The sequence below is a fragment of the Lysinibacillus sp. HST-98 genome (assembly GCF_016757845.1).
GTDB lineage: Bacteria > Bacillota > Bacilli > Bacillales_A > Planococcaceae > Lysinibacillus > Lysinibacillus capsici.
In genome coordinates, this window is record NZ_JAENHX010000004.1 from 57,672 (window position 1) to 115,342 (window position 57,671).

General features: G+C 36.6%; 49 protein-coding genes (2 of these 49 cut by a window edge). 12 read left to right on the top strand and 37 right to left on the bottom strand.

Translation table 11 applies throughout. The features are described 5' to 3' along the window. The 3 genes from uvrA to JIN86_RS11245 form a co-directional block, all read right to left on the bottom strand. Positions 1-19 carry the 5' end (the start) of an excinuclease ABC subunit UvrA gene (gene uvrA / locus JIN86_RS11235; protein WP_202341953.1) on the bottom strand. Its footprint begins 2,849 nt before the window's first position, so only the first 19 of its 2,868 coding nucleotides appear in the window; it begins with the start codon at positions 17-19; the stop codon falls past the left edge of the window. 7 nt (positions 20-26) lie between these two features. After that, positions 27-2,006: an excinuclease ABC subunit UvrB gene (gene uvrB, locus JIN86_RS11240; protein WP_004227522.1), complete on the bottom strand. Its 1,980-nt coding sequence runs from the start codon at positions 2,004-2,006 to the stop codon at positions 27-29. A 513-nt stretch (positions 2,007-2,519) separates the two neighbouring features. Next, a complete protein-coding gene (locus tag JIN86_RS11245) occupies positions 2,520-2,768 on the bottom strand; it encodes an IDEAL domain-containing protein (RefSeq protein WP_004227526.1) in 249 nt (82 codons plus the stop codon). A 227-nt stretch (positions 2,769-2,995) separates the two neighbouring features. On the opposite strand from JIN86_RS11245, the gene JIN86_RS11250 reads away from it, so the two are divergent. Further along, entirely contained in the window at positions 2,996-3,505 is a 510-nt protein-coding gene (locus tag JIN86_RS11250; RefSeq protein ID WP_004227527.1) for a competence protein ComK, read from the top strand. Positions 3,506-3,548: 43 nt separating this feature from the next. Here JIN86_RS11250 and prfB read toward each other — a convergent pair. The 26 genes from prfB to JIN86_RS11380 all read right to left on the bottom strand — a co-directional run bounded on the left by prfB (position 3,549) and on the right by JIN86_RS11380 (position 28,312). Beyond that, positions 3,549-4,653, bottom strand: a protein-coding gene (prfB, locus tag JIN86_RS11255; protein WP_237497242.1) for a peptide chain release factor 2 whose coding sequence is annotated in 2 segments (ribosomal slippage) — positions 3,549-4,577 and positions 4,579-4,653 — 1,104 coding nt in all. Because the reading frame shifts where the segments join, the coding sequence is not laid out codon by codon here. Positions 4,654-4,775: 122 nt separating this feature from the next. Then, positions 4,776-5,318 carry a competence protein ComK gene (locus JIN86_RS11260; RefSeq protein WP_004227533.1) on the bottom strand — a complete coding sequence of 181 codons (543 nt, stop codon included), beginning with the start codon at positions 5,316-5,318 and terminating at the stop codon, positions 4,776-4,778. A gap of 328 nt (positions 5,319-5,646) precedes the next feature. Next, positions 5,647-8,157 (bottom strand): preprotein translocase subunit SecA, encoded by a 2,511-nt coding sequence (gene secA, locus JIN86_RS11265; RefSeq protein WP_004227534.1) that lies wholly within the window; start codon positions 8,155-8,157, stop codon positions 5,647-5,649. A gap of 144 nt (positions 8,158-8,301) precedes the next feature. Further along, a complete protein-coding gene (hpf, locus tag JIN86_RS11270) occupies positions 8,302-8,853 on the bottom strand; it encodes a ribosome hibernation-promoting factor, HPF/YfiA family (RefSeq protein ID WP_004227537.1) in 552 nt (183 codons plus the stop codon). A gap of 90 nt (positions 8,854-8,943) precedes the next feature. Beyond that, entirely contained in the window at positions 8,944-9,327 is a 384-nt protein-coding gene (locus tag JIN86_RS11275; protein WP_004227539.1) for a PilZ domain-containing protein, read from the bottom strand. Positions 9,328-9,508: 181 nt separating this feature from the next. Beyond that, positions 9,509-9,919: a flagellar export chaperone FliS gene (gene fliS / locus JIN86_RS11280; RefSeq protein ID WP_004227541.1), complete on the bottom strand. Its 411-nt coding sequence runs from the start codon at positions 9,917-9,919 to the stop codon at positions 9,509-9,511. A 203-nt stretch (positions 9,920-10,122) separates the two neighbouring features. Continuing rightward, positions 10,123-10,482, bottom strand: a complete 360-nt coding sequence (locus JIN86_RS11285) for a flagellar protein FliT (protein WP_004227543.1) — start codon at positions 10,480-10,482, stop codon at positions 10,123-10,125. Between the two features lie 18 nt (positions 10,483-10,500). Continuing rightward, positions 10,501-13,041 (bottom strand): flagellar filament capping protein FliD, encoded by a 2,541-nt coding sequence (gene fliD / locus JIN86_RS11290; RefSeq protein WP_202341954.1) that lies wholly within the window; start codon positions 13,039-13,041, stop codon positions 10,501-10,503. Between the two features lie 26 nt (positions 13,042-13,067). Continuing rightward, positions 13,068-13,457, bottom strand: a complete 390-nt coding sequence (locus JIN86_RS11295; RefSeq protein ID WP_004227547.1) for a flagellar protein FlaG — start codon at positions 13,455-13,457, stop codon at positions 13,068-13,070. A 467-nt stretch (positions 13,458-13,924) separates the two neighbouring features. Further along, positions 13,925-14,278 carry a DUF8042 domain-containing protein gene (locus JIN86_RS11300; protein WP_202341955.1) on the bottom strand — a complete coding sequence of 118 codons (354 nt, stop codon included), beginning with the start codon at positions 14,276-14,278 and terminating at the stop codon, positions 13,925-13,927. A 64-nt stretch (positions 14,279-14,342) separates the two neighbouring features. Next, positions 14,343-15,563 carry a flagellin lysine-N-methylase gene (gene fliB / locus JIN86_RS11305; RefSeq protein WP_202341956.1) on the bottom strand — a complete coding sequence of 407 codons (1,221 nt, stop codon included), beginning with the start codon at positions 15,561-15,563 and terminating at the stop codon, positions 14,343-14,345. Positions 15,564-15,624: 61 nt separating this feature from the next. Continuing rightward, positions 15,625-16,872 carry a flagellin N-terminal helical domain-containing protein gene (locus tag JIN86_RS11310; protein WP_202341957.1) on the bottom strand — a complete coding sequence of 416 codons (1,248 nt, stop codon included), beginning with the start codon at positions 16,870-16,872 and terminating at the stop codon, positions 15,625-15,627. A 138-nt stretch (positions 16,873-17,010) separates the two neighbouring features. After that, entirely contained in the window at positions 17,011-17,232 is a 222-nt protein-coding gene (csrA, locus tag JIN86_RS11315) for a carbon storage regulator CsrA (protein WP_202341958.1), read from the bottom strand. Then, a complete protein-coding gene (gene fliW, locus JIN86_RS11320) occupies positions 17,232-17,675 on the bottom strand; it encodes a flagellar assembly protein FliW (protein ID WP_202341959.1) in 444 nt (147 codons plus the stop codon). Before fliW ends, csrA begins: the two co-directional genes overlap by 1 nt. Before the next feature lie 16 nt (positions 17,676-17,691). Next, positions 17,692-18,255, bottom strand: a complete 564-nt coding sequence (locus JIN86_RS11325) for a DUF6470 family protein (protein ID WP_202341960.1) — start codon at positions 18,253-18,255, stop codon at positions 17,692-17,694. A gap of 140 nt (positions 18,256-18,395) precedes the next feature. Then, the gene (gene flgL / locus JIN86_RS11330) at positions 18,396-19,391 is read right to left on the bottom strand and encodes a flagellar hook-associated protein FlgL (protein WP_202341961.1); all 996 of its coding nucleotides are present in this window, start codon (positions 19,389-19,391) and stop codon (positions 18,396-18,398) included. A 27-nt stretch (positions 19,392-19,418) separates the two neighbouring features. Further along, complete coding sequence (flgK, locus tag JIN86_RS11335; RefSeq protein WP_202341962.1) at positions 19,419-21,086, bottom strand: flagellar hook-associated protein FlgK; 1,668 nt, start codon at positions 21,084-21,086, stop codon at positions 19,419-19,421. 16 nt (positions 21,087-21,102) lie between these two features. After that, on the bottom strand, positions 21,103-21,603 hold the full coding sequence (locus tag JIN86_RS11340; RefSeq protein ID WP_004227576.1) for a flagellar protein FlgN: 501 nt from the start codon (positions 21,601-21,603) through the stop codon (positions 21,103-21,105). Between the two features lie 27 nt (positions 21,604-21,630). Continuing rightward, positions 21,631-21,891, bottom strand: coding sequence for a flagellar biosynthesis anti-sigma factor FlgM (flgM, locus tag JIN86_RS11345; RefSeq protein WP_004227578.1), 261 nt, complete (start codon positions 21,889-21,891; stop codon positions 21,631-21,633). 121 nt (positions 21,892-22,012) lie between these two features. After that, entirely contained in the window at positions 22,013-22,426 is a 414-nt protein-coding gene (locus tag JIN86_RS11350) for a TIGR03826 family flagellar region protein (protein ID WP_202341963.1), read from the bottom strand. A 78-nt stretch (positions 22,427-22,504) separates the two neighbouring features. Continuing rightward, complete coding sequence (locus tag JIN86_RS11355; protein WP_004227582.1) at positions 22,505-23,095, bottom strand: ComF family protein; 591 nt, start codon at positions 23,093-23,095, stop codon at positions 22,505-22,507. Beyond that, a complete protein-coding gene (locus JIN86_RS11360; protein WP_202341964.1) occupies positions 23,092-24,477 on the bottom strand; it encodes an ATP-dependent helicase ComFA in 1,386 nt (461 codons plus the stop codon). The genes JIN86_RS11355 and JIN86_RS11360 overlap by 4 nt, the downstream gene beginning before the upstream one ends. Before the next feature lie 44 nt (positions 24,478-24,521). Beyond that, the gene (locus JIN86_RS11365; RefSeq protein WP_004227586.1) at positions 24,522-25,364 is read right to left on the bottom strand and encodes a DegV family protein; all 843 of its coding nucleotides are present in this window, start codon (positions 25,362-25,364) and stop codon (positions 24,522-24,524) included. Between the two features lie 258 nt (positions 25,365-25,622). Further along, a complete protein-coding gene (locus JIN86_RS11370; RefSeq protein WP_004227588.1) occupies positions 25,623-26,168 on the bottom strand; it encodes a DUF3225 domain-containing protein in 546 nt (181 codons plus the stop codon). A 284-nt stretch (positions 26,169-26,452) separates the two neighbouring features. After that, positions 26,453-27,127 (bottom strand): response regulator transcription factor, encoded by a 675-nt coding sequence (locus JIN86_RS11375; protein WP_004227590.1) that lies wholly within the window; start codon positions 27,125-27,127, stop codon positions 26,453-26,455. Positions 27,128-27,163: 36 nt separating this feature from the next. Continuing rightward, on the bottom strand, positions 27,164-28,312 hold the full coding sequence (locus JIN86_RS11380; protein WP_004227593.1) for a sensor histidine kinase: 1,149 nt from the start codon (positions 28,310-28,312) through the stop codon (positions 27,164-27,166). 165 nt (positions 28,313-28,477) lie between these two features. Between JIN86_RS11380 and JIN86_RS11385 the strand changes: the two genes are divergently transcribed. Then, a complete protein-coding gene (locus JIN86_RS11385; protein ID WP_131520838.1) occupies positions 28,478-29,113 on the top strand; it encodes a YigZ family protein in 636 nt (211 codons plus the stop codon). A 147-nt stretch (positions 29,114-29,260) separates the two neighbouring features. Next, a complete protein-coding gene (locus tag JIN86_RS11390) occupies positions 29,261-30,316 on the top strand; it encodes an LCP family protein (protein WP_202341965.1) in 1,056 nt (351 codons plus the stop codon). A gap of 244 nt (positions 30,317-30,560) precedes the next feature. Here the strand turns inward: JIN86_RS11390 and JIN86_RS11395 are convergent, their stop codons facing one another. After that, on the bottom strand, positions 30,561-31,628 hold the full coding sequence (locus tag JIN86_RS11395) for a glycosyltransferase family 4 protein (protein WP_004230902.1): 1,068 nt from the start codon (positions 31,626-31,628) through the stop codon (positions 30,561-30,563). A 225-nt stretch (positions 31,629-31,853) separates the two neighbouring features. Between JIN86_RS11395 and secA2 the strand changes: the two genes are divergently transcribed. Both secA2 and JIN86_RS11405 read left to right on the top strand, forming a co-directional pair. After that, complete coding sequence (gene secA2, locus JIN86_RS11400) at positions 31,854-34,217, top strand: accessory Sec system translocase SecA2 (RefSeq protein ID WP_202341966.1); 2,364 nt, start codon at positions 31,854-31,856, stop codon at positions 34,215-34,217. Between the two features lie 3 nt (positions 34,218-34,220). Beyond that, complete coding sequence (locus tag JIN86_RS11405) at positions 34,221-35,117, top strand: accessory Sec system S-layer assembly protein (protein WP_202341967.1); 897 nt, start codon at positions 34,221-34,223, stop codon at positions 35,115-35,117. 78 nt (positions 35,118-35,195) lie between these two features. Here the strand turns inward: JIN86_RS11405 and JIN86_RS11410 are convergent, their stop codons facing one another. Continuing rightward, positions 35,196-36,089 carry a C40 family peptidase gene (locus tag JIN86_RS11410; protein ID WP_202341968.1) on the bottom strand — a complete coding sequence of 298 codons (894 nt, stop codon included), beginning with the start codon at positions 36,087-36,089 and terminating at the stop codon, positions 35,196-35,198. Between the two features lie 250 nt (positions 36,090-36,339). On the opposite strand from JIN86_RS11410, the gene brnQ reads away from it, so the two are divergent. Beyond that, a complete protein-coding gene (brnQ, locus tag JIN86_RS11415) occupies positions 36,340-37,659 on the top strand; it encodes a branched-chain amino acid transport system II carrier protein (RefSeq protein ID WP_202341969.1) in 1,320 nt (439 codons plus the stop codon). A 181-nt stretch (positions 37,660-37,840) separates the two neighbouring features. Next, complete coding sequence (locus JIN86_RS11420) at positions 37,841-39,208, top strand: S41 family peptidase (RefSeq protein WP_202341970.1); 1,368 nt, start codon at positions 37,841-37,843, stop codon at positions 39,206-39,208. Positions 39,209-39,246: 38 nt separating this feature from the next. Here the strand turns inward: JIN86_RS11420 and JIN86_RS11425 are convergent, their stop codons facing one another. Beyond that, the gene (locus JIN86_RS11425) at positions 39,247-39,846 is read right to left on the bottom strand and encodes a TetR/AcrR family transcriptional regulator (protein WP_202341971.1); all 600 of its coding nucleotides are present in this window, start codon (positions 39,844-39,846) and stop codon (positions 39,247-39,249) included. Between the two features lie 538 nt (positions 39,847-40,384). On the opposite strand from JIN86_RS11425, the gene JIN86_RS11430 reads away from it, so the two are divergent. Beyond that, on the top strand, positions 40,385-41,359 hold the full coding sequence (locus JIN86_RS11430) for a proline dehydrogenase family protein (protein WP_004230892.1): 975 nt from the start codon (positions 40,385-40,387) through the stop codon (positions 41,357-41,359). Between the two features lie 103 nt (positions 41,360-41,462). Here JIN86_RS11430 and JIN86_RS11435 read toward each other — a convergent pair whose 3' ends face one another. Next, entirely contained in the window at positions 41,463-42,800 is a 1,338-nt protein-coding gene (locus tag JIN86_RS11435) for an AAA-type ATPase lid domain-containing protein (RefSeq protein WP_202341972.1), read from the bottom strand. A 179-nt stretch (positions 42,801-42,979) separates the two neighbouring features. On the opposite strand from JIN86_RS11435, the gene pruA reads away from it, so the two are divergent. Both pruA and JIN86_RS11445 read left to right on the top strand, forming a co-directional pair. Then, entirely contained in the window at positions 42,980-44,524 is a 1,545-nt protein-coding gene (pruA, locus tag JIN86_RS11440) for an L-glutamate gamma-semialdehyde dehydrogenase (protein ID WP_066036915.1), read from the top strand. Between the two features lie 276 nt (positions 44,525-44,800). Continuing rightward, positions 44,801-46,771, top strand: a complete 1,971-nt coding sequence (locus tag JIN86_RS11445) for an S-layer homology domain-containing protein (protein ID WP_202341973.1) — start codon at positions 44,801-44,803, stop codon at positions 46,769-46,771. Positions 46,772-47,168: 397 nt separating this feature from the next. On the opposite strand, the gene JIN86_RS11450 is transcribed toward JIN86_RS11445, so the two are convergent. The 4 genes from JIN86_RS11450 to JIN86_RS11465 form a co-directional block, all read right to left on the bottom strand. Beyond that, positions 47,169-49,091 (bottom strand): N-acetylmuramoyl-L-alanine amidase, encoded by a 1,923-nt coding sequence (locus JIN86_RS11450; protein ID WP_202341974.1) that lies wholly within the window; start codon positions 49,089-49,091, stop codon positions 47,169-47,171. 233 nt (positions 49,092-49,324) lie between these two features. Beyond that, positions 49,325-50,236, bottom strand: coding sequence for a C40 family peptidase (locus JIN86_RS11455; RefSeq protein WP_009371892.1), 912 nt, complete (start codon positions 50,234-50,236; stop codon positions 49,325-49,327). A gap of 221 nt (positions 50,237-50,457) precedes the next feature. Next, complete coding sequence (locus tag JIN86_RS11460; RefSeq protein ID WP_202341975.1) at positions 50,458-51,525, bottom strand: CAP and S-layer homology domain-containing protein; 1,068 nt, start codon at positions 51,523-51,525, stop codon at positions 50,458-50,460. Positions 51,526-51,725: 200 nt separating this feature from the next. Beyond that, positions 51,726-55,715 (bottom strand): rhoptry family protein, encoded by a 3,990-nt coding sequence (locus JIN86_RS11465; protein WP_202341976.1) that lies wholly within the window; start codon positions 55,713-55,715, stop codon positions 51,726-51,728. Positions 55,716-56,071: 356 nt separating this feature from the next. Between JIN86_RS11465 and JIN86_RS11470 the strand changes: the two genes are divergently transcribed. Then, positions 56,072-56,749, top strand: a complete 678-nt coding sequence (locus JIN86_RS11470) for a hypothetical protein (protein ID WP_004269530.1) — start codon at positions 56,072-56,074, stop codon at positions 56,747-56,749. Then, positions 56,749-57,671: the 5' portion of an HlyD family secretion protein gene (locus JIN86_RS11475; protein ID WP_237497243.1), read on the top strand. The gene runs 334 nt beyond the window's last position; 923 of the gene's 1,257 nt are visible here — the first part of the coding sequence; it begins with the start codon at positions 56,749-56,751; its stop codon lies beyond the right edge, outside the window. The genes JIN86_RS11470 and JIN86_RS11475 overlap by 1 nt, the downstream gene beginning before the upstream one ends.

Genomic DNA, 57,671 nt, shown 5'->3' on the forward strand with positions numbered 1-57,671 from the left:
CGATTTCAGTATTTTTCACAAGTCATTCACCCTTCTACCTTCAATTCAAATATTGTATCTCGTAACTCAGCCGCACGTTCAAAATCAAGCGCTTTTGCTGCTTCCTTCATTTCGACTTCTAGAGAAGCCACAAGCTGTTCTCTTTCCGCCTTTGTCAGCTTTTTGCCTTTTGTTGCCTTTGTTACATAGGATTCCTCTTCTTCTGCTACTTGTGTTGCACGAATCACATCTGGGATTTTCTTAATGATCGTTTGAGGTGTTATACCATGCTCCTCGTTATAAGCCATTTGTAAAGCACGACGACGTTTCGTTTCATCAATCGCCTTTTTCATCGAGTCTGTTACATGGTCTGCATACATAATGACATGACCATTCGCATTACGAGCAGCACGACCAATAGTTTGAATCAAAGAACGCTCTGAACGTAAAAATCCTTCTTTATCAGCATCTAGAATCGCCACAAGGGACACCTCAGGAATATCAAGACCTTCACGCAATAAATTAATACCAATTAGCACATCATACGTTCCTTTGCGTAGCTCACGGATAATTTCAATACGCTCTAGTGTCTTAATTTCTGAATGTAGGTATTCTACTTTTAAGCCCATTTCCTTCAAGTAGGCCGATAAATCCTCGGACATTTTCTTCGTTAGCGTTGTCACTAAAACTCGCTCATCACGCGCAATTCGATCTTGTATTTCATCAATTAAATTATCGATTTGCCCTTCAATAGGACGTACGTCGATTAATGGATCTAATAATCCAGTTGGTCGGATAATTTGCTCTACCATTTCTGGTGTATGCTCCAGCTCATATGGACCAGGTGTGGCTGATACATAAATTGCTTGATGTACACGGTTTTCATACTCTTCAAAACGCAAAGGACGGTTATCAAGTGCTGATGGCAAGCGGAAGCCGTGTTCTACGAGCACACCTTTACGCGCTTGGTCACCATTGTACATTCCTCGAACCTGTGGAAGAGTTACGTGACTTTCATCAACCACAAGTAAAAAATCTTCTGGGAAGTAATCTAGCAACGTATATGGAGTAGCACCTGCTTCACGCAATGTTAAATGACGTGAATAGTTTTCAATCCCAGAGCAAAAGCCCATTTCACGCATCATCTCTAAGTCATAACGTGTACGTTGTTCTAAACGTTGTGCCTCTAGTAATTTATCTTCTGCACGTAATAATGCAAGTCGTTCCTCTAATTCTTTTTCTATATTTTCAATCGCTTTACGCATTTTCTCTTCTCGTGTAACGAAGTGGGATGCTGGGAAAATAGCAACATGCTCTCTATCCGATAAAATCTCTCCCGTTAGTGCATCTACCTCACGAATGCGATCGATTTCATCACCAAAAAATTCCACACGAATACAATGCTCATCACGAGAGGCTGGGAAGATTTCCACTACATCTCCACGTACCCGAAATGTTCCGCGAGTAAAACTAACATCATTTCGCTCATACTGAACGTCCACAAGCTTGCGTAAAAGCTGATTACGTTCAATTTCCATACCTGTACGAATGGAAACAACCATTTCTCGATATTCTTCGGGAGAACCTAAACCATAAATGCAGGACACAGATGCAATAATAATGACATCCTCACGCTCAAACAATGCAGAAGTAGCAGAGTGACGCAGCTTATCAATTTCATCGTTAATGCTAGAGTCTTTTTCTATATAGGTATCTGTCTGCGGTACATAAGCTTCTGGTTGGTAGTAATCATAGTAGCTGACAAAATATTCAACGGCGTTATTCGGGAAGAATTCTTTGAATTCACTATACAACTGGCCAGCTAGTGTTTTATTGTGTGCCATGATTAGTGTTGGTTTTTTGACTTGCTGGATGACATTCGAAATGGTAAACGTCTTACCTGTTCCAGTAGCACCAAGCAATGTTTGATGACGTTTGCCTGCTTTCACACCCTCCACTAATTCCGCAATGGCCTGTGGCTGATCCCCGTTAGGCTGATATGGCGCTTGTAAATCAAATGTTTGCACTCATGTCCCCGTCCTTTCCTTCCAATTTGTACATATATTTTAGCATAGCAATATTAAAATTTCGAACATTTAACGAACGAATGTTTGTAAAATTTTTTTTCATCTCTAAAATTTTTATTACATAACAATACGGTCAATTTAACTTATTACTCTTATAATAGCCGTTTTATTAGGTTTTCAAGCTTCATCGATGGATGAGATTTCCTGTTTTGCTTTATGTGCAGCTCACACTCTCTCACGAGCCGGGCTCTGTACTTTTGGAGCGGCTCTCCTTCTTTTATGAGCAGGGTCACTTCCCTTTGGAGCGGCTCTCTTCTTTTTATGAGCGGACTCTACTTTATCGGAGCGGCACTCACTTTTTTATAAACAGCGTCTCAAACTTTTTAAATGACTTTCCCCATTCTATAAGCAAAACCACTTTTTCTAACCAAAACATACACTCCTCACATCCAATGCAACTATTTTCAAAATCAAAAAAATCCCACTCTCCAATAGATATGGAGAGCGGGTTGGTCAATATGATTCATCTTCTGTTTGCTGTAAGGAAGTTAGTTCGGATGCGTATTGATAAAATGCGTTTTCATCTTTTTCATCAAGTGCTCTATCAATCAGAACCATGAGCTGCTCTTGCCGATGCATACGCTGGATACGATTTAAAAATAAATCTAAATAAATCTCGTTTAATAATTTCTCTGCCTCATCAACTTTTTTCGACTGACCAACGGCTTTCAGAAAATCTGTATACGAATAATATTTATCCAACGATCTCACCTCGATCCTTTTCTAAATTATATGAAAATTGAAATTAAAAAGCAATGCTTACGATTCGAAAATATCTTGGATTAGCTATTAATCAATTGATATTTAGAGCAAATTCTCTAAGCATTTCGTTCTTTTCTGAACGATTTTCAACTATTTCATCGAATTTAAGAAAGTCATATTCTGTTTTACACTACCGTTATCACTAGAAAAAAGGAGGCACTCCCTATATGACAACAAACTTTGTAAACGGCTACTTAATGTCATTCAATACTTATTTGCTGCAACCCATTCAGCATGACTCCAAAGTCTTCACGCATGTGATTGATAAGCATAATGAGCTGATTGTTACACGCAAACCGATGCATGTCCTTCGAAAATCCTGTCTCTCATTAGGATCAACTTATGAAGCCGCAAAACAATCGGCTAAACGTTTTTTCGGCAATCAACACAAGCTACCAATCGTCGTGGCCTTTGATTATGGTTATCCCTGTATTTTTCTTCCAACTTATTCACCCAGCTCCATTCACAATATATGGATAGGGCTTCATGCAATTATTAATATTACACCTAGTGAAATGGGGTGTATTGTAACATTAAAAAATAATAAACAAATCGAACTACCTATCCGATATGCATCCATTAGTAAACAATTTCTTAACGCTTCTATGCTGTATAAATACTACATGAGTGAACGTAAACAGCTTAGTCAAGATGCACCCTATCATCCACCCTTTTAACAAAAATTCCCCAAGAGCATCTCACTCTTGGGGAATCTGGGTATTAATTTATTTTTGAACGTAAATAGGCATTAATAAATGGATCTAAATCGCCATCCATTACTGCACCCACATTACCTGTTTCTTCATTTGTACGATGATCCTTCACCATCGAGTATGGGTGGAAGACATACGAACGAATTTGGGAGCCCCAGCCTATTTCTTTTTGCTCACCGCGTATTTCATCTAATTGCGCCTGCTGTTTATCAAGTTCTAATTGATATAGTTTCCCTTTTAACATCGTCATCGCTTTTTCACGGTTTTTAATCTGTGAACGCTCAGCTTGACATTGTACGATCGTACCAGTAGGAATATGCGTAATACGAACGGCAGAATCTGTCGTATTAATATGCTGACCACCTGCACCTGTTGCACGATACGTATCAATTTTTAAATCCTCTGTACGAATATCGATTTCAATATTGTCGTCAAACTCTGGCATAACATCACAGGAAACGAAAGACGTATGACGGCGGCCAGACGAATCGAATGGAGAAATGCGTACTAGACGATGCACTCCTTTTTCCGCTTGTAAATAACCGAAAGCATTGTGACCTTTAATTGACAATGTTACAGATTTAATTCCAGCTTCATCTCCTGGTAGATAGTCCACTGTTTCCACTTTAAATCCACGCTTCTCAGCCCACCGTGTATACATACGTAATAGCATTGAACCCCAGTCCTGTGACTCCGTACCACCAGCACCAGGATGCAGCTCTAAAATGGCATTGTTTTGATCGTATGGGCCACTTAGCAGTAATTGAAGTTCAAAATCAGCCATCTTTTGTTGGAATTCTGCTAGTTCTTTGCCTAGTTCTTCTTGTAATTCTTCGTCTGGTTCTTCACGCAAAAGTTCCAGTGTCATATCTAAATTTTCATGTGTTTCCACTAAATCTTTATATTCATTGACTATAGCTTTTAAGCCATTTCCTTCATTGATAATCACCTGAGCACCCTGTTGATCATCCCAAAAGCCTGGCTCAAGCATCATTTCATCAAGCTCTTGAATACGTGCCTCTTTGTTCTCTAAGTCAAAGAGACCCCCTAAAGTCCGCCAATTTTTTGGCTGTAGTGTCTAATACATTGCGTACATCTGCTAATTCAATCATCGTTAAATCCTCCGAACGTTAGTCATGGAGCTAACACTTTATTCATAAAGCTCCGTATCTTTTTATTATAACGTTTTTAGAAACGAAAACATACTATTCAGCAGATGTTTTATGGAATTAAGTCAACTATCCTGCGTCTCGTCCTCAAACATATTCTTGGCAAGACGTTGAAATACTTTCACACGGTCATACTGAACAAGTAAATATTTTGTTCGTTTCTCTAGTCTATATTTTAATAAAAAAGCTTTTTGAATCCGTGACTCTAACGCATTCACACTGACATCCACAATAAATTCCTTGCCATTCATAAAAGTAACCTTTGTCTTCTTTTTATCCACAGCTACATAGTCATCTATATGATGGACAGCGAACCAAATACAGTCAGGATGTAGAGGAGACCTACTAGGGAACCATAAAATATTACAACGTTCGTGCACGACAATAGGATTTTTATTAAGCTTACCTAGGATCATTTTCGAACCATCGAACGCTCCTCTTAAACTAGAACCAAAATAACGCAGATTAAAGTCCAATAATTTCGTTGGTGGTAGCGTAGATATATACTCATTATTTTTCTCATACACCTGCGTACATAAATTTCCAAAGGAATCGTACACAGGCATATACATCATTGTTTCACTATTCATAACATCTTTTTTATGCATCTATAGTCCCCCTTTATACATTTTATGTTGCTTCCAGTCAAAATAAAAAGGAATATACTAATATGCGTACATTCCCGCTATTTTCAATGAGTAAGATTGCTTGAAAATCCCGATCCTCCTTAAGACTTAGTATCACAATCAAAAATTCAGGATAATAATAGGATCAATAATTTGCACTATATACCTATTATTACAGCTATTGTATACCCACATTTTTCAATTGTCTATAAATTCTGACTTTTAATACTAAAATTTCTTCATTTTTGAGTTATTTTACAAAGAAAAAATCATTTCAACACGTAGTTAAAATGATTTTTTCACCTAGATATTATTGAGCTGTGCCATGACAGTTTTTAAATTTCTTGCCGCTACCACATGGACATAAATCATTACGACCAATGTTTTCAGCTTTACGTACTGGTTGCTTTTTCGGCGCAGAGCCACCTTCTTCTTTTGGATTAACAGCCTGCCCCTTTGCCACCTCTTCACGCTCCAGATTATTGCGGATTTCTGCTTTCATCGCATATTTCGCAACATCCTCGCGAATAGAGGCTACCATATCCTCAAACATCGCAAAGCCTTCTTGTTGATATTCACGAAGAGGATCGTTTTGACCATAAGCACGCAGATGGATACCTTGACGTAGTTGATCCATTGCATCAATATGATCAATCCATTTTGTATCGATTGATCGTAATAAAATAACCTTTTCAAACTCACGCATACGCTCTGGTGTCAGTTCTGCCTCTTTTTCATCATAACGAACATGAACAGCATCAGAGATTAGCTGATTAATATCTTCAGCAGACTGGCCTTGGAAATCAGATACTTTAAGTTGACCTTCCTCTAAAAGATTAGCCGCTACAAAGTCTTCAATAGCCTTTAGGTTCCAATCCTTCTGTTCACCTTGAGTATACAGGCTAACAACATTATCGATTGTTTCTTGAATCATAGACTCAACAAGCACACGCATATTATCTGTTTCTAGCACATCATAACGCTCTTTATAAATAATCTCACGTTGCTGACGTAGTACATCGTCATATTGTAATAATCGTTTACGCGCATCAAAGTTATTACCTTCGACACGTTTCTGCGCTGATTCTACAGCTCTCGACACAACTTTAGATTGCAATGGCTGGGAATCATCCATACCTAAGCGCATCATCATCGACTTCATATTATCAGAGCCAAAACGACGCATTAAATCATCCTCTAGGGATAGGTAGAATTGTGTAACCCCAGGATTCCCTTGACGACCAGAACGTCCACGAAGCTGATTATCAATACGACGTGATTCATGTCGCTCTGTACCGATTACCGCTAAACCGCCAATTTCGAGTACCCCTTCGCCAGGTTTAATATCTGTACCACGTCCAGCCATGTTTGTTGCAATTGTCACTGCACCCTTTGTACCAGCGTTTGCAATGATTTCAGCTTCACGTTCATGGTTTTTCGCATTTAATACATTATGAGGAATTTTATGTTTATCCAATAGTTTAGAAATAATCTCAGACGTTTCAATAGCAACTGTACCAACAAGTACAGGTTGACCAGCTCTATGACGCTCTGCGATATCAGCAGCAACTGCTTTATATTTTCCTTCCATCGTTGCAAAAATCAAGTCAGCACGATCATCACGAGCAATCGGTTTATTCGTCGGAATAGCGACAACATTCATATTGTAAATATTACGGAATTCCTCTTCCTCTGTTTTCGCTGTACCTGTCATCCCTGCAAGCTTTTGATACATACGGAAGTAGTTTTGGAATGTAATTGTCGCCATAGTCATCGATTCATTTTGAATCTCAACGCCTTCTTTAGCTTCAATTGCTTGGTGTAAGCCATCAGAATAACGACGACCCTTCATCAAACGACCAGTAAAGCCATCAACGATCACAATTTCGCCATCCTGCACAACATAATCGACATCGTTATGCATACTTACATGCGCCTTTAATGATTGATTGATCGCATGATTTAATCGAACATGTGTCAAATCAAATAGATTATCGATGCCAAATGCTTTTTCTGCCTTTTCCACACCTGCATCTGTTAACGTAACACCTTTTGTGGATTCTTCATACGTATAATCCGTTTCTGCATTTAACATACGCACAAACGCATTTGATTGTTTATAAAGCTGTGCTGATTTCCCAGCTTGACCCGAAATAATTAATGGCGTACGCGCTTCATCAATTAAGATCGAGTCCACCTCATCAATGACAGCATAATGCAATGGACGTTGTACACGTTCCTCTTTGTAAAGCACCATGTTATCACGTAAGTAGTCAAATCCTAGCTCATTGTTTGTACTATACGTAATATCTGCCTCATAAGCAGTACGTTTTTCATCTTTTGAAAGGCTATTCAGATTAAGCCCAACAGATAAGCCTAAGAAATTATAAAGTTGTCCCATTTCAGCAGCATCACGACTCGCTAGGTATTCGTTGACTGTTACAACATGTACACCTTTACCAGTGATGGCATTTAAATAAACAGCCATTGTCGCTGTTAAAGTTTTACCTTCCCCGGTTTTCATCTCCGCGATATTCCCCTCATCAAGAGCAGCTGCCCCCATGATTTGAACGCGGAATGGGTACATCTCTAATACACGTTTCGCCGCTTCTCGACAAACAGCAAACGCTTCGGCACGAATCGACTCTAAATGCTCACCCTCAGCATAGCGCTTTTTAAATTCATCTGTTTTCGCTTGTAGTTGATCATCTGAAAGCTGTTCCATTTGAGAAGCGAATCTCTCAACTTGGTCAGCAATTTTTTCTAATTTTTTTAGCTCACGTTTATTGAAATCAAATAATTTATTTAATAGGTTTGCCATGAATGTTTTTCACTTCCTATATAGATTCAACTTTCATTTTACCATTGTGTAACAGTTTCATGCAAACTGTCACCTCGACTACATATGATTGTCATACCAAAAAAAGACCCTCGCCATCGCGAGAGCCTTCGTCATCATGAAGTTTTAAGTTGTTTCAATTAAGCCATATTTTCCATCTTTACGTTTATATACAATATTTGTGCCGTTCGATTCAGCATCTGTAAAGACATAGAAATCATGTCCAAGCATATTCATTTGTAGAACTGCCTCTTCTTGATCCATAGGCTTTAAATCAAATTGCTTTGTACGAACAATTGAATATTCTTCTTCCTCTGACACAGCATCTGCGGCTGCTTGAGTAGTAGCAAAATAAAGGCCTGCACCTTCACGCTCGCGGAATTTACGGTTTACTTTTGTTTTATGCTTGCGGATCTGACGCTCTAATTTATCAACAATTAGATCAACAGCAGCATACATATCATTATGACGCTCTTCAGCACGAAGAGTTAGATTCTTCATTGGAATAGTGACTTCCACTTTCGTTTGTTTGTCATTGTAAACCTTTAAATTGACATTAGCGTTGGCATTAACATCTTCGTTAAAATAGCGTTCAACTTTATCGATTTTGTTCTCAACATACTCTCGAATAGCTGGAGTTACCTCAATATTTTCACCACGAATGTTAAAGTTTAACATGTAAACTCCTCCTTTATAACTGCTATACTATCTATTTCTACACAAGTGTGTGAAATTCCTCTAAAATCATTCTTTTTTTTACAAAAATTTTTATGAATTATTATTTTGTTTTTTCGCTTCCGCTGCTTCCTTTTTTCGCCGAAGCTTTAGTTCTCCAACAATCAAATCTTCCACTGGTCCTTGATTATTAAAATAAATGCCGTATTGCTTGCCGCTCCCAAATGGACGACTCCAAATTACTTCTCCATACGCTCGAACTTCTTGTGTATCAAGCACAAAATGGATATCTAATGGAGGAGGGTTTATACCTAAATCCACTTCCGTAAACATCTTCAATCCACGTGGACTAATATCCAACAATTCAGCCATAGCCGTTTGTCCATGATTGACCTTTCCATTCTCATAAATAGCAAAAGTTATTTGAATCGGCTCCTTAAATTTAAATCGGAAACCTTCTTGACGCTTAAAGATCATATTCCCACCCCAGTACTCTTTTAAACATGTTTATTGCTTTGATTATGCCATGATGCCCAACTAACAGCCACAGGGAATAAGTAACATATTTTACCTTTGAATGGCCTAATTTATGACTATTTCATGATCATAACGATTTAACAAGAAAGAGACCATCACTTTCGATGGTCTCTAATTGTGTCTAAATTTGTCCGCTGTTTCCCTGACCAAATTGCTGTTGTCGATTAATGCGAATAACTTCCTTCCACGTATCGCGAAATTCCGTCACCAATCCTTCCACTTCTTCAATAATGGCTACATCATTTTGAATGTTGGCTTCTACTAAACGATGATTCATATATTCATAAAGAGGTAGCATTTGTTTCGAAATCTCAATATCCATATTGAGTGTAGACATCAGTTCACTAATAATCGCCTGAGCTTTTTGAATGTTTGTATTTTTCTCTTGAATATTCTTATCTTGGATAGCTTGTTTCGCCTTATGCAAGAATTTCAAGCATCCATTATAAAGCATTAATGTCAGTTCGCCAGGTGAAGCTGTAGTCACACTATTTTGTTTATACGCGTTTTGTGCTGTTAAATTTGCTGCCAATAAAGGACAACTCCTTTGAAAGGTTACTTATTTACTAGTTTAAACCATTTTCCGAAGAAAAGCTATTTACGTCTCAGCGTAAATTTGTCTGGATTTTGAATTGTATGCTCACAATTCACTCCTTTTAAAAAGTCTATGACATCTGCCAAAGCTTTATCTTCATTCAGCTAGCAACTTCCACCACGATGAATGAAGATAAACGATTAATTTTTTTTGTCATAATACATGCCATCCATTACGCGAACATTCGAGTAAGGATTATAATATTGCTGTTCACTTTTCTTCGTTTTTTGTAGGTTTGCCATGTCTTGTTTAACTGCATCCATTACATCTGCTAAACGCTTTTTAATACCATTATCTAAATCTAGCAATGTACGATGAATGCGATTTTGTTCATCGAAACGAAATCCATCATTCATCAATTCTTCAATAATGGCACCACGCTTGTCTAACATGTTGTTAATAGTGTCGATATATTCATCTCGGTCTTCACCTTTTGGAGTTTCACCCAAATGCTTAAATAAATTTGCTGAAGCTTGCAATAGTTGATCTATTTGCTGCATATGTTTCCCCTACCTTATTTAGAAGCCTCCACCTTGTTGCATGAACATTCCAGATTGCTGATTTGCCTTATTCATGGCCTGCTCCATTGCTGAGAATTGTTTCCAGTAACGTGCCTCAATATTTTTGAGCTTATCTTGCCATGTCGAAATACGCTTATCTGTATCAATTAAGTTTTTACCAATCGTATATTGTTGATCTGTCATTGTAGCACGGCCAGCTCTTTGTTCAATTGAAATTTTAAACTCATCCATTGATCCACGTAATCTTGCAAGAAAGCCACGTGTATCAACAACTTTACCATCTACTACATCTTTGTCTTTACCAGCATCATTTTTAAATAGACGTGCCACTGCATCTGGGTCTGCCTCTAATGCTTCACGTAATTTCTTTTCATCAATCTCTAGTGTGCCACCATCATTATAATTTTTCGTAGTCGTGATACCAACACTAAATAATGTATTGAATTTTGAGTCTTCAAGCCCAGGCACAGCTTCATAAACAAGTGAGCGCATTTTAGATAGCCCGTCACGAAGAAGTGAATCACTGCGAAGTAAGCCACTTTTCGCTTTTTCTTCCCATAGCTTAATTTCACTTTCCTTCATATCTTTTTTCTGCTCTTCTGTTAGAGGGGCATAATCACGATATTTTTTTTGTGTTGTTTGCTCTTTTAAATCCTTAATTAAAGCATTGTACGTATTCACAAAGTCTTTAATTTTATTCATCATGTCATCTACATTTGTTGTAGATGATAGGGTAACTGCTGGATCAGTTGGATTCGTAGGTAGTCCAGCTTTAATGTCCTCGGTTCCACTTTCTAGTATACCTGCAGCATCTGCTTCTGCCTTAGCTGTAGAAAACGCTGATTCAGCATTACTCTTCCTTGCTTCAGCAGCTATTTTTTCACTGTTTGCTTTAATATAATCTGCTCTTTGAATATTTTGCTCAGCATAATTGTTAAATGCAGTATGGTATGCGGATAAATCATTCCATAAAAGCTTTTGTTCTTCTGATAATCCATCGACTTTTGTTGGATCATTAACCAAATCCGTAATTAGTTTATCACCAAACTTATTATATTTTGCGAGTAAATCATCTGCTTCCGCTTCCTCTTGGGCAAGCCCTTTATAACGATTTAATGCATCGACTGTATCTGTATCTGGTGATTGCGCCATTGCTACTAAATTAGTTAACTGATCTTTCGTGAAAGACTTCAATGCAGTTTTCATTTCATCAGAAAACCCAGCGGCATCTATATTTGCATGAATTGTCTCTAAGTCATCGTTACTGTCATAGCTAAAGCCTTTCAGAGAATCAATATCTATATCTTTCAGTTTCTTACCATAGACGGAGTAGTTCGCATAATCATTAAATTTATTTAAATCTGTTGTATTTAAAGATGCTACTTTCTCTAATTTATCACCTAGACCACTTAGCTTTGCTTTACTAGCGTCATCTAGACTACTACTCTGAATATCATTTTTAATTTGATCAATGCTTTTACCTGTAGCATCATAGTTACCTAGGAAGTTAATTTCATCAGTTGTTAAGTCTTTAAAGACTGAGGAACCAATTGAGTTATATGTTTGTTGCTCTGCCATTTTTAGAGGCTTTCCAAATAGGGCATCATAAGCAGCTTGGTGTGTATTTGTATAAGATGGGAAATCAGTTGCTCCTGCACCGTAATATACATCACGTGCTGTTTCATAGGCTGCGTTTTTGGTATTATAAGCAGCCACCGCATTATCACGTTCTGTTCTTGCAGCAAGGTATTTATTAACATTTGTTGTTGTACCATTAAACGTCTTATTTAATGTAATGTTATAGCCATTGAGTGTAAATGAATTTGTATTACGTTCTGTTGCAATACCATTTACTTGGAAAACGGCATTTTTACCTTCAGTTACTGTTGCTCCTTCTCCTTCTTGTAACTTTAATTTGCTTATATTCGTATTTGCACCATTTTCATCAATCCCTTTAACAGCAATATCGCCCTTACCAGTATTTTTAGCTGTGAAGGAGAACCGACCATTTTCAAAAATTGCTGAAACACCCATATTACTTTCATTTACTTTTTCTACAAAGCTATCGACTGTCATATTGGATGTAATGGCAACTTTTACACTTGTTGGAGTCGAACCATCAGCCGAGGGTGCAGTGAATTCAATATATTTCGTATCACTTCCAACTAAATCACTCATTTTTGTCGTACCAGTACCATCAATTTGACCACTCGTTGTACGTGCAGCTTCGGCTAACTGTGAAACACCTTCAATAGAAAGTGTTCCCGTAGCCTTACTAGTAGCAATGGCTGAAACTAAATTTGAGTTCGAGCTACTCGCCGTTTTTGAACTTAGGTTTTTAATAACAAAGTTATCTGAAATAAAGTTATCAAATGTTTTTAATTTTGTATTGACATCCCGATAAGCATCACGTTGCCATTCATATCTTTGTTTATTTTGTAAAAGCTTATTTAATGGCGCTCTTTCTGCAGTCATTAATTTTTCTACTAAAGCATCTATGTCCATCCCTGATGCTAATCCACCTATTCGCATTACCATAAATAGTCCTCCATTTTAAAATATAATTATATTTTTTCGTCTACAATCATCCCAAATAGCTTTTGCATTTCATAAAAAGCGTCTAGTAACTTTTTCGGTGGGATTTCTTTTAATACCTCATCAGTAGCACTATCTACTACAGTTACATAATAACGTTCTAAACCCTCATGATACTTAAACTTTGCAGCACTCTGATTTACTTCCAGCATTTTATTCATTTTATCGACAACTTCTTGTACTTTTGCTTTTGTTTCATCATCATTACTAAGTTGTTGTATTTGTTCAACAATCGGTGTAGCACTTTTCATTGTAGTGTCGCTTCCTTGCGTTACTACTTTCTCCACTGCTGGTGCATTAGAGGAGACTTGCTGTTGAATAGTTGCTGCACCAGTATCTGCATTGCCTGAAATGCGCATAATTTCATCCTCCTTGAATCTAATACAGATATGATTGTTACTAATATCGGATAAAAATCAGAGAATTTCAGTTTTTTTTGAAACTATGTGGATAATTATAGGAGGAATAGAATCGTATCTATTTTATTAATTAACTTTCAAATGCCAGTCATAGGTTTTAAGTCTATAACAAAATAAGAAGACTGTTCAAACCTTTAATAGATTTGCACAGCCTTGTTTCATTTAAGTTTATTGATATACAAGTTAAAATGAATATATTTATAAAAACCTGATAACAATTTTTTCTTAACAGATGAAAATATGTTATCTACATGTACTTCTGTTGCAAACCCTTCAAAAGTGTTTCGTAACATTAAAACCATTTATATGTATTTTGACAATTCACTCTTTTACATTTATATTCTATTTTGTCAATTCTAAAAATGTAGAATACTAGGTTAAATAAGCAGCTAGTACCATCTAGCCACTTACATTTGAACTTTTTTAAACGTCCATTCAGAGGCACTAGCGAAAAATGGTGCAATCTCATTCTCAAATAAATATGCTAAAGCTTCTATCTCTTTTTTCTCCAATAGTTCGTTTATGATTGTTAGTTGTTCAATAACTTCCTGTATACGGCTATTGATAAAGTAATGATTAGCTTTCATATGTTGCTCTACTGTTACTAACCATTCAAGCCCCTCACTAAAATCTGCAATCAGTTGAAAGGCCTGCTCTAAATTATTTGATTGAAAAGAGCTAGCAATTATATGGCAACCTTGCTGTACTTTTCCGACGTATTCATAGTAAGATTGTTGTGTATCTAGTAATAATTCATTCATTACTCTATCTCTCCCTACACAATATGATAATGTTTTTTATACAACCAAGTTCCTAGATATAGTACTATTTTTTCTCATTCGTTTTAATATAAGCAAATAAAAATGCTATTGTTTCCATATTAGATTCTTTAATCTTCTGACGTAATATGCCATAACTCTTATTATTATGAGCTACAGCCTTTGTATAGCTTTGAATCGCGAGCACTGCATCATTGACCGTCAATTTTCCATCATATGAGGCAATACCAATTAATACAGCTTTGATCAACTGATAATTAATGACAATATCTTCATATGCCTCAAATATTGTTTTCCCATTGTACGGAAATACATTTGTAAAAATATAATGTACTACATAATTTTCTAAAATATAATGATGCTCTTTTATAAATTGCTGGTAAACAGCTTGTGCAGCTATATATTTTTGCAAAGTTTCTTCTGTAATTTCCTTGTTCTCTAATGGACCTGTCTGTAAGCCTCGGATAAATTGATTTACGACTTCGATATATCGTACGTTAAACGAAAGTTCCTCTACCGTTGTACGCAGGAGTTCTTTATGCATTTGGAGTTGAACCAGTTCATTTCCTTTAATTTGCATAACTACTTCAATATATTGTGGTGTTAAAAAGCGTTGTTGCATCATTTGGATAACTTGTTCTGTATGCTCTAATGTTTTTGGTCGCTCGTTTAACTTTTCAGCAAGTAAACCAAGTAACATCATACGCAAGTCCAATGAAATACTCCGTTCTTGCAATAAATTAATCACAAATGATCGAATAGCCCATAAAATATCTACATGTTCCCCATCTAAAAAAGCTTTACTTTGAATACGTTCCGATGGCTGTGCAAATACTTCTTCAAATTCTATCCCATCTAATTGCAATAGCAACGTGCGAACCGCCTCAGGGCATGATAATGTTAACGACTTTTCAATATAAGGGCCAACTTCTCGATGTTCTCGCGGGTAAATAGCACAAGTATTACATAAAGCACTTTCCCCTAACTCCTTATGTATTAAGCAATATTTATTTTCATCCAAAAAATAACATTCCCTTTGTTCATTCATTTTCATGTGTCCATAGTTAGCATCACTCGTTGCTTTTAAATTTTTTTGATATACTTTTTTAGCTATTGGTTTAATAACAGGGTTACTAGATGTTGTTACTTTCATAAAGCCTACACGGTCAATATTAACATTCCACATTTTACAGCAATGATCCTCACAGGCTGCTCCTATACATTGAAAATTCTCTACACCTTTAGGAACTAGTATCATTTTATCCATTTTTTACCTCCATTAATGAAAAAAGCTTGAAGGTAAATACCTTCAAGCTCCTTGTTAGGAATTAACCTAATAATTGTAATACACCTTGTGGCTGTTGGTTTGCTTGCGCTAACATTGATTGAGCTGCTTGCATTAAGATATTGTTCTTAGTGAACTCCATCATTTCTTTTGCCATATCTGTATCACGGATACGAGACTCAGCAGCTGTTAAGTTTTCAGAAGCAGCACCTAAGTTATTGATTGTGTGCTCTAAACGGTTTTGAACAGCACCTAGTGCAGAACGTTGCTCTGATACTTTTTTAATTGCATCATCAACTGATGTAATAGTAGCTGTTGCTTGTTCACGAGTAGAAACATCTACCCCACCAACAGTGAATTCTTGACCGTCAGCTAAAGCTGTCTCTAAACCTAATTTAGTATTAGTAATAGCTACATCTGCACCATTAACTTTAATTGTTGCAGTACCAGTGGCAAATTCACCGACTTTAACGCCATCTTTTAACACGTTGCTACCACTAATTTCATATTTACCTGCTGCAAGCTTTTGTACATCTGCATCTGCTGGTGTACGTAATTCAGCTTTGCCATCTTTAATATTAATAATTGAACCAGGAGTTAAAGCTGCGCCATTAGTAGCCTTTGTAAATTCAGCTGCATCTGAACCATCAGCTAATTGAATTTTATTATTAGCTACTTTACCTACTTCTTGTCCTTTAGCATCTAAAACTTTAGTTCCTTCAATTTTGTAAGAACCATCTTTTAGTCCAGTAACAGCAACTCCTGAGTCTGCTACTACTGTTTTAGTTAGACCTAAAGTTGCAGCATCCATATTACCAATATCAAGACTCATATCTTGGTTTTCGTTTGCACCAATTTGGAATTTACCACTGAATGAACCGTCAAGTAATTTTTGAGTGTTGAACTCTGTAGTACCCGCGATACGATCGATTTCTTTTGTTAATTGCTCAATTTCTTGTTGGATTGCGTCACGGTCAAGGTTAACGTTTGTATCGTTCCCTGATTGAACTGATAATTCACGCATACGTTGTAGAATTGAGTGAGTTTCGTTTAATGCACCCTCAGCAGTTTGGATTAAAGAAATTGCATCTTGAGAGTTTTTCGTAGCCATGTCAAGACCACGGATTTGTCCGCGCATTTTTTCAGAGATTGCTAAACCAGCAGCATCGTCACCAGCACGGTTGATCTTGAAACCTGAAGATAATTTCTCAAGGTTTTTTGAAGCTTGAGTGTTGTTGAAACCTAAGTTACGGTGTGCGTTTAATGCAGAAATGTTGTGTTGAATTCTCATTTGGAATTCCTCCTTGAATTGTTTTTTTGTAACCCACATCCTTGTGGGAGAGCTTGGTTTCTGTAGTATGTACTACTTCTGCCTTACAATCTATATATCGTACGATAGATTGAATGTTTAATAGTTTTCAAAAAAATTTTATTTGTTTTTTTGCAATTTACTTAAAAAGTCTGCAGAAGTTGCTAGTGCCTCTCTATTTTGTTCTTGAATGGCTTCAAAAATTTCTGAGCGATGAACCTTCACTGATTTTGGTGCCACGATGCCGAGCTTTATTTGATCACCCTCGACCGCAAGTATCTTGACTTCAATTTGGTCGCCAATCATGATGGATTCGCCTTTTTTTCTAGATAATACAAGCATTACTTGGCACTTCCTTCCGCAGCACCGATTGGATAGCGTAATGGATAGCTTGCACTATCTTGTAACACAATTTGTTTTCCAAGTTTTTTTACTGTATTTATGACAACTGGAGCTAGTAAATTCATTGTAGATTCTTGGAACGTTTCTTTTAATGTCAAAATTGCGTATGGTACAATATCATCTACTTTTTCGATTTGCAAATCCTCTTTAACTTCCTCATCAATTTCGAATTCATAGTCCTTTTTAAAGGCAAATGGATAAGCGAGCACAAAGCCAAGTTCTTGTTGTTCAACAGATTGCAAGACTACTAACGGTAAATCTGCATCGAGAGGTAACAAGACGAATTTACGAGCATTTGGGAAGCCTGGCAGTCCTGTTTCAAATGTTAAGATGTCTTGTTCATTAATTTCAACTGTTCCTAAAAATTTTGTTTCAATATCCATTAGATTACTCTCTCCTTTAACCAATTACATCAATGTCAACATTTGGTCTTTGTACCATTGTACCAGTTACTTTCCCTGGTGTGTATTCGTAGATTGGTTTGTTCACCTTTGCGTCAATTATTGGCTCTCTCCGCTCAATATTGACATCTGTTGTGCCAGGAGTATAGTCGATTTTTACAGAGCCTATGGATGGTACGAATTTGATATTGAACGGTACACGATGGGGCCCATAATTTTGTTTAGCAATATTTTGCATAATAGCTCGTCCTTGTCCTTTACCAGCTGACATCATTATTTGTCGCCCTTCATTTACTCGTCTCTCAATACCACTTAGAGCAGTCTGTTGACCTTCTTTCGCAGCATTTTTAGTCGCTTCAATTGGTCCAATTAACCCTAAATCTCTCCTCGCTTGTGAGGAATCTATTTTTAAAACACCTCTTGTTGTATGAATCTCCAAGATAGCGGCTGGTTGTTCAATATGCAGAGTAGCCTCTGGTTGTTCAATGTGTTGTTGTGGTTTTCCTATATGAAGGTCTAATTTGGCATCTGTTGTACGAATTTGAATTTGAGGGAGTCTCATTTTACCTCTCCTTTCAATAAAAGCGTCTGAACGAATTGTCCAAACGCTTTCCTTTTTCATTTATAAAATTTGTTCGCTATACCTATATCACTTTGCTTTCCCCTATAATCTCTTGATTTTCAGATTATAACTAGTGCGTATTATCTAATAAAATCTACTAGAGTTTGCTGAATAATTCTTGCGCCTACAGATAATGCGGCCTGGTGAATAGACTCTGAAGTGACCATTTCCGTTATCGCTTTTGAATAATCAACATCTTCATTGTTTGATAATTGTTTAGTTACGCTTATTTCCCGAAGCGACAAGCGATTTTCCATTAATTCGACACGATTTTGGCGTGCCCCCATATCGGCCTGTGTCTCAAGGATTTTATTGTGTATATTTGTTATATCATCCGATTTACTATTGGAAGTAAAACCACCTAATGCTTTACTAATTTCTTCGCTGGTCGCTGGCCCAGGAACTCTTTCAGGATCCAATAAGTTTGATATTTTCCCCATTAATGAATCGATATTCCCAAATAAATCAGCACCAGGTGCATTCACCTGCAATTGAATCCCATCATAGACCTCAATTTGAACATCAGCATTCGGTGCTGTTAATTTATCAGCTGCTGTAGAAATAATATTTGTTCCATCGTAAAGTTGATAATCCGCATTAATTATTTTTGAACCATCAGCATTTGGGGGAGTCGCATCTACAAATAAAGGTTTATCCGTATTCGTACCACTGAAAATATAACGGTCACCAATTTTTGTATTCGACACATCCTGAATCTGTTGGCGAATTTGATCAATTTCTGTCTTAATTTTTGCACGCTCATCAGGTGTATTTGTATCATTGGCTGCTTGAATCACAAGTTCACGAACACGCTTCATTTGTTCACCTACTTGGTTCAGTGACTCATCGGTTGTATCTATCCAGTTATTGACCTCATTCATATTTCGTGTATATTGTTCAACTCGTCCCAAATCCCGACGATAGCCCATTCCCTTTACAGCAATAACAGGATCATCAGAGGGTCTAGTAATTTTTTTACCAGAATTAATTTGGTCTTGTAGTTTAGACATTCTGCCATAGCTTCTGTTTAGGTTAAGCAGCATGTTATTTGATAGCATCGTTTGTGTCACACGCATGTTAAGAAAAACCCCTTTCTAGTAATTTTATAGTCCTACACGGCCCATACCATTGATAATTTTATCTAAAGTTTCATCGACAACTGTAATCATACGTGCATTAGCATTGTATGCCTGTTGGAACGTAATCATATTCGTCATTTCTTCATCTAAGGACACCGAGCTGACAGATGCGCGGTTATAAGTTATTGATAATAACAGGTTTTCAGAGGTTTTATTTAATTGATAGGCTTCTTCACCGTCTGTACCCAATTTTCCAATCATTCCTTGATAGAAAGAGTTGAAAGTTGCGCTATCAAGATGCTCTGTTGAAGGTGGAATTACAACAGTATTTGCACCAACTGTAATTGTAAATCCTCCAGCACCAATTGCTTTGGATTGTAAATTGGCTAGCTCAATTGCCCATTTACCATTACCTACTTCATTAGGAGCAGAAGAAGCAGCTAGTTTCGAAGAATCTTTGGAAAATACTTCATTTATTTTAATATTGCTAGCATTAATTGTTGTAGAACCATCCATCGTTTCAAAGAAGTTTAATCCATTTTGTACACCTGTCAAATCATAGCCTGCCTTATGTACAGCATTAAATGTATTAGCAAAGGTAGAAGCTAGTTTATCCAAATTTGCTAATGCTTCTGGATAGTAACCTTTTATACCTGAAAAAGCACCTCCAGCGTCATATTCAGCATATCCGTACGAATTAATAAGTGATAGTAGTTTACCTTTTCCAGGCTCAAGTTCGTTATATTTAATTGATTCCAATCCTACAGCATCAGCAGCTGGCTTTGTTGGTGGTTCACCTAACTTGGAAATTTTTATTTCCTGAAAAACCTTTGTTAAATCATTACCATCAATACTTGCTACTGTGCCTGTTGCATCTGTTCCCGTAGTAGTGAATGCCGCATATTCTCTGCCATTAACTAATTCAATTGGCGCACCTGATGGATACGGCTTAAACTTTATTGTTAGACTTCCCTCAGCCACCTCACTAGCAACCCCACCTGAAGGAACACGTTCAATCGATACTGGTATATAGCTATTTAGTTCATCAATTAACACATCACGTGCATCATACAAATCATTAGGAACATGCCCATTAGGTTCAACCTCTTGTATTTGCTTATTAATGGATGCAATTCTCTTTAATATAGAGTTAATACGATCTGTAGATACATTAATTTCGTTTCCTAAATTACCTTGTATTGTTTTTATCTGTGTGTCCATATAATTGAATGATTGTGCAAGATGTTTTGCTCGTTCAATCGCTACTGTTCGGGACGATGCATTTTCTGGATTCGTACTGACATCCTCTAGCCCCTTCCAAAATTGTTCTAATGCTGCATTTAAGCCAAATTGGGATGGCTCATCCATAATATCTTCCATTTGTGAAATCGCATTAGAACGGGATTCCCAATAACCAAACTTATTCGTTTCTTGACGATATTGACGATCAATAAATTCATCGCGAATACGTTGAATTGAGCCTGCTTCTACTCCTGTACCTAGGTGTCCAGGATAAATGGGCTGATTTAACCCAGCCGTTGGAAATCCAGGTGTTGCCTGCATGTTCACTCGTTGACGAGAGTAGCCTAGTGTGTTGGCGTTGGAAATATTGTGACCTGTTGTATATAAAGCAGTTTGCTGTGTGAAGAGGCCACGTTTACTAGCTTCTAAGCCCATAAATGTTGAGCGCATGTTTCTTCCTCCCTTGTTATGCTTGTGAATCGAAATATGATTTTTTAGCTATATTGTTTGTGCCACGGACCTCATTGCTGGAATAGTTCATTTGCTCTGTACGAGGTCTTACTGCATCTAATGTTAGATTGACGACTTGTAAGGATTGGAAAACAAGTTTTTGATTTAGATCATTTTGTTTTCGTAGGTCATTGATAATTTGCATTAAACGTTCGCGAACTGCTGATAGTGTTGCTTTGTCAGCTTGTTGTTCAGCAGCCTCGATGACATCCGCGACAGTTGTTTTGTCAGCTGAAGCAAGTCCCTTTGCCTCAAGATAGTCCGTTACCTGTTTCTGACGCTGTTGCTCGAGCTTATCGATGGCTGCTATGTGTGCCTGCTCATCCTTGAGCAATTGGTCTAGCGCTTCGATATCGCCAGCTTTGATAATTTCTGTTTTTTTAAAGGCTAGTTCGAGTAAGCTTTTATGCATTCTCTCTAGCATTGTTAGTGTAGAACTAATTGCTTCTACAGACATATCGTTATACACCCTTTCTGCTATTCCCTAGAAACGATAATATTTCAGCATATCCTCTGCCACTTTACGAGCGTCTACTTTGTATTCACCAGAAGCGATATCCTTTTTCAACTGTTGAACATGGTTTGCTCGCTCGGAACTGTATGTTGAAACACCTCGCATTTCTTGTGCAGCCTTTGAAATTTCAATTTTATCGGCGAAAGATGCCTTGTTTGTATTTGATTTTGCATTGCGTACTTGGTTTTTATAGGCGTTTACTGCATTAACTCCATAAGATGTAATTTTCATTTCAATACCCCCCATCTCTAAATCCTATCTTACTATTATTTCGGATTGTCTCACATAATGTTAAGTTTTCACATAGAAAAAAGTGTGCTAATTTTGTTTAAAATTAACACACTTGGAGTAATTAACGTTTACGCTCTGAGTGATAGGTTACTCTCTCACGTTCCTCAACACATTGGCGAAACTCTTTGGCAGCTTCAAATGTCCGTAAGTCTGCTTTTAATTCATCCTGACATTTCGAGCAGAGCTTTCCTGTCGTTGTGAGATGACCACAGTTATCACATGGGTAGCCAAGGTTAGGGAACATTGCTGGCTGTAAACGGCCTTTACGGACCCATTTAAATAGTAAGTCTTTATCTGCTCCCGTTGCTTCTACAATACGTTCTACAGTTGCCGCACGGTTTTCACGTTTACGTAAGAAACGATAAACGATTTGATAAAGCTCCTCCTCTGATTGTGCACATTTATGACACACTTCTCGGACTCCTGTATAATTAAAAAATTCATTACATTTCGGACAATTACGAACCTCTGCCATTGGCCTTTCCTCCTCTTTCTAGCAAATTTATCTACGAATGCTGTCTCATTAACTATTATACATAATGTATTGGTATTTTCATCCTTCAATTAATGTGAAGTATTGGACATTTTTAGCACCTGCCTGCTTTAAAACAGTTGTAGCATGCTCTAGAGTCGTCCCTGTGGTTTTTATATCGTCAAAAAGAAGATAATTTTTATGTTCGACTTGTGCAGCCTCCTTTAAGCGAAAAAGTGGAGCTGCCTGTATACGCTGCTCTCTATTTTTGGAGCTTTGTGTTTCTGTCGTTGTCTTTTCTAATAATTGCATAAAAGGAATATGCGCTGCCTTTAATAGTTCATCAGTATGCGAGAAAGTACGCTCCTGCTGCTTAAAAGGGTGCATCGGAATGGGTAGTATAATCGCTTTTTCTTTATTGAGACGATCATAGAGCTCTTGTCGAAATACCTTGGCAAGAGCCACATCTTGAAGAAACTTTAACTGGTGTAAGTAATCCTTCATCGCCTCATTATATTGATAAAGGGATGTAGCAGATTGAGAAGGTTCAAAACGAGCGGCACATTTTTCACATATAGTCGGCGAGAATTGCTTGGTTACAATCATTTTCCAGGAAATAGTTATTTTTAATGGCTGTGTGCATATTAAACAACGATGTTCTATTTTATTCATTCAGAAAATCCCTTCTTATTATAAAATTGAATTTTTGCGCATGCCTCATCCATCTCTGCCGTAATACCGTGATGAAAGAATAGGACGTCCCCATCAGGAAATTGAACATTTCGTCCAACTCGACCTGCGATCTGAATGAGAGCATTTGCAGTAAAAATCAATGACTCTGCCCCTATAACAGCCACCTGTACATTGCTGATTGTAATGCCCCTTTCTAATATCGTAGTGGTTAATAAGCCCGGAACTTCTTTATTTCGTAGCTTTAACACCTTCACCTTCCGCTCTGGGTCAGCTGCATGTACAGCTAATATGTCTTCATTTAACCCTTGAAGAAGAGGCGTTGCACGTTTCATTAAGTCAATTGTCGGGAAAAATAGTAAAAAGGGTTCCTTTTGGCGTAAGCGCTCCTCCACCCACTTTTTTAACCTTTTAGGGACTTTACCTCGCTTAAAGCATTGATTATAGCTCCATAAAGAACGAACTTGTGGGACTGGTAATGGATGATTATGATAGCGTTTTGGAATAAAAGAGTAGCTTTCTTGCTGGAAAGTATGGAGTAATGATGCTGATGGGGTTGCTGTCACAAATACCAGAGGAGTATTTTCCTTTTTAGCCTTTTCTACTGCTCTTTGTAAAGTTTCATCAAATGTATAAGGAAAAGCATCTGCCTCATCTACAATAATGACATCAAATGCCTTGTCAAATCGGTAGAGCTGATGGGTCGTTGCTATAATAAGCTGGGCATAGCCCTTTTGATGAGGAGCTCCACCGTATAAAGCATGAATAACTGTATCAGGAAAAGCCTCTTGGAAGCGTGGATACAGTTCTAACACTACATCTGTCCGTGGTGTCGCAATACAAACACGTAGCCCTCGCTTTAATGCATCATACACAGATGGGAAAAGTAGCTCTGTTTTGCCTGCACCACAAACTGCATGAATTAAATGGGAGCGTTTTGCTTTCACACTTGCCAAGGTTTCATTAGCAGCCTGTTGCTGGAGTTCAGTGTATTGCCCTACCCATTTTAATGAATGCTTGTTAATTTTTATCGCCCTGGGGCCTGTCCAAATTATCAATTGTGTACAGCTACTGACTCTCCCCATCTTAATACAGTGTCGGCAGTACACACATTGTTGCTGACATTTTGAGCAATCGAATTTTGTGAATAATTGAGGGTCTGTATTGTGGCAACGATTGCATTTCATAGCTGGCTTCATTTGAATTCCTTCTATTATACTGACGAATTTTCGCTGTATTGCTTTCTCAATATCTTCAGATGAAAATGGCGAATGTTCTTTTAACCAAATGCGACCTTCATGAAAATCACGTAATGCTGGGGGAAATAACCAACCCCTATATCTCATTAAAACTTCCCCTTTCATAGAAAAAAGCCTCTACTTTTGCTGTAGAGACTTCTCACAATTCATTATTTTTTTGTCCATCCTAATCCCATCGACCCTTCACCTAAATGAGTACCAATAACAGGACCAAAATAGCTCAATTTAAAGTTTACGTTTGGGTACGTTGCGGCTAATTGCTCTAGCCATTCTTGGGCTTCAGCAGGACAATTTCCGTGAATGACAACAGCGTCCATCGCTGCATACTTTTTGGCATCTTCTGCTAACAATTCTTCTGCACGCTTTAATGCCTTTTTACGTGTTCGGATTTTTTCGAAAGGTACAATTACCTTGTCCACGAAATGTAAAACAGGCTTTACTTGTAATAAGCCACCGATTAATGCAGCTGCAGAAGATAAACGCCCACCACGCTGTAAATGTGCTAAGTCGTCTACAATGAAGTAAGCACGAATAGACTGCTGCATGTCCGCTAATGCTGCAAGTATGTCTTTTGCTGAATGGCCCTCTTTCGCCATTTCCGCTGCCCTTAATACGTAAAAGCCTTGAACAGCACAGGATATTTCACTGTCAAAGGTATAAACATCAATGCCTTCCACCATTTCACCGGCCTGTACTGCACCTTGGTATGTTCCACTAATACCACTCGATAAATGGATGGAAATAATCTCATCGTAATCTCTTGCTAGCTCATCAAAAAGAGCGACAAATTCTCCGATTGGAGGCTGTGTTGTTTTGGGAAATTCTTTAGCTCCACGCACCTTATCATAAAATTCAGATGCTGTGATATCTACTTCTTCTGCAAATAATTGACCTGAGATATTAACACTTAAAGGTATCATGTGAATGTTTAAGCTTGCACGTTCCTCAGCTGTAATATATGCAGTACTATCTGTTACGATTGCCGTCCTCATCCATGTCCACTCTCCTATAATTCTTAGTTTACAATCTATTTCTACTTGGTGCAATTGTTGTTCGTTGTTGTTACTGTCGCTTTTGCATATATTACGAAAAACAAAAAGAAATGAATGTGAAATGAATGACGAACGTCGGATTCCCGTTCTCGCCCTTCTAGAGTTATGCTAGTAAGCTAGCTTCCATTTCACATTCATTGTCTATGTATAATAGGCATATCTTCACTCAATTGTTATGTTGAATGAAGATAGCTTCTGTTAATTTCCTGTACTTGACTGTGAGTCATCACCAATATAAAAGACACTCGTCACTTTCCAATCATTGTCCTCTTTCACAAAGACTGTTACCTGACGTCCTGCACTTTCATGTTCGACATTTGTCTCAAGCTGAAGTGAGTGCATTTTCATGTTGGCAAATACTTGCGCCTCTTCTGATTCATACTTTGCAATTGTTACATTTTCTACTTCACGCTTAATATCAAATTGATCAAATACTTCTGATGCATATGTTTTTTCTTCATCGTATTTAAAACCCTTTGGATTTTTCGAGATTGTATTCATATAACGATCAATTTCTTCAGCATTTAATGCAGCAATATACTCATCAAAAGATGCTAAAATCGCCTTTTCATCTTCCGCTGGTACATTATCAGCCTTTTCTACGTTTCCACCCATCATTTCAAAGCCAACTGTACCATCCTCTATTACTTTATCTCGTTCTTCATCACTCATCTTTTCATCTTTATTACCACAGGCAGTTAACACTAATAAGATTAGAACTGCTAGAAAACTTTTCTTTAACATCAAAAAACCTCCCGCGCATATTGTAGCATATAAATGCTTTCGTAGGAATTTTGTTGTGCATTTTCAACATTTAAGTGCTACATCTTCCTTATGACGCCTTAGGCTGTAAAATGTTGCATGAATTGCTAGTTATCATATTCATACTCATGAATTGTAATGTTACAAAATTGTGAATGACCTGTTCTTCCTCAAGTAAGTTCAATACAAATTATTACCAAAAAACAATAAAAAACTGTTTTAAAAACTACTTCAAAAAAAGTAGCTTTTAAAAACAGTTTTAGCAATTAGCGTACTTCAACCCAACCATTTTTAATGGCTGTTACAACTGCTTGTGTACGGTCATTCACATTCATTTTTTGTAGAATACTTGATACGTGGTTTTTAACTGTTTTTTCAGAGATAAACAGTGTCTCACCGATTGTACGGTTTGATTGACCATCTGTTAATAATTGTAATACTTCACATTCACGCTTAGTTAGCAAATGGAATGGACGACGAATTTCAGTTTGATGGAAGTTTCCTTTATTTTCATGTTCTGAAAGTCGTTTAAATTCTGCTACTAGGTTTTTCGTTACTTTTGGATGTAAATAAGAACCGCCGTTGGCAACAACTTTAATCGCCTCAACGATTTCATCTGCATCCATTTCTTTTAACATATAGCCAAGAGCACCTGATTTTAATGCATGCGTAACATATGTTTCATCATCATGTATAGACAGCATAATCACTTTTGCATCTGGAAATTCAGTAATTAACTCTGCCGTTGCTTCTACTCCGTTTTTGCCTGGCATGTTAATATCCATAAGCACTACGTCTGGTTCGTTTTCAGCGTATAACGTAACCACATCTGTACCATCGTCACCTTCTGCTACTACATCAAACGTATCTTCAAAATCTAAAATGCGTTTTACTCCTTCGCGGAATAGCTGGTGATCGTCTACAATAATAATCTTTGTCATTTGTCCTTTACCCCCTAAATTTCTGCAACCATTACATCATTCAGCTTTTAACGGTATTTTAAATAACACCGTCGTACCTCGATTGATTTCACTACTAATGGTGATAGTACCATTTAATATTTCAATCCGTTCTTTCATTCCTAATATTCCAAAGGAATGATCTTTCACTACTTGTGGGTCAAAGCCTATGCCATCATCTTTTACAACAATGTTGACGGCATCTTTTAACCATTCAAGCTTTACCCAAATGTCTTTACACTTACCATGCTTCATGGCATTTGTTACACATTCTTGTACTAATCGGAAAATGGATACTTCATAATTTGAAGGTATACGTTTTTCTGTACTTCTCGATTGGAAATGAATTTCAACACCTGGATTATATTCAGTCACTGTCGATAAATACTTCTTTAATGTCGGAATAATTCCCAAGTCATCAAGTGCCATTGGTCGTAGATCATAAATAATACGTCGCACCTCAGATAAAGCATTACGTACCGTTTTCTTTAAATCGGCAATTTCAGCCAAAGCCTTTTCAATACCTTTTTCACGATACGTTCTATCGATTAAATCAGTGCGCATAAGGACATTTGCAAGCATTTGAGCAGGTCCATCGTGAATCTCTCTTGATAAACGCTTACGCTCTTCCTCTTGAGCTGCAATAATACGTATCCCAAAATCCTGTTTCATTTTTGCTTGTTCAAGGGCTAAACCAACATTTCTTAAATCTGAAGTTAAGTAATTCAAAACGACATTTACCTGATTAACAATATGATCAGCACGTTCAATCGTATCGAGTAATCCTCTTAATCTTCTCTCTAGATCATCTCTTTTATCCCGTAGCTGTTTTTCTTGTGTTCTAATAACGGAGAGCTTTACTTGAAAATCATGTGCAGTTTCATATGCTTCTCTAACTTGTTCTTCGGTATAATTATCAAAAGCTTTACTCACTAGCACAAGTCGTTGCTTAGCAAGCTGCGTACTTTTTTCCAATGCATCGCCATCATCAATTACGATTGATATTTGTTTTCGAACAATTTCCAGCTCTTTTTGCATATCTTCAAAGCTTCTGCGGCTTTGTTCACTTATAATAAAGATATCATCCTTTGAGCTCATGATTGTATCTAACATCCGATTAAAAATGTCATCAAGCGACTTTAAATCGAAGGTATCATTTGAAAACATAGTATACTCCCCAGTCTAATGTCTTATGATTACTTACTAATTTAATAGACTAAAATCACATATTCCATAGTCTACACCTATTATAGCATTACCATGCTAAAATTTAATGCTTTTTCTTCATGAAAATTATAGAATAGAACTCTAGTTAAAAGGAGATTGATACGAATGAGAGAAAACTATTTAACAGTAAAAGGATATGGTGAAAGCGAAATTGTCATTTCCAAATCTCGCTTTCTCACTTATATAGAACGTGCAGAAACGGAAGAGGATGCAATTTCTTTTATAGATGGTATAAAAAAATTGCATCATAATGCAACACATAACTGCTCCGCATATATTATTGGAGAGCATGATCATATTCAAAAGGCAAATGATGATGGGGAACCTAGTGGTACTGCAGGCGTCCCTATGTTAGAGGTCTTAAAAAAACAAGGATTAAAAGATACGGTCGTTGTTGTGACCCGCTATTTTGGAGGCATTAAGCTCGGTGGTGGTGGTCTTATTCGTGCTTATGGAAAAGCAACTACAGAGGGACTAATTGCTGCACAGATAGTTGAACGTAAATTGCATCATTTCATGAAAGTAGCTATTGATTATACATGGCTAGGAAAAGTCGAAAATGAAATAAGAAGTTCATCATATTCTTTAGAGGAAATACGTTATTTGGAGGGTGTTGAAATCATTGTTTCTGTGCTAAAAGAGGATGAGGAACAGTTCCGAAGTTGGATAACAGAAATGACTAATGGACAGGCTTCCATCACTTTCGAAGATGCTCAATTTGTAGAATTTATTGTCAATTAAATAGTTTTAATTGTCGAAACTAAATATGCATAGTATAATTTTTTTGTTAAGCTATTTTATTGTCCACACAATTACTTAGTGATAATTGAATAAAAGTTAGCTTCATTGCATTATTATTCCCAATAATTAGAGGAGAATATAACTATTATGAAAAAAAGATCTGTTAGTCCGACTAAAAAGAGGTCTTCTAAAGCTTCATTAATTATAAAAGTTACACTACTCCTAGTTGCAAGCTTGGTGATTTGTGTAACGGCTTATGCTGTTTACCTTACAAAACAGGTAGAGCATGCTGCAGACTCAGCATATGAGGAATTAGAAGGTCGAGAGGTTTCAACGCAACGTGTAGAGAAAGTAGAGCCTGTACAAGACAATGTCTCTATTTTATTTGTAGGGGTCGATGATAGTGACAATCGTGGGCAAGGTTCGGATCATTCACGCTCCGATGCACTCGTTTTAGCTACATTAAATAATAAAACTCATACAATTAAAATGCTAAGCATTCCTCGTGATTCTTACGTTTATATTCCTAAAGTAGGTTATAAAGATAAAATTACTCATGCACATGCTATGGGTGGAACACTTACTACTATTGAAACAGTAGAGGAACTATTTGACATTCCAATCAATTACTATGTACGTATGAATTTCAATGCCTTTATTGATGTAGTCGATGCTTTAGGTGGTATTGAAGCTGAAGTACCTTATGCATTACATGAATTAGATGAGTTTGATAAGTTTACAATTAACTTACAGCCCGGCTTACAGCATTTAAATGGTAGTCAGGCTCTTGCCCTTGCAAGAACTCGTAAGCAAGATAGTGATATTGAGCGTGGTAAACGTCAACAGGAAATTCTTACTTCGATTATTAAAAAAGTCGCTTCTGTTAAGTCTGTTACGAAATATGATGATGTCATTAAAGCTCTTGGTGATAATATGAAAACAGATATGACATTCACTGAAATGAAGTCCTTCTTATCTTATTTATCAAAAGGCGCACCACGTATCGATTCCTTAACATTAGATGGCACGGATGATACATCTACTGGTATTTATTATTACCAGTTAAATCAAGATTCTGTTGAAGAAACAAAGGAGATTTTCAAAAACCATCTTGGCCTAAACGAACAATCATCGAGCCTAACAAGTGGCAATAGTGGAACAGATAGTGCTGCTAGCAGCGATGACAATTCAGTTACTGAATAGACCTTTCAGACCATAGACAAACAACTTGTCTATGGTCTTTTTATGTGGCTTCTCCATTGATTGACTACCCTTTTCATTTACCTCTCCTAGTAATCGATTAACAAGTTTATTTAAGTTTACCTTCTATTCCATTCCCTATATATAATCGGTTTAAAAGAGTTTCTCAGTGTCTAATGACTTTAATAGTAAAACCCCTATTTAACAACAAAAAAGCAATCATACAAATTGTATGATTGCTTATATTTTATTTACTAAATATCCGTACAAAATTTAATAATGGTTTATAGTTTTTACCAGCCAATCCGATGACCTCTACAAAGATTTCAATAGCTGTTAGGATGACCGCTACAAGTAATATAGCTCCCCAAACCTTTGCCATAGAGAAAATGATAGCTGCTAATCCAAACATTACTGCAATTCCGTAAATAATTAGGACTGTTTGTCGATGTGTAAAGCCCATATCAAGTAATCGATGGTGTAAATGTGATTTATCTGGGTCAGACCATTTCTTCTTCATGCGAACACGACGAACAATCGCAAAGAATGTATCAGAAATCGGAACACCAAGGATAATGATTGGGATGATTAAAGCTACGAATGTAATATTTTTAAAACCAAGTAACGCTAACACAGAGATCATAAATCCTAAGAATAATGCCCCTGTATCACCCATAAAGATTTTTGCTGGGTGGAAATTATAAAACAAGAAACCAAGTGAAGCTACAGCTAAAATGGCTGCTAACGCTAAAACAAACACATTGCTCATAATAAATGCCATGACAGCTAATGTAATCAGTGCAATCGTAGAAACACCTGCAGCTAGACCATCAAGGCCGTCGATTAAATTAATGGCATTCGTAATACCGATAATCCAAATGATCGTTAATGGAATACTCAATAAACCAAAGTCTAATGTACCTAAGAACGGTAGATTAACCATTTCAATTTCAATACCGCCTACAAAAACAACAATCAGTGCAGCAACTAGCTGACCAAGCATTTTTGCTTTTGCAGAAATCTCACGCATATCATCAATAACACCTGTGATTACGATTATACAAGCACCAATAATGATAGCTAATAAAGCCTCATTACTACCATGTTTTGTATGAACTAAAAATGAGTATAAAATCGTCACGCCAATAATAAAGGCAAGGAAAATGGCTAAACCGCCAAGTCTTGGCATAATTCGAGCATGTACTTTTCGATAGTTTGGTGCATCAACTGCACCTATTCTAAACGCTAAACGTTTCACTAATGGAGTTAACAAAATGGATGCAACAAACGCTGCTATTAAAGACACGTAAAGCATGTCTCTCCTCCTCAAATAAATAATCTACATTGAAATCCAAATTGATTATAGCATGAACAAGCATTGAAATATACTTTTTCTAAACATTTTCCACGATTTCACAAATATTTTGTACATTTTAGCATTAATAGATTCCTATATAGTCAATTGTAGTCACCATAAGTAAAATTTGATAGAATAATGGTGTGTCTAGCATGTAGACAACATTAAAGGAGCGTATATTTCATGTTCTCAATTTTTAAAAGTAACAAAGAGCAAACTAGTGCTCGTCAATTAAAACGCTACTACAAAATAGTAGATCAAATTAACAATCTTGAAGAAAAATATGTTAACAAGTCAGATGCTGAATTACGAGAAATGACTTTTATTTTCAAAGAGCAATTAGAACAAGGTGAGCCTCTTACATCGATCATCCCGGACGCATTTGCTGTTGTACGCGAAGCCTCAAAGCGTGTATTAGGAATGCGTCATTTTGATGTGCAGCTTATCGGTGGTCTAGTTTTAACAGAAGGTAATATCGCTGAAATGCCTACAGGTGAAGGTAAAACGTTAGTTGCATCTCTTCCCTCTTATGTACGTGCATTAGAAGGTAAAGGTGTTCATGTCATCACAGTTAATGATTACCTAGCAAAGCGTGACTATGAGCTAGTTGGTCAAATCCATCGTTTCCTTGGCTTAACTGTTGGTTTAAATATTCCGATGATGGAACCTGATGAGAAAAAAGAAGCTTATAATGCAGATATAACATACGGTGTAGGTACTGAATTTGGCTTCGACTATCTACGTGACAATATGGCCTATAGCTTAGCAGATAAAGTACAACGTCCTTATCACTTCGCTATTATCGATGAAGTAGATAGTGTATTAATCGACGAGGCTAAAACACCTTTAATTATCGCAGGTAAAATGCCTTCTAATGAGGAATTACACCGCATTGCTGCTATGTTAGCCAAACGATTCAAGAAAGATGAAGATTATGACTTTGACGATGAAACAAAGGCTACTTCTCTAACGGATAAAGGTATTGAAAAGGTTGAGGCTGCCTTCAATATCGATAATTTATATGACTTAGAACACCAAACACTCTTCCATTACGTAATCCAAGCAGTACGTGCACATGTTATGTTTAAGCGCGATGTGGATTACATTGTCAAAGAAGACAAAATCGAGCTTGTTGATATGTTTACAGGTCGTATTTTAGAAGGTCGTTCACTTTCTGATGGCTTACATCAAGCGATTGAAGCTAAAGAAGGCGTAACGATTACAGATGAAAATAAATCAATGGCTCAAGTAACAATTCAAAACTATTTCCGTATGTATCCAAAGCTTTCTGGGATGACGGGTACAGCGAAAACACAGGAAAAAGAAATTCGTGAAGTGTACGGCATGGAAGTTGTGCAAATTCCAACAAACCGTCCGCGTCAGCGTATTGATCAGCCTGATCTTATTTTTAGCACACAGGAAGCAAAATATAAGTATGTTGCTGCTGAGGTTAAAAAACGACATGAAAAAGGTCAGCCAATTTTAATTGGGACAACATCGATTTTACAGTCTGAAACAGTAGCTGACTATCTGAACAAGGAAAAATTAACATTCCAATTACTTAATGCAAAAACAGTTGAACAAGAAGTTGAACTTATTTCACAGGCAGGTCAAAAGGGTCGTATTACGGTAGCGACAAACATGGCTGGTCGCGGTACAGATATCATGTTAGGTGATGGTGTACACGAGCTTGGTGGTTTATATGTAATTGGGACAGAAAAGCATGAAAGCCGTCGTGTAGACAATCAGCTACGTGGGCGTTCAGGCCGACAAGGTGATGTAGGCGAAAGTCGCTTCATTCTCTCTATTGAAGATGATATGTTCCGCCGTTACGCAAAAGAAGAAGTAGAAAAATTCTCTGCGAAAATGATTGTAAATGATCAGGGTATTATTCAAAATAAAGAGGTTCAAGAGCTTATTGACCGAACACAACGTATTGTTGAAGGTTCCCAATATGGCATGCGGGAATATAACCTAAAACTAGACGATGTTATCAATGACCAACGTACCGTTCTTTATGGACTTCGCGACAAAATTTTAGGTGGAGAAGATTTATTAGATCAACTAAAGCAAATGTTGTATGAAACAGTAGACTTTGCAGTTCGTGATGCTACACCTGATGATATTCCACCGTTTGAATGGGACTATGATGGAATAGAGGCAACTTTAAATAGTCTCTTCCTATCTCCAATTACAATTGATAGAGAAGTTGGAAAGGTTATACCTATTTTAGACTCACTACAAGCCCCTGTAGATGAGTTAACTGCAAAAATGGATACGTTTGCTCAAAATGAACAAGTAATAGATGTCATCCCTCAAATCATGTTAAGCAACTTAGATAGTGGTTGGATTAAGCACTTAGAGTCTATGGCTCACTTAAAAGAAGGAATTGGACTTCGCCACTATCAACAAGAAGATCCTATGCGTATTTATCAACGAGAAGGCTTAGAATTATTCGCTAAAAACTTCCAAGAATTACGACGTACGATCATTATAGAAATTATTGGATTTATGAAAACAATCGAAGCGCAACAGGAGGAGCAATAAATAATGGGCTTATTTTCATTCTTTAAAAAATCAGACAAAGTTGGTCAAGAAAATACTATTGACTCAAAGGACTTACTAGGAAACACTTCTTCACATGACAGTAATGAGGATATTATTGAAACAAAACTTTCTTTCCACCCAGATTGGGATGTACCTCAGGAGCAAAAATACATCTTTAACTTCCTTGCTAATGAGCTAGAACCATTAAAACCAAATCAATTATCTCTTTCTTCAATTAGTATTGATGAGGATCGCTCTGGAAAATGGCAAGTACGAGCATTTTTCCGTTCTTCGCTTTCTGAAGCCATTGAACTTGGTGAAATCGAACTTTTTATCATGGATAAAAACGATAAGCTTGTAGCTTCTAAAAAATTTGACTTTAAAGCACTTGGTACAATCCCTGCGAAAAGTGCTCGCCCTTGGGTATTTGAATTTGACAAGTCAGCTATTAAAATTGATGAGATACCAGAAGAAGGTTGGAAATTGGCTTTTAATCTAGTATCATTACGTGACCATCAACTAGAATTAGACCCTACCTGGGAAGAACAGTTACCAGCAGAACAAAAAGAGGAACTTGCCAAAATTGTTAAAACTTTACCCAAATTAGGGGAAACTGAAGTAAACTTTACAGGTTTGCAAGCTAAATTTATGAATAATGGCAGCTTAAATGTCTCTATATTTATTCGTAATGGTCATAATAAGGCTATAAACTTGGAACAACTACCTCTTGAGATTATTGATGCGAGAGGAAAACAAATAGCAAAAGGTTCATTTAAAATGGATCCTATCTTAACAGTTCAGCCTAATTCAACAAAGCCATGGACATTTATTTTCCCTGCCCAATTAGTAAATCCAAAAGGTGCTGACCTCTCTCGTTGGACAGCGCGTGTAACACAATAACCTAAAACCCCCTTTCTGTTTTAGAAGAAAGGGGGTTTTGTTAAAAGCGATTTTTGCCAAGGCAAAAATCGCTACTTTTTATTTCACACTATCAAAACGTTTGTAGGCTACTAATTTAGAAGACCAGTAAGAGTACGTAACATCCGAAACTTCTACACCATCTGTACCCGCATGAATGAATTTATTATCACCGAGATAAATTCCCATATGAGAAATGCCTTCTTTATACGTATTCTCAAAGAACACTAAATCGCCAGGTACTGGATTTTCTACATGAGTAGTATTACCGTAAAAATAGCCCTCACTGCTTGCTCTTCCTATTTTTAAACCACCTTGATTGAAGGCATAAAAAATAAAGCCACTGCAATCAAGCCCTACAGGTGTATTTCCACCATATAGATAGGGTGTGCCAACCAATGTATTGGCAACTTCAACGGTTTTGTTATAAATTGCTTGTCCATTAGCTGTAGGATCTTTCGCTGTTACTTTTGATGGAGCGCCCGTACCTGAAGTCACATTATTATGTATAGAATCACCATCGGGTATCACTGCAGCTGAAGAAAGCTTCAGTACTTGTCCAACAAAAATTGTGTCTTTTTCAAGCTTATTCCAATCCATTATATCCTTAATTGTCACATTATATAGCTTTGCAATTTTTGATAATGTGTCACCCTTTGCTACTGTATGAGAAGTAGTTGCTGGTTTTCCAGATGTTGATGGAGTGGCGGGCTTTACTCCCTCATTCGTTGATTGTTTTGAAATCTCAAGCTTTTGAGCTACATAAATCGTATCTTTCGATAGATTATTCCACTTCATAATATCCCCAATCGTGACTTGATGATTTTGGGCGATTTTCGTTAAAGTATCTCCTTTTTGTACAGTATATGTTGCTGCTTCTGCTGTTTGTAATGCTAAAAATGAAGTTGCTAAAGTACTTAGAACAAGAATTCTCCATTTTTTTGTCTTTTGCATACCAAAGTGCCTCCGTTCGTGCTAGAATATTCCCTTGTGTGTCTATCATACTAGATAACTATTGCATGAAAAATCGGAAAAACTGACTATTTTTCAAACATTATAGAAAACTTATAGAATACGACGAAATCCGACTATATTGAAATACTGTTTTCATTGCAAGATTAGTGTTCCTATGATAACATACACTTCTGTATTTAAAATTTTTAGAAAGTTTTATCTTTTCAATCTTAAAGGAGTTAATATACTTATGAAAAACATCTTGCATTTCATCAAAGGAAATTTAGCAGTAGGATTACTACTATTTGCCTTGTTCTTGGGTGCTGGTAATATTATTTTCCCACCATTATTGGGCCAACAAGCAGGTGAAAACGTCACTGTAGCCATGATTGGTTTCCTTATAACAGGTGTTGGTCTACCATTGTTAGCGATTGTTGCTGTTGCCAAAGCAGGAGGCGATTTACAACTGCTTGCTAACCGTGTTAGTCCTGCTTTTGGGGTGATTTTCACCTCCATCGTCTACTTAGCAATTGGACCGTTCTTTGCTGTACCACGTACTGGGTCTGTGTCCTACGAAATAGGCATTGCGCCATTTCTTTCTGAAGGTATGAGAGATCATTGGGCGCCACTTTTTATCACATCTATTGTGTTTTTCACGTTAATTCTATATTTATCTATTAATCCTTCGAAGCTCGTTGATCGAGTAGGTAAAATTTTAACACCTGCCCTGCTTTTCGTTATTTTATTGCTTGCTGTTAAAAGTTTCATCTCTCCTATGGGAGAACCAGGAGAAGCCGTAGGAAACTATAAGGTGTCACCTTTAGCTGAAGGCTTTGTAAAAGGTTACTTAACGATGGATGTTCTAAGTGCTCTTGTTTTTGGTATCGTCATTTTACAGGCCTTGCGTGATATGGGTATGAAAGATACGAGAAAACAAGTAAAAACAACGATTTTTGCGGGGGTCGTTGCTGCAATAGGTTTATCCTTTGTCTATATCTCTCTAGGGTATATAGGTAATACAAGTATCAATGCAATCGGTATTTCTGATAATGGCGGAAATATTATTGCAAAATCAGCTGAGGTGCTCTTTGGAAGCCTTGGAAGTATTATTTTGTCTGCGACTATTTTACTAGCTTGTATATCAACAGCTGTTGGCTTATTAACTGCTAATGCACAATTTTTCCATAAGCTATTCCCTCAAATTTCATATAAAACATTTTTAGTTGTCTTTACTATTTTTAGTACAGCTATTACAAATGTGGGACTTTCAACAATAATTAGTGCATCACTACCTGTGCTATTAATCATTTATCCTTTAGCTATGGTATTGATGGTCTTGTCACTAGCAGATCATTTCTTTAAAGGTGGACAAATTGTTTATATTTTAGCACTCATTCCAACTTTCCTTGTCAGTCTATATGATGGCTTAAAACAAATGAAAGTTGAAATTACACCTTATGAAACTATCCTAAAGGCATTGCCAATGTATGAACAAAATTTAGGCTGGCTTTTACCAGCTATTGTTGGTGCATCAATTGGTTTTATTATTCATAAATTGATAAAAAAATAATTTACAGGAATCTACTTGCCCATAGCGACAAGTAGATTCTTTTTCTATCTCATATAAGTCCACCACTATAGCGATGGCTTCATGTATAATAAAAATCAGATACTCAATTGCATAATGTAACCATCCATTTAATACCTAATAATGATACATTCTATTTTGAGTTCTAGAAAAGAGGTGTCCAATGAAAAAGTTAATATGGTCATTCGTATTTGTTCTAGGCTTCTTCCTTCTCCCTTTTACAACTACTCACGCTGCTGAAAATGATCCACAGCTTATCAAGGAAATTAAGGAGATTGTGAAAGATACTTACGTTGGAACAATTAATGGAAACTTAGAGAAGGCTACATCCATCTCAGAAATCATGAGTATGCTTGATCCTTACTCAACCTACTTCACTAAGCAAGAATTTGAAAATTATATGAATAGCATCAACCTATCTACTATAGGTATAGGTGTGGTGATTGAAGAACACGAAGATGGAATTCATATTTTACAAGTAATCGAAGGCAGTGGCGCGTTTGAGGCTGGTGTTCAGGCTGGAGATATCATTATTGGCGTTAACGGTGAATCCATTATCGGTCGTTCTACACAAGAGGCCTCTTCCCTTTTAATTGGTAATGAAGGAACTAAGGTGGAAGTTACATTAAAAAATAGTGACGGTTCAAAAACTACCAAAACTATTACACGTAAGAAATTCACATTACCGAATGTACAAACTGACCTGCTATTTGGAAATGTGGGCTATATTTCGTTGGCTTCTTTTTCAGAGGATGGTGCACAGCTTGTTAAAAATGCGCTGATAGACTTAAAAAAACGTGGTGCAACATCGTTCATCTTAGATTTACAAAATAATGGTGGAGGTTATGTGACAACCGCTGAAGAACTAACAGGATTATTCCAATCTGCTAAAGTTGCCTATTTATTAGAAGAAGCACATAACTCTTATACCATCCCAGCAGTTCAACAAGATACAAAGTTTCCTAAAGATACCCGTATTCTTATAAACCGCTATAGTGCCAGCGCTTCTGAAATGCTTTCCGCATCGTTGAAAGACCAGAAAGCTGCTATTTTATACGGAGAAACAACTTATGGGAAAGGTGCTATGCAAGGCTTTTACACATTACAGGATGGAAGCTATTTAAAGCTTACAGTTGGTAAATTTACAGGTCCTGCGGGTCATACTATTCATGAAGTCGGCGTTAAGCCAAATGTTCAAACCACAACAGCACCTATTTTCCAGGCACATTATGATGCATTGAAGGAGAAATATCCTAAATATAAACAACTTTCCACGGTAAAAAATATAGCTGATACACAAAAATTTACAGTGAAAATTCCTTCAGGGCTTACTTCACAAATCGCTAAGAGCAACATTCAACTGGCTGCTTTAGGAGCTAAGGAAGTACCCGTAGCAGTTAAAATTGAAGGGCGTTCAATAACGGTTACGCCTAAGAGTGCTTTATCACCGAACCAGGAATATATTTTACTTATTCACCCAAAGAGCAAAGATCAAAAAGGCTACTATCAGCATATAAAAATAAGCAATTAAAAAAACTGTCATCGATAATAAGTATCGATGACAGTTTTTCATATTACTTCTTTGGTTTTCCAAAAATATAATTGTACAATATCATTTGCAAGTTCTGCAGGTAACCTTTTTTCTTCTAATAAATTCGTAATGATGAGTCTTTCTATTGAGCCTACTAAACTATCTATCATGATTTTTATATCCACACTATACAGTTGTAGATCTTTGTCACAATTATGCAGATAAATAAGGTGGATCAATTGCTGTGTCATTTGGTTTTTCACCAAATGTGCTTGCTTGGATTCAATCAAACCTATTTTTGTTAATTCAGGATTTTCAATTATGTATACGAACAAGTTCAATAACTTTTGCTCTAATAGCGTGATAAACCCCTGTAACCCATATTCAATAATGTCAGTTGACTTACTATTCATTACTGCCAAAAATCCGCTTTGAAATTGCGCATTCAAATCGTTATAAAGGGCATCCTTGCTTTTAAAATAGAGATAAAAAGTAGGCTGAGTTACATTGGCAGCCTTTACAATGTCACTAATTTTTGTGTAATGATAACCTTTATCAGAAAATAGCTCTATCGCTTTTTCAAGTAATAGTTGTTTACTTTGTTCGCCATTTGAATTAAATTTTCTGCCTCTTGCCATACTTTCCACCTTATCTTAGTTTAGAGTAGTCATATTCCCTTTTGTATTGCTTATATAGACACACTATTCTAAATCAAAAGTAACTATAAATTCACAAAACGTACATAATTTAATCTTGATTATATACCATTTTATTATAATACACCCTGTTTTTTTTTACTATAAACTACTATTAATATGATATTTAAATTGAAAAATGAAAAAGTGGATATCTAAGAATCACTTCAAAGAATACCCACTAATAAATTATATTAAAATAATAATTATGTCTTTTAAGTCCTAAATACCATCATGCCTATGTGCAAATTAAGACATATACTAATTAACATAAAGCAAATCTTTTATTTTGAAAAGTCTTTTTTTTTTTGAAAAAAATTTTTAATTTAAATTTTTTTCATGAAAAAGTCAATGATTGCAATAGTTTTATCTCACTAACTGGCTTTAAAAAATATTTTTTCTGAAAATCAAACCATTTTACTTTTCAAAAAAAGTGTTATAATCGCCAAGAATTTAAAATTTTCATTTTTGGAGGCATATAATGGTATTACGTGACTTTTTCATTTACTTATCCGAGAACAAATTATTAAACAGCGCTGCACAAAAATATGGTTTAAAAATGGGTGCGCAAAGTGTTGTTGCTGGCACAAGTTTACCAGAAGTTGTGCAATCAATTAAGGAATTAAACAAGGCCAATATTTCTTGTACAGTCGATAATCTAGGCGAGTTCGTCTACGAAAAATCAGAGGCAACTGCGGCCAAAAATAATATTTTAGCTGTTGTACAAGCTATTCATGATGAACAGCTTGATGCACACATCTCACTTAAACCTTCACAATTAGGTTTAGATATTGATTACGCATTTTGTTATGAAAACTTAGAAGAAATCGTAGCTCTTGCACATCAATATAATATTTTCGTGAATTTCGATATGGAAAACTACGAGCGTTTACATAGCTCTTTTGAATTATTAGAGGAATTACACAAAGAGTATGATAACGTAGGGACGGTTATTCAAGCTTACTTCTTCGAATCAGAGGAAAATATTGAGAAATATAAAAACTTCCGCTTACGTATTGTAAAGGGTGCTTATAAAGAACCTGAAAATGTGGCTTATCAATCTAAAGCTGATATTGACCATAATTACTTAAAACTAATTGAATATCATTTGCTACATGGTAAATTTACTTCGATTGCGACACACGACCATAATGTGATCAACCATGTAAAACAATTTGTGAAACAACACAATATTCCAAATGAAAAATTCGAATTCCAAATGTTATATGGTTTCCGTAAAGAAATGCAGCTAGACCTTGCTCGTGAAGGGTATAATTTCTGCACATATCTACCATTCGGTAATGATTGGTACGGTTACTTTATGCGTCGTTTAGCTGAGCGTCCACAAAATGTAGCACTTGTGACAAAACAAGTGTTTAACAAAAAAACGAACATGGCAATTGGTTTAGGAGCAGCAGCATTTGCGCTTGGGCGCCTTTCGAAAAAAGGAAAATAATTATACAAGCTTGAAGCTATCCATCAGTTTCGTGTTTTTATCCTTCAGTTAGATCATTCTATCTTTCACTTTCGAGAACCTATCCAAAAAAGCGAAAACATGGTTAATCAATGTTTTCGCTTTTTTTATTGAGCTTATAGTTTTTAACTCGATACTGTAAACTTTGTCGACGAATCCCCAAGGCAGCGGCTGTTTTAGAGATATTTCCTTGATGAAAATCCAATGCCTTTGAAATATAGTACTCCTCTACCTCTTTCATATAGACATCTAATGGTCGAATATCCTGTTGATTTTTAATGACAAACAAGTCGCTCGTAGAAACCTCTTTTTCCGTCTCCTCACAAGAGCTTTGGATTTTCCATTTGAAATGCACTGGCAGCATATGTGATTCAACTATCGTTTCATTGGTGATCAATGAGGTTATTTCATCCAGTAGGACTTCTAATTCCTTTAAATTTCCTGGCCAATCATATTTTAAAAAGATATCTTGGACTTCTTCTGAAAGCCCATGAATAGACGAGCCAAAGCTATCACGATGTCTTTTGAAATAATCATCGATAAAAGGCATAATATCTTCTTTTCTTTCTCGTAAAGGAGGTACATAAATCGTAATACCTGAAAAAAGTCTATAAAGCTTTTTGGATAGCTCGTGCTTTTGAATCAAATCAATGGGATCTTTGCCAACACTAGCAATTAAAACATGCTGATGATTAGGATGATTATTAAAAAGTTCAACAATCTTTTCTTGTGCTTCTAGAGATAAATATTCAATGCGCTCAGCAAAGAAGGTTATTTTCTCCTTTTCCACAATATATTTTTCAAATTGCTTTAATACCGTTTTCTCATCTCGACGGCAAATTAAAGCAATAAACATATCATTTTGCACCTTTAGATCATGATGTATTCCCTCTGCAACCATATCAATCCCAGTACCTGATTCCCCTATTAACACAACAGGTATTCTACTTAGTGCCACAATTTTTGCTTTTTCAATAACATCCTTCATGACTGGTGATACAGCTGTGATGATGTCAAATGTCAAGGGAGCGCCATACCTTCTCAATGGCTGATACATCATGTATTCAAGCTGTGTAATATCTCGGGCAAATTCCACAGCGCCTATTAAAGAGCCTTCATAGTGCAACGGATAAATATTGCTTATGTAGGTCACTTCTTGATTTTTTTTATTCCAATACGTTTTTTTTATATTGTGTACTGGCATTTCAGAGCTGAGGACCTTATAAATATCGCTTTTTTCGATTTCAAAATCAATAATCTCTAAGGCTCGCCTCTCCTCAAATTCATCCTCATTAACGCCTTCTAATTCTCTCATTTTTTTATTGTATATAAGCAATTTGCCCTCTGTGTCTACCACGCAAATTCCCATATCGCCTTTTTCAATGACGTATTTATAAATACTTAGTAGTACATTGTTATCCATTTTGTCCTCCTGTATTCCGTTAAGCTTATTCTAACACCAATATGAAAAGCAGATGCAAAAATTAAAAAAGTTTTAAAATTTGAGTTGATTAATGCCAAATTATATTGCATTATATAATTAACACAATCTTAATAGGTGCATAATCATTTGGCACTACTTATACCTGGGAGGAAACTGACATGATTCCATACAAACACGAACCATTCACAGATTTTTCACAAGAGGCAAACTACAATGCTTATGTAGAGGCTTTAAATAAAGTTGAAGGTTACTTAGGTCAAGACTACCCACTAATTATCGGTGGCGAACGCATTACAACAGAAGACAAAATCGTTTCGTACAATCCTGCAAAGAAAACAGAAGTCATTGGTCGCGTTTCGAAAGCCAGCAAAGATTTAGCTGAAAAAGCGATGCAAGCGGCAGATGAAACATTCAAAACGTGGAAAAAAGTTGATCCAGCTATTCGTGCAGACGTTCTTTTCAAAGCGGCAGCAATCGTTCGTCGTCGTAAACATGAATTCTCTGCTTTATTAACAAAAGAAGCTGGGAAACCATGGGCAGAGGCTGATGCAGATACTGCAGAAGCAATCGATTTCATGGAATACTATGGTCGCCAAATGCTACGCATTAAAAACGGTCAGCCAGTCGAAAGCCGTCCAGGTGAATACAATCGTTATGACTACATCCCATTAGGAATCGGTATTGTCATTTCTCCTTGGAACTTCCCATTTGCAATCATGGCTGGTACAACAGTAGCTGCTTTAGTAACAGGGAACACAGTGTTATTAAAACCAGCTTCTACAACGCCAGTTGTAGCGTATAAATTTATCGAAGTATTAGAAGAAGCTGGTCTTCCAGCAGGTGCTGTTAACTTCGTACCAGGTTCTGGTGCTGAAGTAGGTGACTACTTAGTTGATCATCCAAAAACACGCTTCATCAGCTTTACAGGATCACGTGATGTCGGCTTACGTATCAACCAACGTGCATCTGTGTTAAATGAAGGCCAAATTTGGATTAAACGTGTGATCGCTGAAATGGGCGGTAAAGATACAATCGTAGTCGATAAAGAAGCAGATTTAGAGCTAGCTGCACAATCGATCGTGAAATCAGCATTTGGTTTCTCAGGTCAAAAATGTTCAGCATGTTCTCGTGCTGTCATCGTAGAAGATGTATATGAGCAAGTGGTAAATCGCGTAGAAGAGTTAACAAACGCTTTAACAGTGGGTGACCCAACTGATTACAGCAACTTCATGGCAACAGTAATTGACCAAGCAGCATTCAACAAAATTACTGAGTACATTGAAATCGGTAAAGGCGAAGGTCGTTTAGTAGCTGGTGGTACAGCAGACGATTCAGTCGGTTACTTCGTACAACCAACTGTGTTCGCGGACGTAGATCCTTCTGCACGTATTATGAAAGAAGAAATCTTCGGACCAGTGGTAGCGATCGCAAAAGCAAAAGATTTCGACCATGCGATTGAAATTGCAAACGATACAGAATATGGTTTAACAGGCGCTGTTATCACAACTAACCGCATGAACCTAGAAAAAGCGCGTGAAGAATTCCATGTAGGAAACCTTTACTTCAACCGTGGCTGTACAGGTGCAATCGTTGGTTACCAACCATTTGGTGGCTTTAACATGTCAGGTACAGATTCAAAAGCAGGTGGCCCAGACTACCTACAACTGCATATGCAAGCAAAAACAACTTCAGAAATGCTTTAATATTTACTTCAATAAAATGTCGTACATTGCTTCTTAGAAAGCAATGTACGACATTATTTTTTTGGGGGTAACACAAATGACATATATAATAGAAGAAACTCATGTGAATTTCGGTTCACTTTCCTTCCCCTATTTAAAACTAACTCTCACATCAAATTACAAAAGCATACTTATTGCCTATAAATAGCTGGTATATTTTATGGTATTTCTAACATTTGACCCTTATCTTGATTGTGTAACTTTGTTAAAATGATATCAGTTTAGGAGGGTAAAACTATGAAAAAACTATCAATTTTTATGTTGCTCATGATGCTTGTTAGTCTAGTCATTTGGCAGCCCCAATCTGTCTATGCAGACGAGCTATCAGGACATATGCATGAAAGTGGTCTACGCTATTTAATTCAGAAAGATGCATTACTGAAGGATGCAAATGGAAGCTATCGTCCGAATGCTACGGTTACACGTGGTGAATTCGCCACATACATAGCAAAAGCTTTAAATTTGGACACAAAGAACGAGATAACGTTTACAGATGTGTCCGACACATATTTATTTGCAAATGAAATTAAGCTTGCCGCTACTGCTGGAATTATTACTGGTTATACGGATGGCTCATTTAAGCCAGATGACCGTATTTCAAGAGAGCATATGGCAGTGATGCTAATCAGAGCAGTTGATTATTTAAAAATACCAAAAGGTACTTCTTCTATTACCTTCAAAGACAATGCAACTATTTTTAAAGATTTCCGTCAGGATGTTGCAATCGGTGCACAATTAGGACTTATTAAAGGAAGCTCCAATGGCATGTTTTTACCAAGAGACAATGCCACAATTGGTGAGGCATCGACATTTATTCTACGATTAATTCTTCTTGCTGATCAGGTTGACGCTGGTAAAAATGAAAACAATGGTAACTCCGAAAATAACGGTAATACTAATAATAATGGGAACAACAATAATACTGGTAATATCGGTAATACTACCACATATATCGTCAAAGAAATTTCCAATGGTAACTTGGTAGACAAACAAACCTTTACTAGCTTTGAAGCAGCTGAAAAGGCGATGACGACTAGTTCCTTAGTGATTACTCAAAATGATAAAATTATTAAAATGACTTCAGGTTATGTTGTAACGAATAATTATGTTGCTCTAAATTCTGAAACGATTAAGGATCAAATCGCAGTTGCGGGTAATACAGAAATGGAGTATCTAGGTAGTGATGCCACACAAGTAAAAGTACGCTTAGCTGGTCATACTGGCTATTTAAAGCAGGCTGACGTTACCTTAATTCCTTCTGCTCTAGTAAAAGGTCGTTCTTATTACACAAATGAGTACGGTGAAATAAAACATACCTTATATGATTATAAAACTAATAAATATTCTGCTAGTTACGTGTATGGCAAGGCCCCTAGCTTTATGAAGCAGGGTGAGAAATACTTTAGCTGGGATGGCATCAACTTTACCAATGCTGATGGTTCTTCAAAAGGCGAAGCCTATAACTACTATCAATTCTTACCAGCTCGTGCAACAACTCAATATACAGCAGATGAGCTAGATCAATATATTGTGGGAAAATTAGCAGAGGTTGAAAGCTCAGGTGCTTCGATTTATAAAAATGCCACAACTAAAAGTAAACTACTTGGTTTAGGCTCTGTATTAAAAGAAGTGGAAGCCAATTCTCATATCAATGCTATGCTTATTTTATCCCTAGCACAGCATGAGAGTGCCTATGGTATGAGTGATCACGCTCAAAATCTAAACAATCTATTTGGATTATATGTCTATGATACAAATCCACTAAATAAGAAGTTTGATAGTGTAGAAGCCAATATTAATGAGCTAGTTGAAAAATTCCTTCAGCCAAATTATATTACGCCAGGTGGACGTTATACGAATGGCGCAGTTGTCGGTTCTAAGGCTATCGGCTTCAACGTAAAATACGCTTCAGATCCATTCTGGGGCGCAAAAATTGCAGGACATTACTATCGTGCAGAAAAAGCTTTAGGCTTTAAAGATGCAAATAATCCTTATAAAATTGCTCTTACAACAACAGCTGGGCTAAATGTTCGTGCAGATGCATCAACAAGTCAAAGTCCACTTTTCACATTTAGCAAAAGTAATATGCCTGTCATCGTTACAGATACAAGCGCAAATGGTTGGTATCAAGTTGTTTCAGATAAACTAAACACTGAACCTGGATATATAAGTAAGGATTATATTAAATTCATCAATACCGTGAAATAACAGTAAATGGCTGCCTCTTATAAAGGAGGCAGCCATTTCATTTTGTAAAAAAGATAAAGTCACTAGTAGAAAAAAGGCCTTTTCATAAGGCAGGAGGTTGATTTCCGTTCCGCCAGCGTCCTTTCCAGGGGACGTCCGATGAGCCGCTTCACTCTTTCGTTCGCTCCAGGGTCTCATCTGTGACGCTGGCTCCACTCCAATCATATTTGCAAAAGTGTCTTTTCCTTATCTTTCATACTAGCTAGCCGTAGCAATCAATTTAGCTATTATTTGTATGATTAGAGAAAATTTTATAGCCATTTCTATCAATTAGTTTGTCTTTCTCTTATGTGGGTATATAGAGAATAAGAAAACGATCCCAAAGGCTAGTACACCTTTGGAATCGTCTCTTAATCAATTATTGTTTTTTATAGTATTGCAAAATACCATTATAAATAGATTCTGCAAATAATTTAACGTATTGATCATTTGTCATTTTACTGTTATCCTCTGCATTCGTTAAGAAACCAAGTTCTACTAGAATAGACGGGATCACCATATTACGAATTACGTAGTATTGCTCTTGCTTGACACCACGATTTTTCATATTTAAATTGTTAACAATTTGATTATTAACATATGTCGCTAAATCAACGTCTTCCTGATACATATCTCCTGTAGATATTGCATAATATGTTTCAGTACCAGACGCTGACGTATTAGCAGCAGAGTTGACATGAACACTTACAAAAATTTCACCATAGTTTGCTTGAGTAAAGTCTACGCGATCTTGTAAGGATGGATACGTATCACCAGTACGTGTCATATAAACTTTTGCACCAGCATTCTCTAGTAATTGTTTCACTTGTGTGCTGACTTTTAATGTAATGTTCTTTTCAGAAGCAGAGCCCTTTACTGTACCTGGATCTTTACCACCATGACCTGGGTCTAGGATGATAATACGATTTTGTAAAGGTTTAGCTGTTTGGTTTAATAGCTTCAAATAAGACTTGTGAACATAGCCTGTTTGGCCATTATAGGTGATTTCTGCCCAGTAACCATTGATGTTATTAACTTGGACATACTCTCCTTTATTCAGCTTAAATAACACGGCTGATGTAGAGTTACTTTGACTGCGAACATTTAAATTAGCAACTGTGACTCTACCTAGCACATCACCAGAAGCTGGTGGCGTTGGATCTGGATTTGGATTTGGATTTGGCTTTTCTTCTTCCACAATATCCGTAGTGCTATTCACTACAATATAACCTGGTAAACCATTTACTTGTGTTAAGTAGTAGCCACCAATTGTTTTGTAAACAGGAAGCTTTTCGTTCGCTTTAATCGATGAAATGACTTTTGCTGAAGATGTAGGCTTCACATATAAATTGACAGCATTTTTTGTCGTTACTTCTTTTTCGACTGTTCCTAACGCATTGCCATCTGCATCTACAAATTCTGCATACTGCTTATAAATATAGGCATATGCGCCTTTATAAGTAACCTTTAGCCAATTACTTTCAACAGCGTAGACTGATAATTTACCGCCTGTATTGACTTTGCCCACAATGTTCGTGCTTGAAGTAGAATCTTTTGTCTTACGGATGTTTAACCCATCTGTAGTGACCTTCACTAAGCCAATGACTTGTGATGTATCTGGAACTTGTACACCTTTTACAGGAAGCTCTAATCGATATTTTTCACTGTTTGCACGTGCAACGAATAATGAGAATTGAGAACGTGTTACAGTGCTGTTCGGTAAATACGTATTACCTGTTCCGTTGGTAATGCCATTATAATAGATTGTATTGATGTATTTCACATATTCATGTGTGATTCCTACATCAGTAAAAGGTGAGTCGATCCCCTCATACTCACTAGTATCTAAATTAAAAGCCTTTGTTAATACATGACTCATTTCTCCACGAGTTAGAGGCTTATTTGGTAAGAATTGACCTTTTATATTTTTGTCGAAAAATCCTAGCTGTACAGCACGTTCTATATAACCTGACATTTCAGTGCCGACTGTAACATCTGAAAAGCTAGATTTATTTACAACTAATGGTTTATTACCAGAGGCAACAACAACCATTTTGGCTGCTTGTCCTCTTGTTACACTATTATTTGGGCCAAAGACTCTCTTACCATTCACAAAGTAACCTTGAATTACCCCCAAATTTACTAAATAATTGATTTCTTCATAGGCTGGGTGATTTTTAGTAACATCTTCAAATGTTATATTTGAATTGTTAGCTGCACTGACACTTGCACTATGTATCGTAAACATAGAAGCCGAAATGAATAAGACGCACAAGATAAGACTAATTTTTTTGATGTTCAATGTCTTATTTCCTCCCTTCTTGTTCTCTTAACGTGTCCATTTTAACAAAATTAGCTAAATAAAGCATCATACAATAGAACTGTTAAACTTTAATTTTCCAATTCACATCCTTTCCTACAAAATTATCATAAAAATAGAAGAGTCTGCTATTGCAAACCCTTCTTCCATTATACGCTATTCAAAAGATCATTTCTTGCAATCTATGACACAATTAAAGTGTTAACTTTATGAACTTATTGTTGGATTCTTTCAATAAAAACTTTTAATTGTTCGATTTTTAGTAATTCATCGGAACCGAAGCTACCGTCTCCGTCACCATTTGTAATGCCATTAGATGCTAGAGTAGAAACATATTCATTAGCCCAGCTCTTTTGAGGCACATCACTAAATGCTACACTTCCGCCATTATTTTCAAGACCAAATGCTAGCACTAATACTTTTGCAATTTGTGCACGCGTAATTGGTGAAGACGGGTTGAATTTACCATTTGCATCGCCTTCAAAGATACCTAATTTTGCTACAGCTGCAATAGCACCTGCATGCGCATATGTAGGTTTTACATCTACGAAACTAGTAGTAGTATCAGATGTATCTAAGTTTAAAGCTTTTGCAATTTGTACTGCTACCTCTGCACGAGAAGCATATACGGAAAAGTCAATAGCTGCTTGTTTTACTTCAGCTTGTTGTTGAGCATCAAATGTTGCCACACGTTTAGCACCTACATAACGATCGCCCCAATAATATGGGTCATTCACATTTGAGTAGCTTACACCTTGACCAGTTTGAGAGTGGATCATTTTACCATCACCTATGTATATCCCCACATGTGAAATACCACTACCACTTGTATTGAAAAATACTAAATCGCCAACTTGAAGATCACTCTTGGCAACTGCAGTACCTTGTTGATATTGAGATCCTGACGTACGGTTTAATTGAATGCCTAAGTCTGAAAATACTTTAGAAGTAAAGCCAGAGCAATCAAAACCGCTAGTTGTAGTACCGCCGTATTTATATGGTACACCTAAATATTTAGAAGCTGTATCAGTTAAATCTGCTTTAGACGCTGCTTCAGCAGTATTAATATTAGTAGTTGAAAATAACATAAATGATGCAAAAATCGGTAATAACCATTTCTTATTCATACTTTTGTTATACCCCTCTCAAAACTTTTTTGCCTATACATAGACTATCACAAAAGAGGCGATTGTTATTTTTCAATTGTGTAACGGTTTTAGACAGCAAAAAAACGCTGTAATACCAACGTTTGGAGGTATTTCCAGCGTTAAAAAGGGGATTTTTTTATCGTAATTTGGAACTTTCGTAACATTTCTGTAATATTAGCGATTCTTTGTTACACAACAACTTATTGACTAGAGAACATTTGGACCCAGTAGTAATTTCCTTTGCTATCCTGTGCTATTCCAACACCTGTGTTCGTATAGTGCTCTTTTAAAATATTATCTCGATGGCTAGGTGAAGCCATCCATGCCTTAACAGCAATTTCAGGTGTTTTAATATTTCTAGCAATATTCTCTCCAAAACTTGTATAGTTGTAATCAAATAATGTCGCTAAATCCCAAGGTGCCCCATAAAATGGGGAAATGTGTTCAAAATAGTGGCGATTTACCATGTCCTGTGCTTTGATAATGGCAATTTGTGTCAGCTCCGAATCATAAGCAACAGGTTCTAGCTTATTCTTCTGTCTTTCAACATTTATTAATTCAATTACCTTTTTAGACCACTCAGAAGAAAGGTTAACAGTTGGGATATAATCCTTTGCTAGATAGTCATAGACTACTTCCAATGCCTTAATTTTTTGCTGAAAAGCCATGCTTCGCTCAACAAATACAGCAAACTGTGCACGTGTTACCAATTGGTCAGGAGCAAAATGTTTAGCATCCACCCCACCAATAATGCCGATATCTGCTAAGGATTCAATATAATCTTTTGCCCAATGCGTACGTGTAATATCCGCAAATTGACTGTTATTTTTGCCATCTACCCTAATTTCATACGCAAGAGCTAGCATTTTTGCCACCTGCATACGCTTTAAAGGCTCTTCTGGATGAAAGGCATCACTCTTTTGAATGATTCCCAGTTTAACAAGCTGGCAAATTTCCTTATAATATGGATGTGTTGTAGGAACATCCTTGAATTTTAAAGGGTTCTCAATGTCCAGGTTTGTTTGAAGAGAACGAGCAATGGCAGCAGCAGCTTCTGCCCTTGTAATAGCTTGCTCTGGCTTAAACGTGTTGTCGTTATATGTAGTCATAAATTGTTTTGTGAGCATATGTTGAATTGAGGCATTTGCCCAGTATGAATTTGTCACATCTACTGCCTTAGCAGATGCTGCTTCTACTTGACTAAAACTAGTTAAACTTCCTACGGTTGCAGCTATTGAAAGTACCATTATACTCAATAATTTTTTCAACAGGGCGACCTCCTCACGTTGGCAAAATAAAAATGTATGAAATGGTACCTCCCAATCAAAGTGACCATTTATACTATAAGATACGAATTTCAGATGATATAGTTTCACTTTTTTGGAAATTAATATTAGGATTCATTTTTTCTTACTTATAAAAGGAGTTTTCCCGTTATATTCATTGGGAAAACTCCTTTTTTATCATACTATTGAATCATTTTAAGATAGTCTTCTAGAATGCGGTAATTATACACTAAGCCCTGTTGCTCAATCGACAAATTACTATAATCTTTTTGAGCTGCTAGCACTTTTTTCTCAAATGATGAGCTGTCTGGATCAATATTTCCGATCGCTTGAACAACTTTGAGAACGGCAGCCACATCTTTTTCAGCCTGCTTTAAGACATCCTCATTAATGACCTGTCCTTTAATTTTAGAGTCCAATGCCTTATAGGCAGCAACGGCATTCGCCACATCTTCAATATATGTCGACGAGCTTGGAGACAGTCCCGCTATGATCTCCACAACCTTCTTCACATCAGCTAAACTTTTCTCTGCTTCGAGTAAAAGAGAATAATTGGAGATACGCTGTTTATCTGTCGTATTCAAACTATCATACTCTTTACGCGCCGCTTCCACCATACCAAAGTAATATTTATCCTTTGGATTCAATTTAGCAATATTATTATAAACCTTTATAACATTATCTAGTGAAAGCAATAGCTGGTCGTTATAAACATAGCGTCGTTGATCAGCATTGAGCTTATCATAGGCTTTTAAAATCTTTTGGTATTGGCTATTCATATCTTTTGCCGTTAGCAATCGGTCTATATCTTCTACAATACTCATTACAGGCTTTATCAGCTTTTCCTGATCTTGTAGCACTTTATAATTTTGAACAGCTCGTTGCTGATCCTTTGGTAAAGCATTGTAAGCAGCACGGATTTCTTGGATACGTTTCACATATTGCTTTGGATCAACGGTTGGTAAGTCATTAATCATTTGCATGACATTACCAGCCCCTAAAATACTAGACTCCGCTGCTTGCAATAAATAGTAGTTTGTCACATATTGCTTCATATCGCCAGGTAGTGCATCGTAAAGTGAGCGTGCTCGCGATGTATCTTGAAGGAATGTGTTACTTGAAGATTTTAGTTTACTAATCAATTCCATCACACTCGAGACAGGCTCAAATTTTAAGAGAATATTAATATTATCGATGTATTTTTTTTGATCCTTCGATAGTTTATCATACGCTTTACGTGCTGAGTTTACCTTACTAACAAAGCTTGTTGATTCTGGATCTAATTCATTAATTTGAACCATCACACTTAAAATTGGTTTCACTGCTTTTTCACGTGTTGTTAAATCTTTAATATTCGTCACTAATTTCTTTTGGTCAGATGACAGCTTATCGTATGCTACACGCGCATTCATCAGCTTCGTTAAATAGTCAGCATCTTGCACTTCTGTTAATTTAATTAGCTCGACTACACTCTGTGCTAATCCCTGTTCATTTTCTGCTGCTACCAGTGCATCATAGTTTACGATCGCTTGCTGCTTCTCTGCTGGCAAGGCATCATAAAGCTCACGCGCTGTTTTCATATCTTGATAGAAAGTTTTACTTGTTGGTTTTAACGACGCAATGAGACCAATTAAGGAAGCAACATCCTCTACAGCAGTGAGATTAGCATAGTTTGTTACTCGCTTTTGGGAGACTTGATCAAGTGCATTATAGGCTTTACGTGCATCAAGAACCTTTTTTGTATAATCCTTATTTGTTGGATTTAAGGCATCAATCATTTGAATCACCTTGATTACTGCCTTGTTATCCTTTTCATAGGAGCTTAACATTTTGGCTTGCTCCACTAGCTTCTGTGCGTTCTTATCCATTGCTTTATATTCTAATGTAAGTTCGGCTACCTTTTTGACAAATGTGTCAGGGCCTTCATTTGCTAAGGCTATAATACGGTCATCAAATGCTTTGGCCGTATTGATATAGCCTTGTGCTTTTGTTAGGTCCTCACTATTTACTACCTTTGCCTTAAGAGATTCACCCAATTTATTAAACGCTTCATCTGCTTTTACCACATCATCTTTATACGTTTTTTTAGAAGGGCTTAATGTACTAATTTGCACCATTACGTCAATTGCAGGAATTACATCTTTTAAATCTTTATAATTTTGGACAAATATTTTATTTTTATCATCTAGCTTCGCATAAGCCGTATAAGCTGATTTTGCTTTAGAAATATAGCTTTTAGAGGAAGGATCCAATTTTTCAAATTGAGAGATAACATTAACAACCGATTTATAGGATTTCTCTAAATCTGTTAACACTTTAATATTTGTCACACGCTTTTTAGCTGTTGTTGATAACGCATTATAGTGAGCTCGTGCATCCAATATTTTTTCAATAGCTATATTGCTATTTAACAGATCAATTTCCGTTGTAACAGCCTGTACCGCTTCTTCCTCTTTAACTAAAGCATCTATTTTGTTTTGCAGCTGTGTTTTCAAATTAGTAAGAGCTGTTTCATACCCTTGCAAAGTCGTATCTAATTTCTCCACTGTCTCTTTCAACTTGGTAAGCTGTGTACCGTAGTCAGTTGTTGGCTTTAATGTATTAATCGTTTTCGATGCTTCTGCGTATGTTTGAAACAGTATTAACTTTGTTGCTCCCTGCACTAACTTTTTATCATTTTCACTTAGCTTGTTAAAGGCAGTCCAAGCTGAAAGCGTCTTACTTTCAAAGGTTTTTGCAGTTGGATCAAGGCTATCAATTAGCTTATCTACCTTTAAGGCAGCACCTAAATTTTTCTCCCACGCTGTGAGATCTGCTAGATTATTGACGATTTTCTTAACATTGGACGCATTGATATTTGTGCCTGAAGGATTATTATAGGCTTCGCGTGCAGCTTTAATAGCAGCTACTTTATTAGCTTCTTCTACAACATTAATGGCTTTAATCTTTCCTTCAATATCCTCTGCATATGCAATATTTGCTAACGCCAGATCTAGGTCTCCTATGTTTTTAACAAAACCTTTACCTTCCGTTAAGAGATCGTATTCCGCTTTTATGTCTTTGACTGTTGTACGATATACATCTTCTTTGGATACACGCAGTCCTGAAATGCTTTTTGAAATATTTGCAGCTTTAAGATATTGTGCAATACTTTCATATTCCGTTTTTAATAATTGTTTGGAGGCAGCATCCAGACTATTGTAGGCTTTCTCAACAGCCGTCACAGCACTAATAAAGCTTGAGGCTGAAGTGAAATCTGCAGGTTGCTTACCTTTTAACTGTGCAATGCTGGAAGTCACTTTATCTAAAGCAGATAAACCTGACAAGGCATCTTTATACTTCTTAAAAGGTGTGATTTTATCATCTTTTGGATTATAAGCTTCGACCACTTTCTTTTGCTCTGCTGTCAGCGCATTATAATTCGTCGTAAAGCTATTCATACTAGGTGAAATAGCTGAATAATCTGTAGATTTCTCCAATAACTCAACTAACTGATTTAATTCTGTAGTGACGGCTTCTGCTTTTGCTGCGTCCACTTTCAGCTTACTTAACTTGTCAACATCCATTCCCTTGCCTTTAAAATAGACATTGCGTGCTGCTTCATCATAGCCATATTGCAACACTGTACCACGAACTGTTGAGGCAATATCCTTCGCCCCATTATTAAGTGCAGCAAGAACAACTTGGTTGAATTGGTCTTGCACATATTGATAGGATGTCGCTGTTGATTCATCTCCTAAAAATGTTTCATATTGGCTTTGTACATTTTTCACATCGTTAATAAATGTTTTGCTGGTATATGAAATAGTACCCATCTTATCGCTAATTTCCTTAAGCTTCTTTAACAGTAGTCGTTGCTTAACTACATAGTCATATTTCGCTTGTATAAAAGCTTTTTCATCGGCATTAAAATCAGCTGAATTTTGTACAATCGTTATATCACCATCTGCAATAACCATTTCATTATCTGATGAATTCTCTGATAGCTTGCCAAATTGTGCAATAAGTTGTTCCCTTGCTATAGTTGCTGCAACCTCATTTGCATAAGCTACCTTTTCTGATTGTATGGAGATGTGCGACTGTCCTTCGTTGTCCTGTGCGTGTGCGTTCGCTATAGCCGTAGGTGCCAATAAAAGACCCGTTATGACCCCTGCTGTCAATTTTCGATTCAATCGAACCACCCTTTCATCGTTTATGTATAGGAAAATGATTGTATTCATTTTCATTTAGAATTTATGACTTTAGTATCGGTGTAAATTGCTTGATTTCAAGCCATTCTAATATATTTACAAAATGAGACATATCAAAAGTAATTTTTCTAAATTACTAGCTAGAAAAACAGGAAGTTATTTCAATTATACTATACAATGGTGTTATATAAGGTTTTCACCAATCGACATATAATAAGAGATTATGTTTTTTCAATGAATTTATTGGAAAAAAACAGCTATTTTCATATGTCATAATATCTTTACAAGGTGTATACTACAACTTTGATATCCTATTTTGGAAGAAAGGACGCTGTTTTATGTTTTACCATTATAAGTTCTGGCATAGCTTAAAAAATCCTACCTACTTTACTAGCATCGTAGAGGAAGGCGAGGTCATCGGATATAAAAAAAGAGTACTAACGGTGTTCATTCTTTTCATCCTGTTGTTTGCTGCTCGCGAATATTGGGGAATGGGGACAGAAAATTTAACATCCTTATTCGCAAAGGATTTACAAAATGAATACTATGTAGCACGTATACTTTCGATGCTTGGTGCCGTTTTATGGGCAATCGTCTATTTTTGCTTCCATTATTATGGTGTTACCTATCTTTTACATCTATTAACGGACATTCCTTATACTTGGATAAAAAAAGTCCAGCTTTATGTTGTAGCCTTTCTATTAATTGAAAAAGCAATCCTCTTTGCTGTTTTCTATGCAGTAGGCTATACAACCATGTTTTCTTTCTTCTCCTTAGCTCCTGCTGCCTTACAGGTGATTGAAACAGATTTCGTGTTATTTACCCTCAATCAATTGACGGTAACAACGGTTTTAATCATTATTGTACAGTATCTCTTCCTATCAAAATGGGAGGAAGAGGCTAGTAGAAAAATGTTAGTAGTCAAATTGATTGGTGTACAGCTATTTATGGCCATATTTGTTGGTTTGATTAGTGTACTACCAATTAAAGAATGGATTGCTAGGGGGTTAGGATGATGGCATTAATCAAAACAAGACCATGGACAACTACGACCATCGTGTTAGCAATGCTAGTAATCGGCATAAATGCTTATTTTGTCTTTAAAGATAATAGCAACGTGACACGATCCTACTTTATCGATGAATTTCAAAAAGCTTATATCGGCACGAATACAGAGCGTGTTCATAAAGATACCATTGTAGCACCTGCTGAGACATACACGATTACTGCTGATGCAACTAACTTATCAGCTGTGAATGTAAAGCGTGGCCAAGAAGTGATGATGAATGATGTACTTGCTACCTATAAAACGGATGAGGTGGATGAGGAGCTAACAAAGCTTGAATCTGAACGCACAGCCTATGAAACAGAATTACAAGATTTACAGGATGCACTTGATCAAATTGAGGATGAATATGGTGACGATTCGAATCCAAAAAGCTCCATTAATACGGATCAAATCAATGACAAGCTATCTGTAACGCTAAAATTAGAGCTTGCTCAACAAAATTCAGCATCTACAGCGGTTGCCCTGTTAAATCGACATATTGCTGAAACAAATCGTCAAATTGCGTTACTTGAAGCCCAAATTACACAAATTCAATCTCGTCAGGGTATTGTCAGCCCTATTGATGGTGTTGTGGCAGCGATTAAGGAAGAAGCTGGTGCGCTAACTTTTGAAATCTATTCGAATGAAAAAGCAATGTATGCCTATTTATCAGAAAAGGAATGGCAAAAGGTGGAGGAAGGGCAAACTGTAGATTTCAAGGTGAAACATGTCAAGGATGATCTATCTGGCATCGTATTAGAAAAACAAACGATTGCTACTGACGATCAGACAGTTTGGGCAAATGAGCTAGCCAAAACAGCTGCCTTGCCACAACCAACTAATTATGAAGTGACCTTACAGCAGGATGCCCCACTCGAGGACATCCCATT

Bases quoted from the DNA above. Each gene is read 5' to 3' on its own strand.
- JIN86_RS11275 (WP_004227539.1), bottom strand. From the start codon at position 9,327: ATGATCTTTAAGCGTCAAGAAGGTTTCCGATTTAAATTTAAGGAGCCG.
- JIN86_RS11260 (WP_004227533.1), bottom strand. From the start codon at position 5,318: ATGCATAAAAAAGATGTTATGAATAGTGAAACAATGATGTATATGCCT.
- JIN86_RS11380 (WP_004227593.1), bottom strand. From the start codon at position 28,312: ATGTTTTCAAATGATACCTTCGATTTAAAGTCGCTTGATGACATTTTT.
- JIN86_RS11455 (WP_009371892.1), bottom strand. From the start codon at position 50,236: ATGAATAAGAAATGGTTATTACCGATTTTTGCATCATTTATGTTATTT.
- csrA (WP_202341958.1), bottom strand. From the start codon at position 17,232: ATGCTTGTATTATCTAGAAAAAAAGGCGAATCCATCATGATTGGCGAC.
- hpf (WP_004227537.1), bottom strand. From the start codon at position 8,853: ATGTTAAACTTTAACATTCGTGGTGAAAATATTGAGGTAACTCCAGCT.
- JIN86_RS11420 (WP_202341970.1), top strand. From the start codon at position 37,841: ATGAAAAAGTTAATATGGTCATTCGTATTTGTTCTAGGCTTCTTCCTT.
- JIN86_RS11340 (WP_004227576.1), bottom strand. From the start codon at position 21,603: ATGTCTGTAGAAGCAATTAGTTCTACACTAACAATGCTAGAGAGAATG.
- JIN86_RS11430 (WP_004230892.1), top strand. From the start codon at position 40,385: ATGGTATTACGTGACTTTTTCATTTACTTATCCGAGAACAAATTATTA.
- flgM (WP_004227578.1), bottom strand. From the start codon at position 21,891: ATGAAAATTACATCTTATGGAGTTAATGCAGTAAACGCCTATAAAAAC.
- JIN86_RS11310 (WP_202341957.1), bottom strand. From the start codon at position 16,872: ATGAGAATTCAACACAACATTTCTGCATTAAACGCACACCGTAACTTA.
- JIN86_RS11410 (WP_202341968.1), bottom strand. From the start codon at position 36,089: ATGCAAAAGACAAAAAAATGGAGAATTCTTGTTCTAAGTACTTTAGCA.
- JIN86_RS11435 (WP_202341972.1), bottom strand. From the start codon at position 42,800: ATGGATAACAATGTACTACTAAGTATTTATAAATACGTCATTGAAAAA.
- JIN86_RS11360 (WP_202341964.1), bottom strand. From the start codon at position 24,477: ATGAAAGGGGAAGTTTTAATGAGATATAGGGGTTGGTTATTTCCCCCA.
- fliD (WP_202341954.1), bottom strand. From the start codon at position 13,041: ATGGTAATGCGAATAGGTGGATTAGCATCAGGGATGGACATAGATGCT.
- JIN86_RS11250 (WP_004227527.1), top strand. From the start codon at position 2,996: ATGACAACAAACTTTGTAAACGGCTACTTAATGTCATTCAATACTTAT.
- JIN86_RS11390 (WP_202341965.1), top strand. From the start codon at position 29,261: ATGAAAAAAAGATCTGTTAGTCCGACTAAAAAGAGGTCTTCTAAAGCT.
- JIN86_RS11325 (WP_202341960.1), bottom strand. From the start codon at position 18,255: ATGAGACTCCCTCAAATTCAAATTCGTACAACAGATGCCAAATTAGAC.
- flgL (WP_202341961.1), bottom strand. From the start codon at position 19,391: ATGCGTGTGACACAAACGATGCTATCAAATAACATGCTGCTTAACCTA.
- JIN86_RS11470 (WP_004269530.1), top strand. From the start codon at position 56,072: ATGTTTTACCATTATAAGTTCTGGCATAGCTTAAAAAATCCTACCTAC.
- brnQ (WP_202341969.1), top strand. From the start codon at position 36,340: ATGAAAAACATCTTGCATTTCATCAAAGGAAATTTAGCAGTAGGATTA.
- JIN86_RS11350 (WP_202341963.1), bottom strand. From the start codon at position 22,426: ATGGCAGAGGTTCGTAATTGTCCGAAATGTAATGAATTTTTTAATTAT.
- flgK (WP_202341962.1), bottom strand. From the start codon at position 21,086: ATGCGCTCAACATTTATGGGCTTAGAAGCTAGTAAACGTGGCCTCTTC.
- JIN86_RS11385 (WP_131520838.1), top strand. From the start codon at position 28,478: ATGAGAGAAAACTATTTAACAGTAAAAGGATATGGTGAAAGCGAAATT.
- JIN86_RS11295 (WP_004227547.1), bottom strand. From the start codon at position 13,457: ATGCGCATTTCAGGCAATGCAGATACTGGTGCAGCAACTATTCAACAG.
- fliW (WP_202341959.1), bottom strand. From the start codon at position 17,675: ATGGATATTGAAACAAAATTTTTAGGAACAGTTGAAATTAATGAACAA.
- JIN86_RS11365 (WP_004227586.1), bottom strand. From the start codon at position 25,364: ATGAGGACGGCAATCGTAACAGATAGTACTGCATATATTACAGCTGAG.
- fliB (WP_202341956.1), bottom strand. From the start codon at position 15,563: ATGGATAAAATGATACTAGTTCCTAAAGGTGTAGAGAATTTTCAATGT.
- pruA (WP_066036915.1), top strand. From the start codon at position 42,980: ATGATTCCATACAAACACGAACCATTCACAGATTTTTCACAAGAGGCA.
- JIN86_RS11355 (WP_004227582.1), bottom strand. From the start codon at position 23,095: ATGAATAAAATAGAACATCGTTGTTTAATATGCACACAGCCATTAAAA.
- secA (WP_004227534.1), bottom strand. From the start codon at position 8,157: ATGGCAAACCTATTAAATAAATTATTTGATTTCAATAAACGTGAGCTA.
- JIN86_RS11405 (WP_202341967.1), top strand. From the start codon at position 34,221: ATGGGCTTATTTTCATTCTTTAAAAAATCAGACAAAGTTGGTCAAGAA.
- JIN86_RS11445 (WP_202341973.1), top strand. From the start codon at position 44,801: ATGAAAAAACTATCAATTTTTATGTTGCTCATGATGCTTGTTAGTCTA.
- JIN86_RS11395 (WP_004230902.1), bottom strand. From the start codon at position 31,628: ATGCTTTACGTGTCTTTAATAGCAGCGTTTGTTGCATCCATTTTGTTA.
- JIN86_RS11300 (WP_202341955.1), bottom strand. From the start codon at position 14,278: ATGAATGAATTATTACTAGATACACAACAATCTTACTATGAATACGTC.
- JIN86_RS11370 (WP_004227588.1), bottom strand. From the start codon at position 26,168: ATGTTAAAGAAAAGTTTTCTAGCAGTTCTAATCTTATTAGTGTTAACT.
- JIN86_RS11285 (WP_004227543.1), bottom strand. From the start codon at position 10,482: ATGCAGCAAATAGATCAACTATTGCAAGCTTCAGCAAATTTATTTAAG.
- JIN86_RS11375 (WP_004227590.1), bottom strand. From the start codon at position 27,127: ATGACAAAGATTATTATTGTAGACGATCACCAGCTATTCCGCGAAGGA.
- secA2 (WP_202341966.1), top strand. From the start codon at position 31,854: ATGTTCTCAATTTTTAAAAGTAACAAAGAGCAAACTAGTGCTCGTCAA.
- JIN86_RS11425 (WP_202341971.1), bottom strand. From the start codon at position 39,846: ATGGCAAGAGGCAGAAAATTTAATTCAAATGGCGAACAAAGTAAACAA.